The organism is Mesorhizobium sp. WSM4849 (assembly GCF_055811385.1).
In genome coordinates this window covers 72,749-129,473 of sequence record NZ_JBVVPW010000003.1, presented here as the reverse complement: position 1 = coordinate 129,473, position 56,725 = coordinate 72,749, and the positions used below count along the sequence as shown (strand labels likewise).

Annotated in this window: 49 protein-coding genes and 1 pseudogene; 14 read left to right on the top strand and 36 right to left on the bottom strand. The window is 62.7% G+C overall.

Translation table 11 applies throughout. The annotated features are described in order from the left end of the window. Positions 1 to 885, bottom strand: an 885-nt coding sequence (locus AC0L3L_RS04040) for a LysR family transcriptional regulator (protein WP_473636646.1), incomplete at its 3' end; no start/stop codon positions are given. 122 nt (positions 886 to 1,007) lie between these two features. On the opposite strand from AC0L3L_RS04040, the gene AC0L3L_RS04035 reads away from it, so the two are divergent. Continuing rightward, positions 1,008 to 1,739, top strand: a complete 732-nt coding sequence (locus AC0L3L_RS04035) for an SDR family oxidoreductase (protein WP_473636645.1) — start codon at positions 1,008 to 1,010, stop codon at positions 1,737 to 1,739. Between the two features lie 191 nt (positions 1,740 to 1,930). Here AC0L3L_RS04035 and AC0L3L_RS04030 read toward each other — a convergent pair whose 3' ends face one another. Both AC0L3L_RS04030 and AC0L3L_RS04025 read right to left on the bottom strand, forming a co-directional pair. After that, positions 1,931 to 3,478: an acyl-CoA synthetase gene (locus AC0L3L_RS04030; protein WP_473636644.1), complete on the bottom strand. Its 1,548-nt coding sequence runs from the start codon at positions 3,476 to 3,478 to the stop codon at positions 1,931 to 1,933. Between the two features lie 155 nt (positions 3,479 to 3,633). After that, the gene (locus AC0L3L_RS04025) at positions 3,634 to 4,854 is read right to left on the bottom strand and encodes an alanine racemase (RefSeq protein ID WP_473485223.1); all 1,221 of its coding nucleotides are present in this window, start codon (positions 4,852 to 4,854) and stop codon (positions 3,634 to 3,636) included. Positions 4,855 to 5,085: 231 nt separating this feature from the next. On the opposite strand from AC0L3L_RS04025, the gene AC0L3L_RS04020 reads away from it, so the two are divergent. Beyond that, entirely contained in the window at positions 5,086 to 6,003 is a 918-nt protein-coding gene (locus AC0L3L_RS04020) for a DMT family transporter (RefSeq protein WP_473636643.1), read from the top strand. A gap of 529 nt (positions 6,004 to 6,532) precedes the next feature. On the opposite strand, the gene metF is transcribed toward AC0L3L_RS04020, so the two are convergent. Together metF and AC0L3L_RS04010 are read right to left on the bottom strand one after the other, a co-directional pair. Beyond that, a complete protein-coding gene (metF, locus tag AC0L3L_RS04015) occupies positions 6,533 to 7,450 on the bottom strand; it encodes a methylenetetrahydrofolate reductase [NAD(P)H] (RefSeq protein ID WP_123151982.1) in 918 nt (305 codons plus the stop codon). Beyond that, positions 7,450 to 8,472, bottom strand: coding sequence for an ArsR/SmtB family transcription factor (locus AC0L3L_RS04010; RefSeq protein ID WP_473485221.1), 1,023 nt, complete (start codon positions 8,470 to 8,472; stop codon positions 7,450 to 7,452). Before AC0L3L_RS04010 ends, metF begins: the two co-directional genes overlap by 1 nt. Positions 8,473 to 8,616: 144 nt before the next feature. Here AC0L3L_RS04010 and tsaA point away from each other — a divergent pair, with 144 nt between their 5' ends. The 4 genes from tsaA (at position 8,617) to AC0L3L_RS03990 (ending at position 11,556) form a co-directional block, all read left to right on the top strand. Continuing rightward, positions 8,617 to 9,138 (top strand): tRNA (N6-threonylcarbamoyladenosine(37)-N6)-methyltransferase TrmO, encoded by a 522-nt coding sequence (tsaA, locus tag AC0L3L_RS04005; protein WP_473636642.1) that lies wholly within the window; start codon positions 8,617 to 8,619, stop codon positions 9,136 to 9,138. Beyond that, the gene (locus tag AC0L3L_RS04000; protein WP_292191721.1) at positions 9,135 to 9,446 is read left to right on the top strand and encodes a DUF2293 domain-containing protein; all 312 of its coding nucleotides are present in this window, start codon (positions 9,135 to 9,137) and stop codon (positions 9,444 to 9,446) included. The genes tsaA and AC0L3L_RS04000 overlap by 4 nt, the downstream gene beginning before the upstream one ends. 102 nt (positions 9,447 to 9,548) lie before the next feature. Continuing rightward, positions 9,549 to 10,508, top strand: a complete 960-nt coding sequence (locus tag AC0L3L_RS03995) for an aminotransferase class IV (protein WP_473636641.1) — start codon at positions 9,549 to 9,551, stop codon at positions 10,506 to 10,508. A 205-nt stretch (positions 10,509 to 10,713) separates the two neighbouring features. After that, positions 10,714 to 11,556 (top strand): SDR family oxidoreductase, encoded by an 843-nt coding sequence (locus AC0L3L_RS03990; protein ID WP_473636640.1) that lies wholly within the window; start codon positions 10,714 to 10,716, stop codon positions 11,554 to 11,556. Between the two features lie 56 nt (positions 11,557 to 11,612). On the opposite strand, the gene AC0L3L_RS03985 is transcribed toward AC0L3L_RS03990, so the two are convergent. The 5 genes from AC0L3L_RS03985 to AC0L3L_RS03965 form a co-directional block, all read right to left on the bottom strand. Then, on the bottom strand, positions 11,613 to 12,230 hold the full coding sequence (locus tag AC0L3L_RS03985; protein WP_473636639.1) for an MOSC domain-containing protein: 618 nt from the start codon (positions 12,228 to 12,230) through the stop codon (positions 11,613 to 11,615). A 145-nt stretch (positions 12,231 to 12,375) separates the two neighbouring features. Beyond that, complete coding sequence (locus tag AC0L3L_RS03980; RefSeq protein WP_473636638.1) at positions 12,376 to 13,497, bottom strand: beta-ketoacyl-ACP synthase III; 1,122 nt, start codon at positions 13,495 to 13,497, stop codon at positions 12,376 to 12,378. Positions 13,498 to 13,697: 200 nt separating this feature from the next. Next, positions 13,698 to 14,468 (bottom strand): trans-aconitate 2-methyltransferase, encoded by a 771-nt coding sequence (tam, locus tag AC0L3L_RS03975; RefSeq protein WP_473636637.1) that lies wholly within the window; start codon positions 14,466 to 14,468, stop codon positions 13,698 to 13,700. Between the two features lie 46 nt (positions 14,469 to 14,514). After that, complete coding sequence (gene ettA / locus AC0L3L_RS03970) at positions 14,515 to 16,164, bottom strand: energy-dependent translational throttle protein EttA (RefSeq protein ID WP_292214292.1); 1,650 nt, start codon at positions 16,162 to 16,164, stop codon at positions 14,515 to 14,517. A 368-nt stretch (positions 16,165 to 16,532) separates the two neighbouring features. Next, positions 16,533 to 17,552 (bottom strand): ribonuclease T2 family protein, encoded by a 1,020-nt coding sequence (locus tag AC0L3L_RS03965; protein ID WP_473636779.1) that lies wholly within the window; start codon positions 17,550 to 17,552, stop codon positions 16,533 to 16,535. 202 nt (positions 17,553 to 17,754) lie between these two features. Between AC0L3L_RS03965 and AC0L3L_RS03960 the strand changes: the two genes are divergently transcribed. From AC0L3L_RS03960 to AC0L3L_RS03950, 3 genes are all read left to right on the top strand, one after another. Then, entirely contained in the window at positions 17,755 to 18,690 is a 936-nt protein-coding gene (locus tag AC0L3L_RS03960) for an alpha/beta fold hydrolase (protein WP_473636636.1), read from the top strand. Positions 18,691 to 18,863: 173 nt separating this feature from the next. Beyond that, the gene (locus AC0L3L_RS03955; protein WP_473636635.1) at positions 18,864 to 20,039 is read left to right on the top strand and encodes a CaiB/BaiF CoA transferase family protein; all 1,176 of its coding nucleotides are present in this window, start codon (positions 18,864 to 18,866) and stop codon (positions 20,037 to 20,039) included. Next, complete coding sequence (locus AC0L3L_RS03950) at positions 20,036 to 21,685, top strand: thiamine pyrophosphate-binding protein (protein WP_473636634.1); 1,650 nt, start codon at positions 20,036 to 20,038, stop codon at positions 21,683 to 21,685. The genes AC0L3L_RS03955 and AC0L3L_RS03950 overlap by 4 nt, the downstream gene beginning before the upstream one ends. Before the next feature lie 42 nt (positions 21,686 to 21,727). On the opposite strand, the gene AC0L3L_RS03945 is transcribed toward AC0L3L_RS03950, so the two are convergent. The 6 genes from AC0L3L_RS03945 to AC0L3L_RS03920 all read right to left on the bottom strand — a co-directional run bounded on the left by AC0L3L_RS03945 (position 21,728) and on the right by AC0L3L_RS03920 (position 26,726). Beyond that, the gene (locus tag AC0L3L_RS03945; protein WP_473636633.1) at positions 21,728 to 22,177 is read right to left on the bottom strand and encodes a CHRD domain-containing protein; all 450 of its coding nucleotides are present in this window, start codon (positions 22,175 to 22,177) and stop codon (positions 21,728 to 21,730) included. Between the two features lie 181 nt (positions 22,178 to 22,358). Next, complete coding sequence (locus AC0L3L_RS03940; RefSeq protein WP_473636632.1) at positions 22,359 to 23,330, bottom strand: ABC transporter substrate-binding protein; 972 nt, start codon at positions 23,328 to 23,330, stop codon at positions 22,359 to 22,361. An 81-nt stretch (positions 23,331 to 23,411) separates the two neighbouring features. Next, the gene (locus tag AC0L3L_RS03935; RefSeq protein ID WP_473636631.1) at positions 23,412 to 24,542 is read right to left on the bottom strand and encodes an ABC transporter permease; all 1,131 of its coding nucleotides are present in this window, start codon (positions 24,540 to 24,542) and stop codon (positions 23,412 to 23,414) included. Next, complete coding sequence (locus AC0L3L_RS03930; protein ID WP_473636630.1) at positions 24,539 to 25,417, bottom strand: ABC transporter permease; 879 nt, start codon at positions 25,415 to 25,417, stop codon at positions 24,539 to 24,541. Before AC0L3L_RS03930 ends, AC0L3L_RS03935 begins: the two co-directional genes overlap by 4 nt. Further along, on the bottom strand, positions 25,418 to 25,942 hold the full coding sequence (locus AC0L3L_RS03925; RefSeq protein ID WP_473636778.1) for an endonuclease domain-containing protein: 525 nt from the start codon (positions 25,940 to 25,942) through the stop codon (positions 25,418 to 25,420). Beyond that, positions 25,935 to 26,726, bottom strand: coding sequence for an ABC transporter ATP-binding protein (locus tag AC0L3L_RS03920; protein ID WP_473636629.1), 792 nt, complete (start codon positions 26,724 to 26,726; stop codon positions 25,935 to 25,937). The genes AC0L3L_RS03925 and AC0L3L_RS03920 overlap by 8 nt, the downstream gene beginning before the upstream one ends. Positions 26,727 to 26,854: 128 nt before the next feature. Here AC0L3L_RS03920 and AC0L3L_RS03915 point away from each other — a divergent pair, with 128 nt between their 5' ends. Continuing rightward, positions 26,855 to 27,259 carry a cupin domain-containing protein gene (locus AC0L3L_RS03915; protein ID WP_473636627.1) on the top strand — a complete coding sequence of 135 codons (405 nt, stop codon included), beginning with the start codon at positions 26,855 to 26,857 and terminating at the stop codon, positions 27,257 to 27,259. Between the two features lie 23 nt (positions 27,260 to 27,282). On the opposite strand, the gene AC0L3L_RS03910 is transcribed toward AC0L3L_RS03915, so the two are convergent. The 5 genes from AC0L3L_RS03910 to aptA form a co-directional block, all read right to left on the bottom strand. Then, positions 27,283 to 27,660 (bottom strand): hypothetical protein, encoded by a 378-nt coding sequence (locus tag AC0L3L_RS03910; protein WP_473636626.1) that lies wholly within the window; start codon positions 27,658 to 27,660, stop codon positions 27,283 to 27,285. Further along, positions 27,657 to 29,108: a dihydropyrimidinase gene (hydA, locus tag AC0L3L_RS03905; protein WP_473636625.1), complete on the bottom strand. Its 1,452-nt coding sequence runs from the start codon at positions 29,106 to 29,108 to the stop codon at positions 27,657 to 27,659. The genes AC0L3L_RS03910 and hydA overlap by 4 nt, the downstream gene beginning before the upstream one ends. Before the next feature lie 63 nt (positions 29,109 to 29,171). Next, positions 29,172 to 30,422, bottom strand: coding sequence for a Zn-dependent hydrolase (locus AC0L3L_RS03900; protein ID WP_473636623.1), 1,251 nt, complete (start codon positions 30,420 to 30,422; stop codon positions 29,172 to 29,174). Between the two features lie 3 nt (positions 30,423 to 30,425). Further along, entirely contained in the window at positions 30,426 to 30,845 is a 420-nt protein-coding gene (locus AC0L3L_RS03895) for an endonuclease domain-containing protein (protein ID WP_473636622.1), read from the bottom strand. A gap of 139 nt (positions 30,846 to 30,984) precedes the next feature. Next, on the bottom strand, positions 30,985 to 32,313 hold the full coding sequence (gene aptA / locus AC0L3L_RS03890) for an omega-aminotransferase AptA (protein WP_473636621.1): 1,329 nt from the start codon (positions 32,311 to 32,313) through the stop codon (positions 30,985 to 30,987). Between the two features lie 243 nt (positions 32,314 to 32,556). On the opposite strand from aptA, the gene AC0L3L_RS03885 reads away from it, so the two are divergent. After that, positions 32,557 to 33,192 (top strand): TetR family transcriptional regulator C-terminal domain-containing protein, encoded by a 636-nt coding sequence (locus AC0L3L_RS03885; RefSeq protein WP_473636620.1) that lies wholly within the window; start codon positions 32,557 to 32,559, stop codon positions 33,190 to 33,192. A gap of 219 nt (positions 33,193 to 33,411) precedes the next feature. Next, positions 33,412 to 34,251: an SDR family NAD(P)-dependent oxidoreductase gene (locus AC0L3L_RS03880; protein ID WP_473636618.1), complete on the top strand. Its 840-nt coding sequence runs from the start codon at positions 33,412 to 33,414 to the stop codon at positions 34,249 to 34,251. Positions 34,252 to 34,534: 283 nt separating this feature from the next. Here AC0L3L_RS03880 and AC0L3L_RS03875 read toward each other — a convergent pair whose 3' ends face one another. The 7 genes and pseudogenes from AC0L3L_RS03875 to AC0L3L_RS03845 all read right to left on the bottom strand — a co-directional run bounded on the left by AC0L3L_RS03875 (position 34,535) and on the right by AC0L3L_RS03845 (position 40,465). Continuing rightward, positions 34,535 to 35,029: a DUF3592 domain-containing protein gene (locus AC0L3L_RS03875; RefSeq protein ID WP_473636617.1), complete on the bottom strand. Its 495-nt coding sequence runs from the start codon at positions 35,027 to 35,029 to the stop codon at positions 34,535 to 34,537. Positions 35,030 to 35,132: 103 nt separating this feature from the next. After that, on the bottom strand, positions 35,133 to 35,510 hold the full coding sequence (locus AC0L3L_RS03870) for a DoxX family protein (RefSeq protein WP_473636616.1): 378 nt from the start codon (positions 35,508 to 35,510) through the stop codon (positions 35,133 to 35,135). A gap of 58 nt (positions 35,511 to 35,568) precedes the next feature. After that, entirely contained in the window at positions 35,569 to 36,027 is a 459-nt protein-coding gene (locus AC0L3L_RS03865) for a carboxymuconolactone decarboxylase family protein (protein WP_473636615.1), read from the bottom strand. A 12-nt stretch (positions 36,028 to 36,039) separates the two neighbouring features. Then, the gene (locus AC0L3L_RS03860; protein ID WP_473485192.1) at positions 36,040 to 36,558 is read right to left on the bottom strand and encodes an RrF2 family transcriptional regulator; all 519 of its coding nucleotides are present in this window, start codon (positions 36,556 to 36,558) and stop codon (positions 36,040 to 36,042) included. 370 nt (positions 36,559 to 36,928) lie between these two features. Next, positions 36,929 to 38,242, bottom strand: coding sequence for an NAD-dependent dihydropyrimidine dehydrogenase subunit PreA (gene preA, locus AC0L3L_RS03855; protein ID WP_473636614.1), 1,314 nt, complete (start codon positions 38,240 to 38,242; stop codon positions 36,929 to 36,931). 2 nt (positions 38,243 to 38,244) lie between these two features. Then, a complete protein-coding gene (locus tag AC0L3L_RS03850; protein WP_473485190.1) occupies positions 38,245 to 39,609 on the bottom strand; it encodes an NAD(P)-dependent oxidoreductase in 1,365 nt (454 codons plus the stop codon). A gap of 140 nt (positions 39,610 to 39,749) precedes the next feature. Beyond that, positions 39,750 to 40,465: pseudogene (locus tag AC0L3L_RS03845) on the bottom strand (gamma-glutamylcyclotransferase). Positions 40,466 to 40,638: 173 nt separating this feature from the next. Here AC0L3L_RS03845 and AC0L3L_RS03840 point away from each other — a divergent pair. Further along, on the top strand, positions 40,639 to 41,415 hold the full coding sequence (locus AC0L3L_RS03840) for a VOC family protein (protein WP_473485188.1): 777 nt from the start codon (positions 40,639 to 40,641) through the stop codon (positions 41,413 to 41,415). A gap of 201 nt (positions 41,416 to 41,616) precedes the next feature. Here the strand turns inward: AC0L3L_RS03840 and AC0L3L_RS03835 are convergent, their stop codons facing one another. The 3 genes from AC0L3L_RS03835 to AC0L3L_RS03825 form a co-directional block, all read right to left on the bottom strand. Continuing rightward, positions 41,617 to 42,105, bottom strand: a complete 489-nt coding sequence (locus tag AC0L3L_RS03835) for a hypothetical protein (protein WP_473636613.1) — start codon at positions 42,103 to 42,105, stop codon at positions 41,617 to 41,619. A gap of 227 nt (positions 42,106 to 42,332) precedes the next feature. Then, positions 42,333 to 44,774, bottom strand: coding sequence for a GcvT family protein (locus AC0L3L_RS03830; protein WP_473636612.1), 2,442 nt, complete (start codon positions 44,772 to 44,774; stop codon positions 42,333 to 42,335). 87 nt (positions 44,775 to 44,861) lie between these two features. After that, on the bottom strand, positions 44,862 to 46,400 hold the full coding sequence (locus tag AC0L3L_RS03825; protein WP_473636611.1) for a trimethylamine methyltransferase family protein: 1,539 nt from the start codon (positions 46,398 to 46,400) through the stop codon (positions 44,862 to 44,864). A 218-nt stretch (positions 46,401 to 46,618) separates the two neighbouring features. Between AC0L3L_RS03825 and AC0L3L_RS03820 the strand changes: the two genes are divergently transcribed. After that, positions 46,619 to 47,209 (top strand): transglycosylase SLT domain-containing protein, encoded by a 591-nt coding sequence (locus tag AC0L3L_RS03820; protein ID WP_473636610.1) that lies wholly within the window; start codon positions 46,619 to 46,621, stop codon positions 47,207 to 47,209. Positions 47,210 to 47,222: 13 nt separating this feature from the next. On the opposite strand, the gene AC0L3L_RS03815 is transcribed toward AC0L3L_RS03820, so the two are convergent. The 5 genes from AC0L3L_RS03815 to AC0L3L_RS03795 form a co-directional block, all read right to left on the bottom strand. Further along, positions 47,223 to 49,439 carry a dipeptide ABC transporter ATP-binding protein gene (locus AC0L3L_RS03815; protein WP_473636609.1) on the bottom strand — a complete coding sequence of 739 codons (2,217 nt, stop codon included), beginning with the start codon at positions 49,437 to 49,439 and terminating at the stop codon, positions 47,223 to 47,225. Between the two features lie 51 nt (positions 49,440 to 49,490). Then, positions 49,491 to 50,648, bottom strand: coding sequence for an ABC transporter permease (locus tag AC0L3L_RS03810; protein WP_473636608.1), 1,158 nt, complete (start codon positions 50,646 to 50,648; stop codon positions 49,491 to 49,493). Between the two features lie 12 nt (positions 50,649 to 50,660). Next, the gene (locus AC0L3L_RS03805) at positions 50,661 to 51,695 is read right to left on the bottom strand and encodes an ABC transporter permease (protein WP_473636607.1); all 1,035 of its coding nucleotides are present in this window, start codon (positions 51,693 to 51,695) and stop codon (positions 50,661 to 50,663) included. A 225-nt stretch (positions 51,696 to 51,920) separates the two neighbouring features. Continuing rightward, positions 51,921 to 53,576: an ABC transporter substrate-binding protein gene (locus AC0L3L_RS03800; RefSeq protein WP_473636605.1), complete on the bottom strand. Its 1,656-nt coding sequence runs from the start codon at positions 53,574 to 53,576 to the stop codon at positions 51,921 to 51,923. A gap of 398 nt (positions 53,577 to 53,974) precedes the next feature. Then, positions 53,975 to 56,725 (bottom strand): translocation/assembly module TamB domain-containing protein (locus AC0L3L_RS03795; protein WP_473636604.1); only part of this gene is annotated, 2,751 nt, incomplete at its 5' end.

Here is a 56,725-nt window from a genome sequence, read left to right as displayed (position 1 = left end):
GGCAAGCAGGAAGTCGATAAACACACGCAAGGCCGGCGGAACCTGCCGGGAGCTCGTATGATATAGATGAAAGCCCGAAAATCGGGGCGACCAGGCTTCGAGAAAACGGATGAGCTTGCCGGCTTCGATCCACGGCCGAACCTGGTAATCCAGCATGTAAGCCACGCCGATCCCATCCAGGGCCGCCCTGATCATCAGTTCCGTGTCGTTAACAGTCAGACCGCCGTTCACGGCTATTTCCAAAGCGCGTTGGCCTCGAGCGAACTCCCATCGATAGATGTTGCCGCCGCCGGGCCACTGGAAATTGATGCATTGGTGATGATGCAGGTCGGCGGGATGACGGGGTATGCGGTGATCCTCGAGATAGCTGGGCGCCGCCACCGCAGCCATCTCCAGCTCGTCGCTGAGTTTCACCGCCACCATGTCCTTATGCAGCCGCTCACCAAGCCTGATTCCGGCATCGAATCGTCCCTCGACAATATCGGTCAGCATGTCGTCGACGATGATGGTGAGGGCAATATCGGGATAGGCACGGCGGAAATCGCCGAGGATGGGCACGATGAAACGCATGGCGGCGATGCGTGGAACATTGATGCGCAGCGAGCCTGCCGGTCGATCGCGTGATGCATGCGCGTCGGCGACAGCCCCTTCGAGTTCGCTGAATGCCGGAGCGAGGCGGGCAAACAGCGTTTCGCCTGCAGCGGTCGGCGACACGCTGCGGGTCGTGCGGTTGAGCAGCCGGACACCGACACGCTCCTCCAGCCCGCGTATCGTCTGGCTAAGCGCCGGCGGCGAAATCCTGAGCCTGGCCGCGGCGCGGACAAAGCTGCCTTCCTCGACGATCGTCGCGAACGCCTTCAGCTCGGAAAACTCGGTCCCTCGCATTATGTACCCCAGACTTAACAAGCCTGTTCGATCATAGGCCATTATCTGAGCAATAGCATGCCCCTAACTTCCACATGGAACCGCCGGTTGATTTGGAACGGCCGTAGCCAGACGAGACAGCTATGTATCATTCGCTTGAAGGCAAAATCGCGCTCGTGACCGGCAGTTCGCGCGGCATCGGCCGCGCCATCGCCGAGGGGCTCGCGACACACGGGGCGGCCGTGGTCGTCAATTATGTCGGTAACGAGAAAGCCGCTCAGGAAGCCGTTGCTGCGATCCGCGAGAATGGCGGCAAGGCCGTCGCCATTCAGGCCGATATCTCCAGCGTTTCCGACATAAGCCGGCTTTTCGATGAGACCGAAAAGCAGATGGGGGCGATTGACATCGTTGTCGCCAATGTCGGCGTCGCCGTCATAAAGCCGTTCGTCGAGGCCACCGAAGCCGACTTCGACCACGTCTTCGGCGCCAATGCCAAAGGCACCTTCTTCACGCTTCAGGAAGCGGCGCGCCGCGTGCGCGACGGTGGCCGTATCATCGCGGTTTCCACCGGTGGAACCAAGATGTTCTTCACCCAGACCGCCCTTTATCTCGGCAGCAAAGGAGCCGTCGAGCAGTTCGTCCGCGTCCTCTCGCGCGAGCTCGGACCGCGCTCCGTCACCGTGAATGCGCTTTCGCCGGGCTTTACCGACACCGACCTGCTCCCAGAGCGGGACCGGGCTGTGGCCGCCGGCATGTCGCCCTTTGGCAGGATCGGAGCGCCGCGCGACGTCGCCGATGTCGCGGTTTTCCTCGCCTCCGACGAGGCCCGCTGGCTGACCGGCGAAAACATCCAGGCCGGCGGCGGCGTGGCCTGACCGACCGCAGCCTATGCCCAAACCCACAAACGTTGTTCAGCGCGACGGCAAAAGCCGAGATCGAGATCGATCTCTGGTTACGGCAACCCGAGAACTATGCCGCCGCACTCAAACTCGTCGCAAAGCCCCGAACCAACGAGTATGACCCCGGAGCGGACGTCCGCCCGATTTCGACCGGGAGAATGTTCGCGCTATGTTTGCGAATCCCCAGAGACAGCACTTCGGAACCGGTGCCGCAGAGTAGGCTTATGCACTTTGCCGACCGCGCTGCGGGGCAGAGCTTCCACGAACATCGCCGTGCGCGGAACCTTGTAGCGCGCCAAGGCGGTGGCGCAGTGTGCCAGCAGCTCGGCCTCTGTGACCGCCGCACCATTCTTTCTCGCTACGATGGCGCAGCCCACCTCGCCCCAGCGCGAATCGGGCACACCTATCACTGCCGCCTCGGCCACCTCAGGATGGCTGTAGAGAACATTTTCGACTTCGGCTGGATAGACGTTCTCGCCACCGGAGACGTACATGTCCTTCCAGCGATCGACGATCGTGACAAAACCCTCCTCGTCGACCCGCACGGCATCGCCGGTGCGCAACCAGCCGCCCTCGGCGAAGGCGGCGCGCGTCGCTTCCGGCTGGTTCCAATAGCCCGGCGTGACGGCGGGACCACGGACCCAGAGCTCGCCGACCTCGCCCGGGGCGGCATCGCGCGCCGCATCGGCCACCACGCGCACTTCGACGTGCATGACGGGCTTGCCGGCCGAGTCCACCTTGCGCGCAGCATCCGCCGCCTCGAGATTGAGGATCAGCGGACCTGTCTCGGTCATGCCGTAGTTCTGTCTGAGTACTACACCTTTGCGCCGCCAGGTTTCGAGGAGCGGGACGGGAACGGGTGCCGCGCCGACGAAGGCACCCACGACGTTGGAGAGGTCAGCCGCAGCGAAATCCGCGTGCGCCGCCATGGCCTGGTAATGCGCCGGCACGCCGTGCAGATGCGTCACGCCAAGCATCGGATCGGCCAGCTGCCGCAGCGCCTCGCCGGCATCGAAGCGCCGTGTCACCGCGACAGTGCCGCCGGCATAGAAGGTGGGATTTGCGTAGATGTTGAGGCCAGCCGCGTGAAATAATGGCAGGACGCAGAGCAGCACGGTCTGCGGCGACAGCACGGCCACGCCAATGCAGTTCACTGCATTCCAGAAGTTCATGCCGTGGGTCGCGATGGAGCCCTTGGCCACGCCTGTCGTGCCGGAGGTGTAGAGTATCGTGCAGACGTCGTCATGCATGAGCCGGTGCGGCGCTGCGAGCGGCTGCGCCGCGGCGATGGCGCGCTCGTAGGGGCTTTCCTCAGGACCGCGCAGCAGGCGATGCACGATGCCGTGGCGGCGCGTCAGCTCATCGGCAACACCGGCAAACTCGGGGTCGTAGATGAGCACAGCGGGCGTGCAATCGGCTATGATGGCGTCCAGTTCGGGAAGCGCCAGCCGCCAGTTCAGCGGGACAAAAATGGCGCCGAGACGGAAGCAGGCGAATTGTAGCTCAAATGTGTCGGTCGAATTGTGCGCCAGCAGCGCTACGCGCACGCTGGGCGAGACGGCGCAGGCCTCCTGCAGGTGCCGCGCCAGGGTCGCGATGCGCCGATCAAACATGCGGTAGGTGAGGCGGCGGCCGTCTTCCAGATTTACCGCCGCGAGCGCCTCCGGCCGACGGGCGGCATGATGGGCGATCCAGTCATGGTGGCATGTGGACATTCTGGGCTATGTTGCACATGGGCTTAGGTTCGACAACGTGTCTGCATTTAGCACTTCCGCGACATGGAGGCAGTCGTGAAGAAGAAGCATCTTCAAATCGAAAGCAGACTTCCGTACGCGGCTGGGCCGTGCCGGTTTATGAGTTCACGAACTAACTAATCCGCCATCGTCTCCAGGCTGGCAAACCCCTGCGGCGCGTCGCCTTCGTCGAACGGCGTCGTCACCTCGACGAACGTGTCGGGATAGAAGCCGTTGAACCGTGTCCTCAGCGACAGCGAATAGGCGCCGATATGGCCGATCTCGATCCAATCGCCGGTATCGACCGTTTCCGGCAGCCAAAACGGCCGCGACAGGATGTCGACGGAATCGCAGGTTGCGCCGCAGACCTTGAACGGCACGATGGTCTTCTCCTCGCCATTGCGCGAGCGAATCGCCGGGTCTGGAATGAAGCGCGCCGGCAGCGTGATCTTGCCGGTCCACGAATCCGACAGCGACGCCCAGATGCCGTCATTGATGTAGAGCCGCTTGCCCTTGCGCAGCAGCACGCGAACGATCAGCGACAGGCAACGCGCCACGATCACCCTGCCCGGCTCCGCCACCAGCGGCATCTGGTCGAACTGGTATTCCTTCAAATCGCCGGACAGCCGCGACATGATCTGGCCGAGCGATGGCATCTCGATCTGCTTGCGGTTGGGATCATGGCCGTATTCGGCGGGAAAGCCGCCACCGACGTCGAGCCCGGCAATGTCGAAGCTGACGCGGTTGCGCACCCAGTCGGCCGAGGCCAGCGCCCGCTCATAGGTGTCGGGATCCTCGATCTGGCTGCCGACATGGAAGCACAGGCCGACCTTGTAGCCCGTCCGGTTCAGCCGTTCGGCCAGATCGACGGCATTGGCCGGCCCGGCGCCGAATTTCTTCGACAGTTCGTAGGCGGCCGATCCTTTGGTCTGGATGCGCACGAACACGGTGATCGCACCCGGATCGATATCGAGCGCCCGCACCACGCGGGTCAGCTTGGTGATCTCGTCCTCATGATCGAGCGAGATGACGCGGATGCCGTATTTCTCCAGCGCCAGCTTGATGTCCGACTGTGCCTTGACCGGATGCATGTAGAGCATCTCGGCGTCGGGCGAGACGGCGCGCACGGCGGCGAATTCGCCGGGCGAGGCCACGTCAAAGGCATTGACGCCAGCCTCGGCCAGCGCGTTCAGCACGATCTGCTCGCCGTTGGTCTTGACCGCATAGGCGGTCTTGCCGGGAAACATACCCATGAACTGCCTGGCGTCCGCCTTCAGCACCTGCGGGCGGAAGCAATAGATCGGATCGTCCGGGCGAAGCGCCAGCGCCGCTTCGCGCGCATTTTCGAATCGCTGCATGGACGAATCCCTTGACCTAGACTGCGCACAATTAATCCAACCTATGCGTGAATGAAAACAATTCTATGTCTCGCGGCCCAGACGCTGCGGCGCTACGCCAGATGACAGGCCAGACAACAGGAAAAGCTAGCCTACCGATCTGGTTTCGGGTGGCCCTTGCCGTCGAACAGGATATGGCCTGAACAGACGCCTGATTGGCTTGGCATTCAGAGCCATCTGGGAGGACGATCCATGGCGATCACAACCACGACTGCAATGCGCGGACCCATGGCCCTGAAAGACTGGGCACAGCTTCTGCTGCTCGGTGCGATCTGGGGTGGCTCGTTCTTCTTTGCCCGCATTGCGGTTGCCGAGATTCCGCCGTTGGTGCTGGTGCTGTTTCGCGTCGCCATTGCGGCGCTGGCACTGCATCTCTATCTCGGCCTGCGCGGTCCGTCCTTCCGCCTCGCCTTGCCGCATGCCGGCCTGTTCTTTCTGCTGGCGCTCGTCAACAACGTCATTCCCTTCTCGCTGATCTTCGCCGGCCAGACTGAGCTTGGTGCCGGTGTCGCCTCGGTGCTCAATTCGACGACGCCGTTCTGGACGCTGGTCCTCGCCAACGCGCTGACATCAGACGAAAAGCTCTCCTGGAACAAGCTTGCCGGGATCGCGCTCGGCATCGTCGGCACGGCGGTGATGATCGGTCCCGGCCTGCTTGCCGGGCTGGGCGGGCCGGTCTGGGCGAAATTCGCGCTGGTCGGCGCGTCGCTGTCCTATGCGGTGGCCCTGATGATTGCCCGCCGCTTCAAGGGCGTGCCGTCACCGGTCATCGCCACCGGACAATTAACCGCCTCGACCATCATCATGATCCCGGTCGTGCTGCTTGGCCACGGCACTGCCAACCTGTTTTCGGCCTCGCTGCCGGTCTGGGCAGCGGTGTTGGCGCTGGCCCTGCTGTCCACCGCCTTCGCCTACATTCTCTATTTCAACCTCGTCGCCTCGGCCGGTGCCACCAACGCCTCGCTGGTCACGCTGATCGTGCCGGCCAGCGCCATCCTGCTCGGTTGTCTGTTCCTGGGCGAGCGGCTCGAATTGTTCGAACTCGGCGGCATGGCGCTGATCGCGCTCGGCCTCGTCACCATCGACGGGCGCCTGTACGGCCGACGTTAATGCATGTCGCCCAAAAGCACGTCCTCGGGCTTGAACCGAGGGTGCGCAGCGCCTTTGCGATAACGCGCAAACGACGCTCTAACTCGTTGAATCTTCGCATCGACTCGAAAATCGATTCCGATTCTCGGCGGCGGTAGCGCTGTCATATGCATTCTTGCCCCAGCTTCGTCACATTTTATGCACAGGTCCGAAGCGGGATTTTGCCGAAGAGTTTCAATACCTAACGGCAAATGGCCGGTCGTAAATTCCACAATGTCGTCGCATTGCAGCATATTTTCCGCTTGCCTGTGGCACAAATGACCCTAGACTCTGGCCATAGCTCTTTAAGAGGAGGCTATGACGTGGGACTCACGAGGCCAATCAACGCATTGATGATCTGTGCTGCTTTTGCATTCATCGGAGCCCTGATAATGGGCTTTCTTCCGTAGACCCGCCAAAGCAACGGAAGATCAGCACCGAATAGTCCAAGTCATCGAAAAGGCCGGGTTTTTACCCGGCCTTTTTGCATTTCCAGAGACTTGGCCGAGACTTACGCCGCAGCAGACCCCGCAGCTTCAGCCTCATGCGAGCGGATGCCGATCATGTGGCAGACGGCGAAGACCAGATCGGCCCGGTTCATCGTGTAGAAATGGAAATCGCCGACGCCGCGCTCGACAAGGTCCAGCACCTGCTCGGCCGCCACCGCGGATGCCACCAGCGCATGCGTCTGCGGGTCCGTCTGCAGCCCGTCGAAGCGCTCGGCCATCCACGCCGGCACCAGCGCGCCGCAGCGCGCCGAGAAATTGGCGACCTGGGTGAAATTGTGGACCGGCAATATGCCCGGCACGATCGGTATGTAGATTCCGGCCCGCCGTGCCCGCTCGACATAGCGCTCGTAGAGATCATTGTCGAAGAAGAACTGGGTGATCGCCCGTGTCGCGCCATTGTCGACCTTGCGCTTCAGCATGTCGATGTCGGTGGCGAAATCCGGGCTCTCCGGATGCTTTTCCGGATAGGCGGAGACCGAGATGTCGAAATCGCCGACACCTTTCAGCGCCCCCACCAGTTCGGCGCCATTGGCATAGCCGTCCGGATGCGGACGGTAGGCGGCGCCGACGCCCTCGGCCGGATCGCCGCGCAAGGCGACGAAGCGGGTGACACCCATGTCGGCGAATTCCTGAATGACTTCATCGACCTGGTGACGCGCCGCATCGACGCACGTCATGTGCGCCGCCGGCGTCAGCGCCGTTTCGTTGAGGATGCGCTTGACCGTGCGCGCCGTGCGCTCGCGCGTCGAGCCGCCGGCGCCATAGGTGACGGAGACGAATTTCGGCTTGAGCGGCTGCAGCCGGGTGACTGTGTCCCACAGCCTTGCTTCCATCTCGTCGCTCTTCGGCGGGAAGAACTCGAACGAAACTCTGACCTTGTCGCCAATGTCAGGGCGGCGGGAAAAGCGGAACTGGTTCATCAGGCGGTTTCCCCTATCGGATAGGCATTGGCCGGTTGTGCGTGGTTGGAAGGATCGGCGATCAGCATGCGCTGGTCACGGCCGAGCCACAGTTTGACGGTGAGCCTGGCCTCGTTGCCGCCGCGCGGCTCGAATTCCTGGCTGTCCTCGAGATCGAGCCCGGCCTCGGAAAACCACTCGGTGATCTGCCGGTCGGAAAAGCCGAGCCGCACATGCGCATGCACGTCGCGCAGGAATTCCAGTGCGTGCGGAGCGAAATCGACGATCACCAGCCGGCCTGCCGGGCGCAGCAGCCTTGCTGCCTCGCGGATGGCGCGGGCGGGATCGTCGAGATAGTGCAGCACCTGGTGGATGGTGACGAGATCGAAGGCGTCGCGCTCGACCGGTGGCGCAAAAATATCGCCCTGGCGCACCTGAGCATTCGAAATGCCGGCTTTGTCGAGATTGGCGCGCGCCACCGTCAGCATCTCGCGCGACATGTCGATGCCGATGCCGCGCCGGTAGAGCGGCGAAAAAATCTCGAGCAGCCGCCCGGTGCCGGTGCCAAGATCGAGCATCGACTGGAACGGCCGTTTGCCGACGAGCTTGAGCAGCGCCGCCTCTACGGCACGGTCCGGCACATGCAGCGAGCGGATATGATCCCAGCTTGCGGCGTTTACGGAGAAATATTCGGCGGCGCGATCCTGCCGCTTGCGCTTGACCGCTGCCAACCGCTCGAGGTCACGCTCGACCTGCGGATCGGCATCCCGGATGCCGGAGACCAGCCTGAGCACGAAATCCCGCGCCGCATCCGAATCCGACAGCCGGAAGAAGGCCCATGAGCCCTCCTGATAGCGGCCGATCAACCCCGCCTCCAGCAGCAGCTTCAGGTGGCGCGAGACACGCGGCTGTGACTGGCCGAGGATTTCGGTGAGATCGGAGACGGTCAGGTCGCCGCGCGACAGCAACGCCAGGATGCGCAACCGGCTGGATTCGGCCGCCGCCTTCAATGTATCTACCATGGTGTCGAGAGCGACATGCATGCGAGCATTCTCTTTGAAAAAGATATAAACATATGTTTATGTCGATTTTGATAGCCTTGCAAGCGCTATGTCGCTTCCGGACAAGAAAATGGCGCATGCGTGGCGGATCGCCAACAGCCGGATGCATGATCGGGGTGGAAAACCATGTTCGAAACGCGCAGCGGCGAAAAGCTTCTGGAAACCGATCCGGCCGATATGCCGCCGGACGGCCATGTCGTCTTCATCGGCCGCATCGCCTCGCCCTGGACCGCGCGGGAAACTTGCCCCAAGAACATGAAAGCCGCGCGGGAAACCGGACAGCCGGCGGTTCTCACGATCGATCGGCGCTATCGTAACGGCCTGCTTGGTTTGGAGCGCGCCAGCCACGTCATCATCCTGTCCTGGCTGCACCACGCGCCGCGGACCCTGATTGTTCAGAAACCCCGCCATGCGGCTGAACCAAAGGGCGTTTTTTCGCTGCGCTCCCCGGCCCGGCCGAACCCGGTCGGGTTGCATATCGCCAGGCTCGTCGCCCTCGACATCGACACGGGTCGTATCGATCTCGATGCCATCGACGTGCTCGACGGCACGCCGGTCATCGACATCAAGCCTTATTTCGCATCGACCGATGCCTTTGCCGAGGCGACCATTGCCGGACGGGACGAGCCCGGACGGGTCGGGCAATGAGCGCGCCGACCGGCCGTCGCCGCGCCATCGCCAAGGCGCTGACAGCGCTTTTGCCGCTGGCGCCCTATGCCGACATGGAAAAGATCCGCGCCGACGCCGGCGCGGTGCATATGAAGAGCTTGCCGCCGACGATCGCGGTGTGGCTGGCGACCATCGCCCATATTCGTCATGTGCACACCGATTACGAAAAACTGCTGGCCGAAGGCTACGACCGCGACTCGGCGCGCTTCTTCGTCATGGAACAGACCAACAGCGTGCTGACCCGCTGGCGCGCCACACGTCTGCTCGAGGATAACGATGAGGAATGACAACGTCTCTCGATGGCTCATCCGGAACCCCGGCCTGTGTCTTGTGCTACCCGCCGCAGCGCTCTATCGCGTCTGGACGGAGACGACCTGACGGAGGACGTGATGAGCAACTTGATCGATCCGCATGCCAAACCACTGCCCTCGCTCTCCGTCCATCACATAGACCCGCACTCCTATCCGGACGGGGTTGCCTTCCTGGACGGGCAATATCTGCCGATGTCGCAAGCCAAGATCTCGGTGCTGGATTGGGGCTTCCTGCATTCCGACGCCACCTACGACACCGTGCATGTCTGGGGTGGTCGCTTCTTCCGCCTCGACCTGCATCTCGATCGCTTCTTCGGCGGGCTGGAAAAGCTGCGCATGACGATCCCGTTCGACCGCGATGGCGTGGCCGAGATCCTCGAAAATTGCGTGGCGCTGTCGGGTCATCGCGCCGCTTATGTCGAGATGCTGTGCACGCGCGGCACCTCGCCGACCTTCAGCCGCGACCCGCGCGACGCGGTCAACCGTTTCATGGCGTTCGCTGTTCCCTTCGGCTCGGTCGCCAATGCCGAGCAATTGCAGCGCGGCCTGCATGTGGCGATCAGCGACAAGGTGCGCATCCCACCGGCTTCGATCGACCCGGCGATCAAGAACTATCATTGGCTCGACCTGGTGCGAGGCCTCTACGACGCCTATGACCGCGGCGCCGAGACCGCGCTGCTCCTCGATTTCAACGGCAATGTCGCGGAAGGCCCCGGCTTCAACGTCTTTTGCGTGGATGACGGTAAACTGTCGACGCCGGCTGCCGGCGTGCTGCCCGGCATCACCCGTCGCACCGTCTTCGATCTCTGCGCGGAGGCAGGGCTTGCCGTTGCAGCGGCCGATGTCAGCGTCGCTGCGCTGCGTCGGTCCGACGAGGTCTTCATCACCTCGACCGCCGGCGGCATCATGCCGGTAACGATGATCGACGGTGTTCCGGTCGCGGACGGCAAGGTCGGCGCGATTACCAGGCGCCTTATGGCGATCTATTGGCAAATGCACGAAGACCCGGCCTGGTCGAGCCCGGTACGCTATCCCTGACCCATCCCTGGCCGATTGTTATGGCGCAGGCTCTCATCAACAAAACGTGCTCGACCTTGATAGGTCCGGAATGCTGCGTATATGCTGGAACGGAGTAGCCTCCGTTTAGACCATGATCCCCGAAAGTGGAATCCGGTTTTCGCTGGAGATCATGGTCAAGCAAGAACTCAAAATCAAAGCCCGCAAGGGCAAGAATTGGTGGATCATGACACACAAGGTTTGGTTTATTACCGGATCGTCGAAGGGTTTCGGCCGCGTCTGGGCAGAAGCAGCACTCGCCCGCGGCGACCGCGTCGCGGCAACGGCCCGCGATGCCGGCACGCTTGCCGACTTGGTCGACAAATATGGCGACCATATCGCCGCGATTAAGCTAGACGTCACCGACAAGACGGCCGTCGATGCCGCCATTGCCGAAGCGCATAACCGCTTCGGCCGGCTCGACGTCGTCATTAACAATGCCGGCTATGGCCATTTCGGGGCCATCGAGGAAGTCAGCGAACAGGAGGCCCGCGATCAGATCGAGACCAACGTGTTCGGCGCTCTCTGGGTGACCCAGGCCGCCCTGCCGATCCTGCGGGCGCAGAGGTCCGGCCACATCATCCAGATCTCGTCGATCGGCGGCGTCAACGCCTTCGCCATGATCGGTCTCTACCACGCCTCGAAATGGGCGCTGGAAGCCTTTAGCCAGTCGCTTAGCCTGGAGGTCGCGGAGTTCGGCATCCACGTGACGCTTGTCGAGCCGGGCGGTTTCTCCACCGACTGGGCCGGACCGTCCGCCAAGGTTTCGAAGCCGATCGCTGCCTATGAGCCGGCCCGTGCCGCGATGGCGGAGCGCCGCAAGCGCTCGGTGGCCGGTGATCCCGCCGCCACCGGACCGGCAATGCTTGAAATCGTCGATGCGGCCGAACCGCCGCTTAGGGTGTTCTTCGGCGATGGCGGCCTGCCGATGGCCAAGCAGGAATATGCCAATCGCATCGCGCTGTGGGAAAAGTGGGATCACCTGTCCATCATGGCGCAGGGCGCGAACAAGAACCGCAAGGCCGCCTAAGACCGATCCGGAAATCGCTACGCCGCCATGGCGGCGTAGCCCCAGCCTCACCCGCCCTAAGCCCGGTAAATCCACTGCTCGGGCACACGCACCGAAATCTCCTCGCCGGTCGTGATGCGGCCTGGTTTTTCGACCCAGGCGACGAGGCCGCGCAACCGCTTTGCCGCCTTCGGGAACAGCAGCGCGCCGGCCTCGTGGTCGGCCATTCCGGCATTTTCGGCGACCGATCGCCCAGCGATGCGGCAAGGTCCGTTCTGCGCGTCGACCTTGATGGTGACGCCGCCTTTGAAGAACAGCAGCGTGCCGGATGGCAGCATGGAGAGATGCGGCAGGCCTTCGATCAACAGGTTGGCGCCGATCCACTCCGGCTTGATCTCGGCGATGCCCATCCGCCCTGCCACGATCGCCAGCTCTTCCGCCGCCACGACAGACAATTGCCGCTCGTTGCGCATTTCGGTGCCGCGTGGATACCAGGGTTCGCGCCCGCCGGAGCGCCGCGTCGCGCCGGCGTGAAAATCGCCATCGATGCCGTCGAAGCCAAGCCGCAATTCATCCACCGCGCGTGTCTCGAAATGATCCAATGGCGCGACGTAAAGCGCTGCCACCTGCGCGGCAAGCTTCCGCACCGGGATGATTTCGACCGGATTTTCGGCCTCGGGAAAGAGAACCAGCATAGGTTTCGCTCCTTGCGTGATGCCGCGCAATTAGCCGCAGTCAGCTCATCAGGTCCAGTCTAAAGCGCTGATGCCCCAATCAAGCAGACTGATGCGATTACATACCGGCGGCCTCTAATACTGGTGCCGTTCGCGCCAAGTTAGATCAGAGCATGCGCAATAGCGCCCCGCCAATCGAATAGCCGGCGCCGAAGGCGCAGAGCAGGCCATAGTCGCCGGCCTTCATGTCGGCATGGTTCTCCGACAGGGCGACGATCGCGCCGGCGCCGGCGGTATTGCCGAGGCGCTCCAGCACCATCGGTGCGCGGTCATGATCGACCTCGTGACCGAAGGACAGCTTCAGGATCATGGCGTTCATCCGGGCATTGGCCTGGTGCAGCCAGAAGCGCCGGATCGCCTGCGGCGTCAGCCCGTGCTCGGCCAGGAACTCGACGATGAACTTGTGCCCGGCAACGGTGACTTCCTTGAACACCTTGTTGCCGACCTGCTTGATCAGATTGCCTTCCAGATTGATCATATACGGATCGTCCTGGGCGGTTCGCGTGTAGTAGCCAAGATTGGTGCGGATGTTGTTGGACATCTGCGTCCAGGTGCGCGTGTCGAGCACCTCGAAGCGTCCCGGTCGCTTATCGCCCAGGGCAAGCCCCTCGACGACCATCGAGACCGAAGCATCGCCGAAGATGAAATGCGTCTGCCGGTCGCGGAAGTTGAGATGGCCGGTAATGATCTCGGGCGTCGTCACCAGCACGCGCCTGTGTGCGCCCGCCCGCACCAGATTGACCGCAATATGCAATGCCGCCGCCGCCGATGAGCAGCCAAGGCCCATGTCGAAACCAGCGCCCTTCGTGCCCATCGCCTGCTGCATCTCGATAGCGATCGCCGGATAGGGCCGCTGGTGATGCGAGGCCGAGCAGATCACCAGGTCGATATCCCCAGGCTCCAGGCCGGCATGGTCGAGCGCTTTCCTGGCCGACGCGATGCCGAACTCGGCTTCGAGCGACAGCGCATCGTCGGGCCGCACCGGAATCCGCGGCGCCATGCGGGTCGGGTCGAGAATGCCTTCCCGCTCGATCACATGGCGGGTCTGTACGCCCGAAGCATGGACGATGAAGGCACTGTCCGACTTCTGCAGCAGCGTCTCGCCCGAAGCCTCGCGGCGGACATTCTCCGTGTCGACCCAGGCATTGAAGCTGTCGACCAGTTCTTCATTGGTGATCGAAGGCTCGGGGATTTCAACGCCGATACCGCTGATGATGACGCGATGCATTTCCACCCCATGCGCAGGCGTTGCGGCTCTCATTTGGGCGCCGCGAAGGTTGGGCGCAACTGTTTTTCGTACCTGATGGGTGTTTACGCCGGCTTAAATCAAATGCCTGAGGCAAAAGACCACAACCTTGCGTTGCCGAAATGCGCATGGTGCGGATCAAGCGCCGCCAGGCACTGCCTCTCTCGGTGTGGCTACCGTTTCTAAGCGGATCGCCGCGCGACTATGAACAGGCGCGGAAAACGCAGCAGCACCTTGCCGTTTGCCGTCTTCGAATAGGCTTGGGTTATTCTGGCAGTGTAGCGATTGAGGAAAAGCCGCCGCTCGTCCTCGTCGAGCGGATCGAGGAACGGCTTCAGCCCGGTCGACTTCAGCCATTCGACAATGGCTTCGGCACCGGCAAGCGGATGATTGTAGGCGGTGTGCCAGATGTCGAGCCGGTCTGAGAACGGCGACAAAAGATCGTAGTAGAACGACACCGGCGGCAGCGGCCCGCCCGCAGCACCCCTAAGCTTTGAGGCAAACGGCATTTCGGCCGCCGTCTCCCGCATCAGCCGGTGTGAAGGCTCGCCCATATTGTCGGGCATCTGCACGGCAAGCGCGCCGCCGGGCGCCAGAAATCCCATCAGCCGCTGGAAGATCGCCGGATGCTCCGGCAGCCACTGGAACACCGCATTGGCAAAGATCACATCGACCGGCTGTTCGGGCAGCCACGCCGCCGCATCCGCCAGCTCGAATGTTACTTCAGGCAGACGCGCCCTCGCCTTCTCGATCATGTCAGGCGAGGTGTCGAACCCGCTGACCTGCGCGCTCGGCCAGCGCGCGACCAGCAATTCGGTAGAATTCCCCGGCCCGCAACCGATGTCGACCACCCGGCGCGGCATCTCCACCGGCACCTGCGCGACAAGATCGCGCGACGGCCGCGTGCGCTCGTCCTCGAATTTGAGATATTGGGCGGCGGACCAGTCTGCCATTTCAGCTCCTCAGATCATTTGAGAATTCGCCGCCCTAAAAAAAACCCTACCGCGTCAACCTCTTGTACGTCATGCGGTGCGGATTGACGGCATCAGGGCCGAGCCGGCGGATCTTGTCCTGCTCGTAATCCTCGAAATTGCCCTCGAACCATTCGACATGGCTGTCGCCCTCGAATGCCAGGATGTGCGTCGCCAGCCGGTCGAGGAACATGCGATCGTGCGAGATGATGACGGCGCAGCCGGCGAAGTTTTCCAGCGCGTCTTCGAGTGCCGCCAGCGTTTCCGTATCGAGATCGTTGGTCGGTTCGTCGAGCAGCAGCACATTGCCGCCGGTCTTCAGCATCTTGGCCAGGTGCACGCGGTTGCGCTGGCCGCCGGACAGATTGCCGACCTTCTGCTGCTGATCGCCGCCACGGAAATTGAACGACGCGCAGTAGGCACGGGTGTTGGCCTCGAACTTGCCGAGCTTGACCACTTCGGCGCCGCCCGAGATTTCTTCCCACACGGTCTTGGTCGGGTCGAGTGCGTCGCGGCTCTGGTCGACGTAACCGAGCTTGACCGTCTCGCCGACGCGGATCGTGCCGGCGTCCGGCTTTTCCTGGCCGGTGATCATGCGAAACAGCGTCGTCTTGCCGGCGCCGTTCGGGCCGATGACGCCGACGATGCCGCCGGGCGGCAGCTTGAAGTCGAGATCGTCGATCAGCAGCGTGTCGCCAAAGCCCTTCGACAGGCCCTCGACCTCGATCACCACATTGCCGAGCCGCTCGCCATGCGGAATGACGATCTGGCTGTCGCTCGGACGCCGCTTGTCGGCCGCATCCAGCAGATCCTGGAACGCCTGGATGCGCGCCTTCGACTTGGTCTGCCGGGCTTTCGGGCTGGACTGGATCCACTCGCGCTCGCGGCCGATCGCCCGCTGGCGCGCGTCGTCCTCGCGGCCCTCCTGCTTGAGCCGCTTGGCCTTGGCTTCGAGATATTTGGTGTAGTTGCCCTCATAGGGAATGCCGCGGCCACGGTCGAGCTCGAGGATCCAGCCGGTGACGTTGTCGAGGAAGTAGCGATCGTGGGTGATGATCATCACTGCGCCCGGATAGGCGCGCAGATGCTTTTCCAGCCAAGCCGTCGTCTCGGCGTCGAGATGGTTGGTCGGTTCGTCGAGCAGCAGAAGGTCGGGCTGCCGCAGCAGCAACTGGCAGAGTGCTACGCGGCGGCGCTCGCCGCCCGACAGCTTGGTGACGTCGGCTTCCTTGGGCGGGCAGCCGAGCGCTTCCATCGCCATCTCGACCTGCTGTTCGAGATCCCACAGGTTCAGCCGGTCCATCTCGTCCTGGAGCTTGGCCGACTCGTCGGCCGTCTCGTCGGAATAGTTCATCATCAATTCGTTGTAGCGCTCGATGATCGCGGTCTTGGCGGCGACGCCTTCCATGACGTTCTCGAACACGGTCTTGTTCGCATCGAGTGCCGGCTCTTGCGCCAGGTAACCGACGGTGGCGCCTTCGGCCAGCCATGCCTCCCCGCTCCACTCCTTGTCGATGCCGGCCATGATCTTGAGGATGGTCGACTTGCCGGCGCCGTTCGGGCCGAGGATGCCGATCTTGGCGTCGGGGTAGAAGGAGAGATGGATGTTCTCGAGCACCTTCTTGGTGCCATAGGCCTTATTGAGGCCGGCCATGTGATAGATGAACTGGCGTGCCACGCGCGCTTTCCCTGAAAAGTCGACTGGAATGTCGGATTGAATGGAAGTTGCGCGCTATGTAGGCGATGCCGCGCCGAACGGCAAACTGTTTTGGCATTTCGGATCGGCCTTCGGGCCAAGACGGGCGCTACCGCGTCGTCGGCGAACCCGGCGGCCATGTGCCCGACAGCCTCACCGCGCGGACTAAGTGTGGTGAGATTCAGGCCCGGCCGCGCCGAGAATGGTGGGTTGCGAGAACCGGAGCGGAGCGTACTTTCGGGTACGCTGAGCACCAGATGCGCAGGGACCGCGCCGGCATCACTGGAATATCAACATACCTTAGCTCGGCGCGCGGCATCGGCGCATAGGCTCCCGCCGGGCTCGGCGTGTCAATGGAACTCGATCGGATCGACGGTGCCTTTCGGACAACCCGCATTGTTCGTCGGCACTGATGCCAGCAACAGCTCACTGAGCGAAGAGTTCGGACCGATCGGGCCGGTCAGGCCGAGCGTCAGTTCGCCGATCAGCCGCCTGCCGCTCGAATGGTCGTCCAAACAGGAGACGCGAACCCGATCGCCCGCGCCGGGACCGAAGGCACTGTCGAAGGCGGAGCGGATCTGGTCGGAGGTCAGATCCCGGCCAATTTTTTGCGTGAAAAGATCACGCACCGGTGAAGCATTCACCGCGCGCGTCAGGTTCAGCGCATCGGAAAAATACGCCTGCTGGCTCTTGCCGTAACAGGTGCCATGCTTGATCCACTCATGCCTGTCGAGTTCGGATGCGGTGCCCGGCATCACCTGATCGAGCTCCGACCGCGTGTTCGGCTCGAGCTCGACCGGCGGCAGGTCCTGCCAATGCGCCGGATTGTCGTTCGCCTTGTCGGCCGCTGGCACCTGGCAATAGAAATTTCCGTTCGGCTGCGGCCACAGCCCGTGCAAGGTGAAATGCGTCGAATCGAAACCGGCCGCGGTCTGCGCCTTGCATTCGGTCTTGCCGGGCCTGGTTTCGCAAAAGGCCGGCTGCCAGCTCAGCGCGAGGACATATTCGGGCTTTCCCGAAGCCGGCGCCGCGGACTTCTCCTGATCGGCCGGCGCAGGTGCTGCCGGTTCCCCGGATGCGCCGCCGCCCGAAACATGGCCGCAATCGACCTTCACCCAACGGCGCTCCGGATCGGCTCCCGGCACGCGGATCAGATAGTGCGTGGCGGCATCCTTGTTGCCGGCCAGCAGCTCGTAGCTCTGTCCCGCATCGGTCGAGATGTCGCCGGGGTTCTTGCCGGTCTTGATGGCCTGGGTCGCTGGACAGGTCGCGTCGGCCACGAAGGAGCCGCTCAGCTTGACCTCGGCCCGCGCAGCAGCGGTTAGCGAGGCGGCGACAAGCGCCAATCCGAAAACGAACCCTGTCCGCATAGGCATAAAAGTACCCCCGGCTGAAAAATGCGGCGGCGACAGACTGCCGCCCTCTCTCGGTATCAAATTCTCCATGTCAGAATTGCGATACCCCGCGTTGCGACGCAAGAACAGTGCTGCGGAAAACACGGATTGACGCAAAGCCGGCGTCAGCGCACACAAATGTCCGCAGGCGCGAAAACACGTTGGAGACGAAGCGACGATGTCATTCAGCCAACAGCGCGTGCTCCGATCGCCGACCGGTGCGGCGCTCAACCTTTATGTGAAACGCGCCGAGGGCCGCCCGCGCGCCGCTGTCCAGATCAATCACGGGCTAGCCGAGCATGCCGCGCGCTATGTCCGCTTCGCTACCTTTCTGGGTGAGCGCGGCTTCCATGTCTACGTCCATGACCATCGCGGCCACGGCGCCACCAAGGCGACAGACGCGCCGCTCGGCCAGTTCGCTCAATCAGATGGCGGCGCCAAGGTCATCGCCGATGTCGCGGCCGTGCACGATCTGATCGCCGACGAACATCCCAGCCTGCCCGTCATTGTGTTTGGCCATTCCATGGGCGGCCTCGTCGCGCTTAATTTCATGCTTCATAATTCGAACCGCCTGCACGCCGCCGCCATCTGGAACGCGAATTTTTCGGCTGGGCTCGCCGGTCGTGCTGCGCAAGCCATTCTTGCCTGGGAAAAGTTCCGGCTCGGCTCCGACATGCCGTCGCGCATGCTGCCGAAACTGACCTTCCAGGCTTGGGGTAAAGCCGTCCCCGATCACCGCACGCCGTTCGACTGGCTGTCGCGCGACCCAGCCGAAGTCGAAAAGTACATCGCCGACCCGCTCTGCGGCTGGGATGCCTCTGTGTCGATGTGGCGCGACCTGTTTGGCTTTATCTTTGACGGTGCCGACGACACTAATTTTTCCGGCGTCCGCAAGACCCTTCCGATCTGCTTGGTCGGCGGCGAAAAGGACCCCGCCACCGACGGCGGCAAGGCGGTCAACCACCTCGCTGCGCGCCTGCACAGGATGGGCTTTTCGAATCTCGTTTCAAAGGTTTACACCGAGACCCGCCACGAAAGCCTGAACGAGGTGAACCGAGATATCATCATGGATGATTTCGCCGCCTGGGCTGACAGCGTGTTGAAACAAGCCTGATCGAGATAGGCATGGCCGACATTGGCACATTCGGATTGGCCCATTGCAAGAGCCGTGACAGCAGCACGCGGGATTGATAGTGCATGTTGCCCAAAAGTGCGCAGCGGTTTTGGGACAACGACATGCACAAAAAAGAAATCCAAGGCTGCGCTTCCGACCAATCACGGTGATCCATGACCGAGCCTCCGCTGAAAGGCATCCGCGTAATCGAACTCGCCCGCATCCTGGCCGGGCCGTGGGCCGGGCAGCTGCTTGCCGATCTCGGCGCCGACGTCATCAAGGTCGAGAGCCCGGATGGCGGCGACGACACCCGCAAATGGGGTCCGCCCTTCGTCATGAGCCATGACGGCGAGAACCTTTCAGCCGCCTATTACCATTCCTGCAATCGCGGCAAGCGTTCCATCGCCATCGATTTCTCGACGCCCGAAGGCGCCGAGACGATCCGCCGGCTGGTCGCGACATCAGACGTGCTGATCGAGAACTTCAAGCTCGGTGGCCTCAGGAAATACGGGCTCGACTATGACAGCTTGCGCAAGATCAACCCGCGGCTGATCTATTGCTCGATCACCGGCTTCGGCCAGGACGGGCCCTATGCGCCACGCGCCGGCTATGACTTCATCATCCAGGGCATGGCCGGCATGATGTCGATCACCGGCGAGGCTGGCCGCGAGCCGCAAAAGGCCGGCGTTGCCATCTCCGATATTTTCACCGGCCTCTATTCGGTGATCGCCATCCAGGCCGCACTTCGCCACGCCGAGAAGACCGGCGAAGGCCAGCACATCGACATGGCGCTCTACGACACCCAGATCTCGGCGCTCGGCAACCAGAACCTCAATTATCTGGTCTCCGGCAAATCGCCTGTGCAGATGGGCAATGCGCATATGAACATCGCGCCCTACGAAGTGGTGCCGGTGAAGGACGGCCATGTCATCCTGGCCATCGGCAATGACGGCCAGTTCGCCAAATTCTGCGCGGCCGTCGGATTGGACGACCTGCCATCGAACCCCGATTTCGCCACCAATCCTGCCCGGGTCGCCAACCGGGCGAAGCTGCGCGAACACATCATCGATGCGCTAAAGACCTTCGATCGTGATCCGCTGCTGGCTAAATTGGAGGCGGCAAGCGTGCCTGCCAGCCCGATCAACACGATCGGCGAGATGTTCGCCGACCCGCAGACCATCGCGCGCGGCATGCGGCTTGACCTCGACGACGGCCACGGCAATCTCTTGCCTTCGGTGCGCGCGCCGATGGTCATGTCGGGCACGCCGCTGGTCTATGAGCGGCCCTCGCCGCGCCTGGGCGAACACACCGCAGAAATCCTTGCCGAACTGGAGAGATCAGGAAAATGAAAACCGGCGGACAACTGATCGTCGATGCGCTCGAAGCCAACGGCACCGACCGCATCTATTGCGTGCCGGGAGAATCCTATCTTGCGGTGCTCGACGCGCTGCACGATTCGGCGATCCGCACCATCGTCTGCCGCCAGGAAGGCGGTGCTGCGATGATGGCCGACTGCCATGGCCGCCTGACCGGCAAGCCCGGTATCTGCTTCGTCACCCGCGGCCCCGGCGCCACCAACGCATCGGCCGGCATCCACATCGCCATGCAGGATTCGGTTCCCGTCATCCTGTTCATCGGCCAGGTCGCCAGCCACGCCAAGGAGCGTGAGGCTTTTCAAGAAGTCGACTATGTCAGGTTCTTCGGCGATATCGCCAAATGGGTGGTCGAGATCGACGATGCCTCGCGCATCCCCGAGTTCGTCACGCGGGCCTTCGCGGTGGCGACGTCCGGCCGCCCCGGCCCGGTGGTCATCTCGCTGCCGGAAGACATGCTGACCAGCTTGGCCGAGGCGCCGGAAGCCTTGCATTACACGCGCGTCGAAACCTCTCCCGGTGAAGCCGAACTCGACCGGCTTGAAGCGCTGCTCAATGCCGCGAAACGGCCTGTGGCAATTCTGGGCGGCACACGTTGGGATGCCAATGCCGTTCAGGAAATGCAGCGCATCGCCGAAGCCTGGTCGCTGCCGGTCGGCTGCTCCTTCCGCCGCCAGATGCTGTTCGATCATCTGCATCCAAACTATGCCGGCGATGTCGGCATCGGCATCAACCCGAAGCTGGCCACCGCCATCAAGCAGGCCGACCTCGTGTTGCTGATCGGCGGCCGCATGGGCGAGATGCCGTCGTCCGACTACACGCTGCTCAAGAGCCCCTACCCAGACCAGACACTGGTCCATGTCCACGCCGATGCCGGCGAGCTCGGCCGTGTCTACCGGTCAACGCTGGCGATCAATGCCTCGCCTGCCGCCTTCGTGCGATCCTTCGCCAGGAGGAAGGGGCCGGCGGCGCCGAACTGGGCCGACGAAACCCAACGCCTGCATGCCGCCTATCTCGACTGGTCGACACCGCCGGAAACCGGGCCCGGTCCGGTGCAGATGGGGCCGATCATGAACTATCTCGAAACGGTGCTGCCCGACGATGCGATCCTTACCAACGGCGCCGGCAACTACGCCACCTGGGTGCACCGCTTCCACCGTTCCCGGCGCTTTGCCACGCAGGCGGCACCGACCTCCGGCTCGATGGGCTACGGCACACCGGCAGCGGTCGCCGCCAAGGAATTGTTCCCCGATCGCGACGTGATCGCCTTTGCCGGCGACGGCTGCTTCCTGATGAACGGGCAGGAGTTCGCCACGGCCGTACAATACGATCTGCCGATCATCGTCATCGTCGTCAACAACGGCATCTACGGCACCATCCGCATGCATCAGGAGCGCGAGTATCCGGGCCGTGTCGTCGCCACCGATCTCAGGAATCCCGACTTCGCGGCTTTGGCTCGCGCCTATGGCGGCCACGGAGAAACGGTCGAGAAGACGGCCGACTTCGCGTCGGCCTTCGAACGCGCCCGCGCCAGCGGCAAGCCGTCGATCGTCGAGATCAGGCTCGACCCCGAGGCCATCACGCCGACCCGGACGATGACCCAGATCCGCGATAAGTCCTGACCTGGCAGGAAGGGGTGCCCCTTCCGCCGACGCAAGACTTGGCTACATCGTCGCCGCCTTCTCGATCTGCCCGCGGATCTCGCCATCCTTGTGGGCCGCCGTATGGATGTTGATGTAATATTTCCCGGCCATCAGGTCGGCAGCCTGCGCGTCGGTCAGGATCGCCGCCCCCTTGAACGGGCTTTTCGGAGCGCCCTTGAACGGGATGGCGACGCCGGCATTTTCACCCTTTGCTGCCGGACCGTGAATATGTCCGGCCGTCGCCGGTCCACTTAGACCAGAATACGTCACGTTCCAGGTCAGCTGTTTCGTGGCGGTGTTGAAGCCGAGATCGGCCTCGCCTTTGCCCTCTGTGGTGATGGGCGGATTCTCCTGAGCACCATCGAGCGTCGCCTTCATCTTCATCATGTCGGCCAAGGCCGGTGAATCGCACAGGAAGGAAGCCGAAACGGCCAGCGCCGAAAGCATCGGCGAGAAGGATTGCATGCGCATGGAAATCTCCGTTGTGGCGATGACATCCGCTGAAGCTGGATGCACCGCAACAACGGTTGTGCGAGCAGATGTTTCCACCGGTAACGGCTATTTTACGTCCCAACAAAAAGGGGCGGTCGCCCGCCCCCTTTTCGAATGCAGGCCTCAGAAGCCCAGTTGATCGCCTCTACTTGATGGCCCCTTACTTGATGGCCTTGTCGGTGATGGCGGTCGTGTAGGCGCCGGTCGGCTCCTTGGTGATGATCTTCTGATCGAGCAGCGCCTTGGCGGTGCGCGCGTAGGTCGCCGGGTCGAGCTTGCCGTCGGCATTGTCGATCAGCTTGGCGACTTCGCCCATCATGCGCTTCTGGTGGTTCTCGTCCTGGCCGCCATTGTCCATGACGATGCCGGCTGCCTCTTCGGAATTGTCGACGGCGTATTTCCAGCCTTTCATCGAGGCGCGCACGAAACGCACCATCTTGTCCTCGAAGGCCGGATCCTTGAGCTTGTCCTCGGACGCATAGAGCCCGTCCTCAAGCAGGTCGTTGCCCATTGCCGAGTAGTTGAACACGATCAGCTCTTCCGGCTTGTAGCCGGCGTCGATGAGCTGCCAGTATTCGTTGTAGGTCATGACCGAAATGCAATCCGCCTGCTTCTGGATCAGCGGTTGCACGTCGAAACTTTGCTTCAGCACGGTGACGCCGTCCGGACCGCCGTCGGTCTTCAGGCCGAGCTTGTTCATCCAGGCGTAGAACGGATATTCGTTGCCGAAGAACCAGACGCCGAGCGTATGGCCCTTGAAGTCGGCTTCGGTCTTGATCGGGCCGTCCTTCGGACAGACCAGCTGCATGCCGGCCTTCTTGAACGGCTGGGCGATATTGACCAGCGGCACGCCCTTTTCGCGGGCGGCCAGCGCGCCGCCCATCCAGTCGACGATGACATCGGCGCCGCCGCCGGCAATCACCTGCTCCGGCGCGATATCGGGGCCACCCGGCTTGATCTCGACGTCGAGGCCTTCGGCTTCATAGAACCCCTTGTCCTTGGCGACGTAATAGCCGGCAAACTGGGCCTGCGTGACCCATTTCAGCTGCAGCGTCACCTTGTCTGCGGCCATCGCCTGGAACGCGGCAAGCGACATCGCGCCGGCCAGCATCGAAATAACAAGTCTTTTCATGTTTTTACCCTCTGAAGTTAAGTGTTCACCCTTTAGGATCAGGACCTTCAATGCGCTCCTGATTCCAAACCCGCCACCGCCCTATCCACCACGGACGGAGGGATGCCAAAACGTGACTGCTCTCTCGAAAAGAGCGACCACGCCATAAAAGACCGAACCCGCAAGTGCTGCAACTGCGATTTCGGCCCAGACCATGTCGATATTCATCCGTCCGACTTCGGTCGAAATCCGGAATCCCATGCCGACCACCGGCGTGCCGAAGAACTCCGCAACGATGGCGCCGATCAGCGCCAGCGTCGAATTGATCTTCAGCGCGTTGAAGATGAAGGGGGCTGCCGCCGGCAGCCGCAGCTTGAACAGCGTCTGCCAGTAACTCGACGCATAAGTGCGCATCAGGTCGCGTTCCATATGGCCGGACGCGGCAAGGCCTGCGACCGTATTCACCAGCATCGGGAAGAAGGTCATGATGATGACGACCGCCGCCTTCGACTGCCAGTCGAAGCCGAACCACATGACCATGATCGGCGCCACGCCGATGATCGGCAACGCCGACACCATATTGCCGATCGGCAGCAAACCACGCCGCAGGAACGGCACGCGGTCGGCCGCGATGGCGGCGAGAAAGCCGGCACCGCTGCCGACGACATAGCCGAAGATCACCGCCTTGAAGATGGTCTGCCGCACGTCGGCGGCCAGAACCGGCAGCGAATTGGCGATACGAACGCCGATGGCGCTTGGCGGCGGCAGCAGGATGAAGGGGATGCCCGCGCCGCGCGTCACCGCCTCCCAGATGATCAGGATCCAGGCACCGAAGATCGCCGGGATGATCAGCCTCAAAGCGGTCGCCGCCCAGCGCGAGGTCGGGCGAAGCGCGGACAGAACCGTTACGCAGCGCCAGGCCAGAAGCCATGCCGCGGCAAGCAGCAAATAGAAGGATACGCGAGCGGTGCCTTCATTGCCGGTTATGCCGGCGAGCAGCATCCACGCCGCGCCATGCGCACCAAGGAAGAGCAACACCACCCCAATTGCCGGTGGGAAATTATCGGCCTCAATTGCCAGGAGCAGCAAAAGGAAAATCAAAGCCGCGGTCGCCGTACCGTAACCGGGCGTGGCATCGACAAGCGGCCAAAGAAGGAGCGCGCCGGCAAGAAGGGCAAGCGCGGCAACCCCTTGCCAGGAACGAGGCGTGATCGACGAAAGGAGATCGCTCATGCCGGTCTCCCGCCCATAGCGCGGTCGACGATGCGCCCGGCAATGCCGACCACCATCACCAGCAGCGCCGCTACGACCGAGCCGGCCACCAGCGCCGACCAGATGTCGATGGTCTGGCTGTAATAGGCGCCGGCGAGCAGCTTGGCGCCGATGCCGGCGACGGCACCGGTCGGCAGTTCGCCGACAATGGCGCCAACAAGGCTGGCGGCGACCGCGACCTTCATCGAGGTGAACAGGAACGGCACCGAAGCCGGTACGCGCAATTTCCAGAAGGTCTGCGAGGGGCTGGCATTGTAGGTGTGCATCAGATCGAGATGGGTGAGCTCGGGCGAGCGCAGGCCCTTCACCATACCGACGGCCACGGGGAAGAACGACAGATAGGTCGAGATCAGCGCTTTAGGGATCAGCCCGGTGATGCCGATCGCCGCCAGCACGACGATGATCATCGGCGCCACCGCCAGGATCGGAATCGTCTGCGAGGCAATGATCCACGGCATCAGGCTGCGGTCGAGCGTCGCCACATGCACGATGCCGACGGCGATCACGATGCCAAGCGCCGTGCCGAAGGCGAAGCCGAGCAGCGTCGAGGACAGCGTCACCCAGGCATTGTAGACAAGGCTGCGGCTCGAGGTGACCTTGCGCAGAAACGTGTTCTCGAAGAAATTCACCGCCACCTGATGCGGCGCCGGCAGCGTCGGTTTCGGCTGTGACATCGTCTTGCCGATAAATTCCACAACCCCTGGCGTCTCGCCGGCGCGGCGGTCGAGATCGCGCTGAAACGGCGCGTTGAGGATGACGGCCATAATGTACCAAACGACAACCACGCCCGCGAGGATCGAGGTCACAGGAACGATCTTGTCGCGAAAGGAGTCCATCTAGCGGCCCTCGGGCGACAGGCGCCCACCACACCCCAACGGGGAGAGGAGGGCCGGAGCGAAGCGAAGGCCGGGTGAGGGGGTAGAAATCTTTCCGTCGAGGCAAGCTAAGACCGTATCAAGGACCGCTCGGCGTTCGGCCAAAACTTCATGGTTCCAGAACCGGAGAACGGAATAACCATGGCCATTCAGCCAAGCAGTTCTCGCGGCATCGGTTGGAGAATCGGCGCGCTGGCTGCCGTCGATTTCCACAATCAGCGCTCTCTCGCGACAGACGAAATCTGCAAAGAAAGGCCCAAGCGGCACTTGCCTCACAAATTTGTAGCCGTTGAGATGGCGTCCTCTTAGTTCCCCCCAAAGCCTGTATTCAGCCTCAGTCTCGTCAACCCGTAGCTTTCGAGCGCGATCGGTTGCCTTCGCCCTTCTTTTGGTCGGATCCGCCAAGGCCCCCTCACTCGGCCGCTGCGCGGCCACCCTCTCCCCGTTGGGGAGAGGAGGCAGCCCATTCTCCACCCGCTCAATCATCATAGCTGTGCCCTGCCCTGAGGCCATCACGCACCCGCGCGGCGATCGCCAGGAACTCCGGCGTCTCGCGAATGTCGAGCGGACGCCGCTTCGGCAGCGTCGATTCGATAACGTCGCTGACGCGGCCCGGACGCGGCGACATGACGATGATGCGCGTCGAAAGGTAGACTGCCTCGGGAATGGAATGGGTGACGAAGCAGATTGTCTTGTTGGTCCGCTCCCACAGTTCCAGCAGCTGTTCATTGAGATGGTCGCGCACGATCTCGTCCAGCGCGCCGAACGGCTCGTCCATCAACAAAAGATCGGCATCGAAGGCCAGCGCCCGCGCGATCGAGGCGCGCTGCTGCATGCCGCCGGAAAGTTGCCACGGATATTTCTGCTCGAAGCCGGACAGGTTGACGAGATCGAGCGTGCGCTTGATGCGCGCCGCCTGCTCTGCCTTGGACAGGCCCATGATCTCCAGCGGCAGCGCCACGTTGCGCGAGATCGTACGCCACGGATAAAGTGCGGCCGCCTGGAAGACATAGCCATAGGCGCGGCTCTGGCGCGCCTGCTCGGGCGTCAAGCCGTTGACGGAGATGCTTCCGGAGGTCGGTTTCTCCAGATCGGCGATGACCCGCAGCAAGGTCGTCTTGCCGCAGCCGGACGGCCCGATGAAGGACACGAATTCACCCTTGCCGATCGTTAGGTCGACATTCGACAGTGCCTGCACCGGACCATCACTGGTCTGGAAGGTCAGGTCGAGCTTGCTTGCCGAAACGACGGCTGGCGATGCTCCCGTCATAGGCCGCAGCCCGCCTTTTCGCACCGCTGGCGCGCCTGCTGGAATCCGGTTGATCTTTCCTCGATGTTGCTTTCCACTCGCCCCGTCCTATCCGGCTGAGAGTTCCTACTCGATCGAGAGTCGCCCCGATGTCGCCCAAACTCACTTGTCATCTTATCCGCCCTGAAAGCTCTTATGAAGGCAAGCAGGGACTGAGTTATTTCACCGGCATCGCCGCCGAGACGGTCGGCTCTACCGGCATCTGCATGCATCTGCTCACCATGCCGCCCGGTGCCCGCGCCAAGGCGCACATGCATGAAAGCCATGAGACGGCGATCTATGTGCTCTCCGGCGAAGTCCATACCTGGTATGGCGACCGGCTCGAACAGCATATCCTGGTCAAGGCCGGCGACCTCTTCTACATTCCTGCCGGAGTGCCGCACCTGCCCGCCAATCTGAGCGACAGCCCGGCGTCGGCGGTCATCGCCCGCACCGATCCCAACGAGCAGGAAAGCGTCGTCCTGCTGCCGGAACTGGATGCGCTGGTCGCCTGAGGCCGACGCTGAGGCAGCGGCCATCATCGGCAACGGGAGACTTCCCCCATGACCGTGCCGTCCTCGTCGGCAATCACCAGCCTCTTGGCGTTCTTGGTACTCCGCTTGATGGTGAACTGGCCGGGTGACTCACCCTCCTCGCCTTCCGCCTGGCATTGCGCCTTCACCACCAGCGAACCGTCGGCCTGCGCCTGCTTTTCGGTGAAAGTGCAGGCGCTGGCCACAGTGATGAATTCCTTGTCGGTCAGGAGCAGCATGTCCTCGGCATAGACCTGCTGGCCGTTCTTGTTGATACAGCCTGACTTGTTGCCATAGGGCTTGGAAAGGTCGATCGCGGCGGCCGAAGCCTGGCCGGCGGCCAGCAGGATCGCGGCTGCGAGATGAACAGCGCGCAAGCTCACACCCCGGTCGCCGGAATGCCTGTGCGTTCCACCTTGCGCGGCGCGGAAATCTCCTTCCAGGTCGACAGCGCCCGGTTGATCGCCGCGTTCGGCTCACGAGCGACAAACTCGCCATGGCCGGGCTTCGCCTTGACTTCAGCCTCCTGGATCGACAGTTCGCCGCGCGAGAAGACGAAGCGCGGCAGGCCGGTCACCTCAAAACCTTCGAAGACGTTGTAGTCGATCACCGACTGCTGTTTCTTGGCCGCGATCGTCTTCTTGCGCTTCGGGTCCCAGACCACGATATCGGCGTCCGCACCCTCAACGATAGCGCCCTTCTTCGGATACATGTTGAGGATCTTCGCGATATTGGTCGAGGTCACCGCGACGAACTCGTTCATCGTCAGCCGTCCGGTGTTGACACCTGTGGTCCACAGCACCGGCAAGCGGTCCTCGAGCCCGCCGGTGCCGTTCGGGATTTTGGTGAAATCGCCGACGCCGTTGCGCTTTTGGCTGGTGGTGAAGGCGCAATGGTCGGTCGCCACCACTTGCAGCGATCCGGCCTGCAGGCCGGCCCACAGCGAATCCTGATGCAGCTTGTTGCGGAAGGGCGGGCTCATCACACGGCGCGCCGCATGGTCCCAGTCCTTGTTGAAATATTCGCTCTCGTCGAGGGTCAAATGCTGAATCAATGGCTCGCCGAACACCCGCATGCCCTTCTGGCGCGCCCGGCGAATGGCTTCGTGGGCCTGCTCGCAGGAGACATGCACTACATAGAGCGGCACGCCGGCCATGTCGGCGATCATGATGGCGCGGTTGGTCGCCTCGCCTTCCACTTCCGGTGGGCGCGAATAGGCGTGCCCTTCGGGGCCGTTATTGCCCGCGGCCAGAAGCTTCTGCGACAGGGCGGCAACCACGTCGCCATTCTCGGCATGGACCAGCGGCAGTGCGCCAAGGTCGGCGCAGCGCTGGAACGACGAATACATCTCGTCGTCGTCGACCATCAGCGCGCCCTTGTAAGCCATGAAGTGCTTGAACGAGGTTATGCCCTTGTCGACAACGGTGGCCATCTCGTCGAACACCTGCTTGCCCCACCAGGTGATCGCCATGTGGAAAGAATAGTCGCAGGAGGCTTTCGAGGTCTTGTTGTCCCACATCTGCAAGGCCTCAAGCAGCGACTGCTGCGGCGCCGGCAGGCAGAAATCGACAACCATCGTCGTGCCGCCGGCAAGTGCTGCGCGCGTGCCGCTCTCGAAATCGTCGGCCGAATAGGTGCCCATGAACGGCATTTCGAGATGGGTATGCGGATCGATACCGCCCGGCATCACATAGCAGCCGGTGGCGTCGAACTCGTGGTCGCCATGCAGATCCGGGCCGATGGCGATGATCTTGCCGCGCTTGAACAGCACGTCGGCCTTCCACGTGCGATCGGCGGTCACGATGGTGCCGTTCTTGATGACTTTGGACATTTTCTTGTTCCCTTGTTTTTCTCGCGCTTCTTGTGAGCGGCGTTTGAAATCCGAATTTCTAGTTCACTCCACAATCACCGCCGTCTCCACCACCGCGTGGAACAGCACGTCGGCGCCAGCTGCAGCCCATTCCTTTGAGATCTCCTCTGCCTCGTTGTGGCTGAGCCCGTCGACGCAGGGGCACATCACCATCGCCGTCGGCGCGACGCGGTTGATCCAGCAGGCGTCGTGGCCGGCACCGGAGACGATATTGCGGTGCGTATAACCCAAGCGCTCTGCCGCATCCCGCACAGCCTTGACGCAGCCCGCATCGAAGGTGACCGGATCGAAATGGCCGACCTGATCGATCACGTATTTGATGTCGAGCGCCTCGCAGATCGTGTCGATGCCTTCGCGGATGCGCCCGTCCATCGCGTCCAGCACTTCCTTTTCCGGCGAGCGGATGTCGATGGTGAACACGGTGCGGCCGGCGATGATGTTGCGCGAGTTCGGGTAGACTTCCATATGGCCGACCGCGCCGACGGCGTCGGGCTGGTAGTCCATGGCGATCTCGTGAACCAGCTCGATCACCCGCGCCATGCCGAGCCCGGCGTTGCGGCGCTTCGGCATCGGCGTCGAGCCGGTATGCGCCTCCTTGCCGGTCAGCGTCACCTGCAGCCATTTCAGCCCCTGGCCATGGGTGACGACACCGATGTCTATGCCCTCGTCCTCGAGGATCGGGCCTTGCTCAATATGCAGCTCGAAGAAGGCGTGGATCTTGCGGTCACCGACTTTCTCGGTGCCCTTCCAGCCGATGCGTTCGAGCTCCTCGCCGAACTTCTTGCCGTCTTTGTCGACATGCGAATAGACGTCGGCCTGGTCGAGGACGCCGGCAAAAACGCCGGACGCCATCATGGCCGGCGCAAAGCGCGCGCCTTCCTCGTTCGTCCAGTTGGTGACGACGATCGGATGTTTTGTCTTGATGCCGAGCTCGTTGAGCGAGCGCACGATCTCCAGCCCGCCAAGAACGCCGAGTACGCCGTCATATTTTCCCCCGGTCGGCTGGGTGTCGAGATGGCTACCGACATAGACCGGCGGCAGATCAGGGTCGGTGCCTTCGCGGCGGGCAAACATCGTGCCCATCTCGTCGAGGCCCATTTCGAGCCCCGCCGCCTCGCACCAGCGCTTGAACAGATGCCGCCCCTCGCCATCCTCGTCGGTCAACGTCTGGCGATTGTTGCCGCCGGCGATGCCGGGGCCGATCTTCGCCATCTCCATTATCGAATCCCACAAACGGTCTGAATTGATTCGCAGATTCTCGCCGGGAGCGGCCATATTCTAAAACCTCATCGATTCCGGCACGCCGGCGTCCCCCTCCCCCTCGAGGGGAGGGTGGCCGCGAAGCGGTCGGGTGGGGTCGCCGAACATGCGTACGACCTTCTCCTTCACCACCTGCGCGACATGCCATGCGCTGTTTATGACATCGGGCTCGTCAACGCGAAATATATCGAACCCGAGCGATCGCAGATAGGCGTCACGGACAGCATCGTGCCGTTTGCCCAGTTCCTGTTCGTGCAGATCGCCATCCACTTCCACGACCAGCTTTACGGCGAGGCAGGCAAAATCAACGATATAGGGCCCAATCGGACACTGGCGGCGGAACTTGACGCCGGCTGATTTCAGCTCGCGCAATTCATACCACAGCAGGGATTCGCCTTTGGTCGCATGAACTCGCAGCGTGCGCGCCTTTTGACGCATTTCGAAGCTCACACGGGTACGGGGCATCAGAAACAACCTCGCAGCAGAAGATCAGGTCGGCGCGCGTCGCCACCGACCCCACCCGGCCGCTTCGCGGCCACCCTCCCCTCAAGGGGGAGGGAAAGCTGCGGCGCGTCCCTCAATCCACCGCCCTCAGCACTTCACGCACATGGTCGATCAATTCATTGATCTGGCCTTTGGTGATGATCAGCGGCGGCGACAGCGCGATGATGTCGCCGGTGGTGCGGATCAGGGCGCCGCGCTCGAACGCCTTGACGAAGGCCGAGAAGGCACGCTTGGTCGGACTGCCGGGGATGGGCGCCAGCTCGATCGCGCCGATCAGGCCGATGTTTCTGATGTCGATGACGTTCGGCTCGCCCTTCAGCGAATGCAGCGCATCTTCCCAATACGGCGCCAGTTCCTCGCCGCGGGTCAGCAGCCCCTCTTCCTTATAGGTGTCGAGCGTGCCGAGCGCCGCCGCACAGGCGATCGGATTGCCCGAATAGGTGTAGCCGTGGAAGAACTCGATCATATGCTCGGGGCCGGTCATGAAAGCGTCGTGGATTTCCTTCTTGACGAACACCGCGCCCATCGGGATGACGCCGTTGGAGACGCCCTTGGCGGTCGTCATGATATCAGGCGTGACGCCGAAATAGTCGGCGGCGAACGGCGTGCCGAGGCGGCCGAAGCCGGTGATGACTTCGTCGAAAATCAGCAGGATGCTGTGCTTGGTGCAGATCTCGCGCAGCCTCTCGAGATAGCCCTTCGGCGGCAGGATGACACCGGTGGAACCGGCCACCGGCTCGACGATGACGGCCGCGATGGTCGAGGCATCATGCAGCGCGACGATGCGCTCCAGCTCATTGGCCAATTCCGCGCCATGCTCCGGCACACCCTTGGTGAACGAATTCTTCTCGGGCAGGTGCGTGTGCGGCATGTGGTCGACGCCGCCGAGCAGCGTGCCGAACATCTTGCGGTTGGTGACGATGCCGCCGACCGAGATGCCGCCGAAATTGACGCCGTGATAGCCGCGCTCGCGGCCGATCAGGCGGGTGCGTGAGCCCTCGCCTCTGGCGCGGTGATAGGCGATCGCCATCTTCAGCGCGGTCTCGACCGACTCCGATCCGGAATTGGTGAAGAACACGTGGTCCATGCCCTTCGGCGCCAGGTCGACCAAACGGTTCGCCAGTTCGAAGACGATCGGGTGGCCCATCTGGAACGCCGGCGCATAGTCGAGTTCGGCGGCCTGGCTCTGGATAGCCTCGGTGATCTTCGGCCGGCAGTGGCCGGCATTGACGCACCACAGGCCGGCGGTGCCGTCTAAAACCTTGCGCCCGTCGCTCGTCGTGTAATGCATGTCCTTGGCGGACACCATCATGCGAGGCGCCTGTTTGAACTGCCGGTTTGCCGTGAACGGCATCCAGAATGCGCTGAGATCGTTCGGCGTGACTTTCAGCCGGTTGGACATGACCAAGACTTCCCCTTGTAACCTGTTTCGGTGCGGCTAACGCTTGGTCTTCCCGACACTTGGTCTCTGCTGCGTTTTCGTGCTACGCAAATTTTTGACCGATTGGACAAACGTTAGCACCGCCCTGTCGGCGGTCAAGGGATTACTAGCGGAAATGCGGCATCTGAAGCGCGCTCCACAGGCCGGAGAAAAACTGGTCCAGAGAATTGGTCCAGATGACCCTTGCGGCAATGTCCTGCGGGGATGACGACTGGCATGGACGCTCCTCGCCGCACCCGCATCCAGCAGGAAAAGCGCGAGCTCATCCTGGAGGCGGCGCTCGAGGTCTTCTCAACCAACGGCTTTCGCGGCTCGACCATCGACCAGATCGCCGAAGCCGCCGGCATGTCGAAGCCTAACCTGCTCTACTATTTCCGCCGCAAGGAGGACATCCACGAGACGCTGATGCAGCGGCTTCTGGACACCTGGCTGGCGCCGCTGCGCGAACTCGACGACATCGGCGACCCGCTGACCGAATTGCGCAGCTATATCAGGCGCAAACTCGAAATGGCGCGCGATTTCCCTAGGGAAAGCCGGCTGTTCGCCAACGAGATCCTGCAGGGCGCGCCGCGCATCATGCCGATGCTGGAAGGCGAGTTGAAGACGCTGGTCGACGAGAAGGCCGCCGTCGTCAAAGGCTGGATGCGCGCCGGCAAGATCGCGCCCACCGACCCCTGGCACCTGATCTTCTCGATCTGGGCGACGACGCAGCACTATGCCGATTTCGACGTTCAGGTCCGCGCCGTGCTCGGCCCCGACCGCGGCGGCGACGGCCGCTTCGAGGACGCGGCAAGGTTTCTGGAACAGCTGTTCATCGACGGGCTGAAGCCGAAAACCTAACTCTCGTTTTGTCATCCTGGGGTCTGCGCTGCGGCGCTTCGCGGCTGCTACGCCCTGGGATGACGAAGCTGACGGGCTGCGGCCAACCATCGGCTGATTGCGTCGGAGAATCCACCGGCGTCATTATAGCGGTATCGATACCAGGATAAAATTTGAACTGTTTGAGACGTCTCGGATGCCCCATCTTCCACTCAGAGCAACAACATGGAGGCTCCAAACGTGGAACTGAAAGACAAGACCGTCCTCATCACCGGATCGACCGATGGCGTCGGCCGCGTGGTCGCGCAAAGGCTCGGGGCCGGCGGTGCGCGGGTCCTGGTGCATGGCCGCGATGCGACACGGGGCAAGGATGTCGTCGCACAGATCGAAGCCGCTGGCGGCAAGGCCGAGCTTCTCGTCGCCGACCTCTCGTCCCTGGCCGAAGTCGGCCGTCTCGCCGAGGCCGTTCGCGCCCGCACAGGCCGGCTCGATATCCTCATCAACAACGCCGGCATCGGCACCGCCGGCACCAAACGACAGGTCAGCGCCGACGGCTACGAACTGCGCTTCGCCGTCAACTATCTCGCCGGCTTCCTGCTGACATCAGAGCTTCTGCCGCTGCTCAAGGCGAGTGCGCCGGCGCGCATCATCAATGTCGCCTCGGCCGGCCAGCAGGCGATCGATTTCGACGATGTCATGCTGACCCGCTCCTATGACAGCGTCCGCGCCTACTGCCAGAGCAAGCTGGCGCAGATCATGTTCACCATCGATCTGGCGCAGGAGCTGAAGAACACCGGCGTCACCGTCAACAGCCTGCATCCTGCAAGCTACATGAACACCACCATGGTCCGGCAAGCCGGCGTCACGCCGTGGAGTTCGGTCGAGACCGGCGCTGACGCCATCCTCAACCTTGCCACGTCAACTGCGCTCGAAGGGCGGAGCGGCCTCTATTTCGACGGCCAGAGAGAATCTCGCGCCGATGCGCAGGCCTATGACGCAAAGGCAAGACAGCAATTGCGGACATTGAGCCTCGACCTCGTTGGGCGCCCCTCCCCGATATCGAAGGAACGGCATTCATGACTGAGAAAATCCAACATGCCGTGATCGTCGGCGGCTCGTCCGGCATCGGGCCTGGCCACGGCGCGGAAGCTGCTTGGCCCGGGTATGAAGGTGACCATCACCGGCCGCAACCAGGAAAGGCTCAAGGGTGCATGGCGCAGCCTTGGCGGGGCCGGCCAGCGATTTGCCGCATAGTGCATGTCGCCCAAAAACCTGCCGTCGGGCTTTGACCCGAGGGTGCGCAGCGGTTTTGGGATAACGACATGCATTAAAACAAGCGATATGGCACGCTGTTCGAAAAGGCTCAATCGGACGTCAGGCCGGGCCAGAAGGCCAGCGCCATTAGCCCGGCAATAATGGCATACCATACCACCGTATGGACTGCCTTCATGATCGGCCGCCCCACTTCCCGTGCCCGGTTCGGATGCAGGGGGTCATACATGACCTTAACCGCCGCTCCGACCGAACCGGTCATGTTATTGACCGGCAAATGCGATTCAAAGCGCCAGATCTTGCCGAGGCGATCGGCGAATTCGATGGTCGGCGTCCTGGGCGAGTCGTCCGACATCTTTATCTCCACCACCTTGCCTGTCACATAGACGCGACGGTGCCGAAGCACGAGATCGCCATAGGTGTGGGGAACGACAAGCACTAGGAAAAAGAGACCGCAGACGAAGCACCAGAGTTGGATATCGCTCGGAAAATAGCCGAATGTTTCGGCAAGCGCCCGAAGCGGCGAGAGCGCGAGGTGAAAGGCCTGCGAAACGCTTTCCCAGAAGCTATTCCAGCTTTGCTCCATAAAGGCTCCGACAAGCGAAACTGAGCCAATCATACGAGGCATTCGCAACGGAGCGATTAATGCGCAGATGACAATTCATACCATATCGGCTGCGCGATTCCCCTTAAAGCGCCTGGCCCATCAGCGCTAGAAATCCTCCGGTCAGCGCGACATTGGCGACAAAGCCGTTGATGCGGGCGGCGCGCTCTGGCCCCTGATGATCCCAGAAATTGTGGAACATCGGGGTGGCGACCAGCATGAAGAGGATCAGACATGCCGCAGCAAGAGCGGTCCAGATGCCTGCAATCACCAGCCCTCCGGCGACGATCTGCAGGACGATGCCGAGCCACAGCATCAGCCACGCCTGCGGCACGCCACGCGTCGTCATCAGCTGAGTCAGGAAGTCCACGTTCTGGATGTTGCGCAGGCCGGCAAAGACAAAGGCGCCGCCAAGCAGCAGGTGTGCGGTAAACAGAATCTCATTCTCAAAATTCGACAACATGGTCTTGATCCCGAAGCAAAGGGACGCGGCGTAAAGGCCGCGCGTCAGGTCCGTCCGCTCAAGCGGCCTTGGCCGCCGCTACCGGATGAATGGCGTGGAAGGGAACGCAGAGCCGGTTCCAGGTGTTGATCATGCCGATCGCGACGGACAGCTTGACCAGTTCCTCTTCCAAAAAGTGTTCAAGCGTTTTTGCGTAGAGATCGTCCGGCACGCCGCTGTCCGCGATCTTCGTTACTGTTTCGGTCCAGGCGAAGGCGGCGCGTTCGCGCTCGGAAAACAGCGGCGATTCCTTCCAGGCGGAGACGAGATAAAGCCGCTGTTCGGTCTCGCCGTCATGACGCGCCTCGCGGCTGTGCATCTCGACGCAATACGAACAGCCATTGATCTGCGACGCCCGCAGCTTGATCAGGTGCAGCAGGCTTTTCTCGAGCCCGCATTCGTCGACCGCCTTGTTGAGCGCCGACACCGCTTTCATGATTTCCGGCGCCGCGCCGAAGAATTGCAGCCTCTGCTTCATCGTCATTACCTTTCACGCTTGCTTGGTTGAACTGGATTTCTGCGGTCGCTGATGGCGCTCGACAAAGGCGCAGTTCGCGGCGACCGAACGGGGATCGGCATCGCTCACGTACTCCGCCACGATGTTGGACAGCCGGGCCTCGGCAAGAGCGGCGCGATAGGCGCGTTCGGCCTTCAGCATCGCGACCCTGATGCCGCAGGGTTTGACGTAAACCGACGCATCGAGCCTGGCCGGCCCGCGCTGACGGATTTCGCCGCAGCGGAAGGCCGGTTCGTCTCCTTCCACGGCGAGCACGATGTCGAGCAGCGTTATGCGCTCGGCCGGCCGCGCCAGCCGGTAACCGCCCGATGGCCCGGGCACCGATTCCAGGATGCCCAAGGCCGTTAGTGCGTTGAGATGCTTGAGGAGATAGCTCGGCGACAGGCCGAAAGCTTCCGCCATGGCAGCACCCGGCATGGTCGCCGCGCCTTCGACGCCGGCAAGCATCGCGGCGCAGTGGATGGCCGCTTCGACGCCCTCACCCAGCTTCATCGTGCTGATCTCCAATTCATGGATATGATTTATCGTGGATAATTTTTATCCGCAATAGGAAATTAAGAGTCTCGACTCTGGATGGGATGGCTGCCCTGCCGGCGATTTTATCCGATCGATGGCGCCGCCCCTCATTGCCCTGCCGGGCATTTCTCCCCGTAGAACGGAGAGAAAGACGCCGGCATCGAAGTTTTCGCCAATCTCCAGCGTTGCAGAATTGAGAGCCAAGGCCGCGGCCAGCGGGCTTCTCCCCGTTTACGGGGAGAAGGTGCCGGCAGGCGGATGAGGGGCAGCGCCGACCTCAACGGCTGCACAGCTAAAGCGCTCCCGCACTGTGTGAGAGATAAGACAGGCCGATCCTCGTCCGTCCCTATTCCGCCGCCACCTTGGCCATCGGGTTGTTCGGATGCGTCGTCCAGTTGGCGTAGACCGGCGACACCGGTCTGCCGGTGCGCTGGTCGATTACGCCGGCCGCCAGCGGTTCCATGGTGATGCAGTTCTCGACCGGGCAGACATTGACGCAGAGGTTGCAGCCGACGCATTCGGCCTCGATCACCTCGAAATGCCTGACGCCATCGACGATTGCGGTGATCGCCTGGTGCGAGGTGTCCTCGCAGGCGATGTGGCAGCGGCCGCATTTGATGCAGGCCTCCTGGTCGATATGCGCCTTGGCGACGTAGTTGAGGTTGAGATACTGCCAGTCGGTGACGTTGGGAGTGGCGCGGCCGACGATGTCGTCGAGCGAGGCATGGCCCTTCTCGTCCATCCAGTTTTCCAGGCCGGCGATCATCTCCTGCACGATCTTGAAGCCATAGGTCATCGCCGCCGTGCACACCTGCACATTGCCGGCGCCGAGCGCCATGAATTCGGCAGCGTCGCGCCACGTGGTGATGCCGCCGATACCGGAGATCGGCAAGCCATGCGTTTCCGGATCGCGGGCGATCTCGGCCACCATGTTCATGGCGATCGGCTTCACCGCCGGGCCGCAATAGCCGCCATGCGAACCCTTGCCGTCAATCGTCGGCTCCGGCGCGAAACTATCGAGATTGACGCCGGTGATCGAATTGATGGTGTTGATCAGCGACACCGCGTCTGTGCCGCCGGCAAGGGCGGCCCGCGCCGGCTTGCGTATGTCGGTGATGTTGGGCGTCAGCTTGGTGATAACAGGCATGCGGGTGTTGGCCTTGCACCAGCGCACCACCATTTCGATGTATTCCGGCACCTGGCCGACGGCAGCACCCATGCCGCGTTCCGACATGCCGTGCGGGCAGCCGAAATTGAGCTCGATGCCGTCGGCCCCCGTCTCCTCGACCCCCGGCAGAATCGCCTTCCACGCATGCTCCTCGCAAGGCACCATCAGCGAGACGACGATGGCGCGGTCGGGCCAGTCCATCTTGACCTGCTTTATCTCGCGCAGATTGACCTGCAGGTCGCGGTCGGTGATCAGCTCGATATTGTTCAAACCGAGCAGGCGGCGATCGGCGCCCCAGATCGCGCCGTAACGCGGACCGTTGACGTTGACCACCGGCGGACCTTCTTCGCCGAGCGTCTTCCACACCACGCCGCCCCAGCCCGCCTTAAAGGCGCGGATGACGTTGTAGGCCTTGTCGGTCGGCGGCGCCGAAGCAAGCCAGAACGGATTCGGCGATTTGATGCCGACGAAATTGTTGCTTATGTCTGCCATGCTCATGCCCTCCCGTTCGAGGTCAGTGCCCGGTGGATCGATTCGGCCGCGTCGCGGCCCTGTGCGACGGCGGAGACTGTCAGGTCGTCGCCGCCAAAGATGCAGTCGCCGCCGGCCCAGACATTGGCCAGCGAGGTGCGGCCTTCGGCATCGACCTTGATGCGGCCAGCTTCCAAAGCAAGCAAGGCACCGCTGCCGTTGAGCGCAGCCGGGACAAAACTCTGGCCGATCGCCTTGAACACCTGGTCGGCGGTAAGCGTCAGCCGCTCGCCGGTGCCGACGAGCTTGTCGCCATCCATCGCCGTATATTCGAGCTCGATGCCCGACACCTTGCCGCCTTCGGCAATGACCCGCTTCGGCTGCAGCCAGTGACGGATGATGACGCCGTTGGCGGCAGCCAGATCCTGCTCGAATTCCGAGGCGTTCATGTGCTCCTGGCCGCGCCGGTAGCAGATCGTCACCTCTTCGGCGCCGAGCAGCTTCGATTGCACCGCCGCGTCGATCGCCGTCATGCCGCCGCCGATGACGACGACGCGCCGGCCGACCGGCAGGCTGGCAAGATCGCTCGCCTGGCGAAGCTCCGCAATGAACTCCACCGCATTGGTGACGCCCTGCGCCTCCTCGCCGTCGGCGCGTAGCGCGTTGACGCCGCCAAGCCCCATGCCGAGAAACACCGCGTCGTAGTTCCTGGTCAGGTCCGAGAGTTGGTAGTCACGGCCGAGCGCCTTGCCGTTCTGGATGTCGATGCCGCCGATCGACTGGATATAGTCGACCTCGGCCTGGGCGAAATTGTCGATGCTCTTGTAGGCGGCGATGCCGTATTCATTGAGGCCGCCGGCTTTCGGACGGGCTTCCAGGATGGTCACGTCGTGACCGTGGCGGGCGAGCCGATGAGCGGCGGCAAGCCCGGCCGGTCCGGCGCCGACGACGGCGACCGTCTTGCCGGTCGGGGCGGCGCGCGGGTAAAACTGCTTATTCTCAGCCATGGCGACATCGGTGGCGTAGCGCTGCAGTCGGCCGATCTGCACCGGCTTGCCTTCCGCCACTTCGCGCACGCAGACTTCCTCGCACAGCGTCTCGGTCGGGCAGACGCGGGCACACATGCCGCCCAAAATGTTCTGGTCGAAAATCGTCTTTGCCGAGCCGATCGGATTGCCTGTCGAGATCTGGCGGATGAACAGCGGGATGTCGATCGAGGTCGGGCATGCGTTCATGCACGGCGCGTCATAACAGAAATAGCAGCGATCGGACTCGACCAGCGCCTCGTGATGATCGAGCGGCGGATGCAGGTCGGAAAAATTATCCGCATATTGTTCAGGCGAAAGCCGGCCGCCGGCAATGCCCTGCTTGAAATGACCAGTCGCCATTCCGCTTCCCCATTCTTGTGGTTTTGCCGAAGGCTAACACGTTTTGTTTTTTTATCAATTGGTCAATTTTCAGCCAAGTTGCTGAAAACGCTTAATAAAAATATGATAATTGTAGTCATGTTTTCGAGGTGTGCGAGCGATCACGACGCAGACAGGAGGCCCATTCCGGAGGCACGGCCATGGATAGACCTGATCTCGTTCGCGACAAGTTCCTGCAGCCGCCACAGGTTGCGGTCGCGAATGCCGAATTCTTCCAGATGATGGACGGTGTTGTAGAGATATTCGGCGCCCGACCCGACATGCCCGCACGCCCGCGCCAGCACTTGCGCTACCCTCTCCAGCGGCTGTTTGAGCGACGTCCCCCTGCCGGTCACACCGACCCAGAAGCCCAGCGCCCGCAGTGAACCTTGAGCCGTACGCACCGGAAGCCATCTGACCGAGCCGACGCTCTCGTGATCGTCGATCTCGCGCCGCAACAGTCTTTCGATCTGCAGCGGCTTTTCTCCCTCCGGCAAGCGGTAGATCACACCATCGCATCGCCCACCTCGTTCGAGCGCCATCATTAGTCCCGGTTGCGCAGCGCTGCCGCGCCAGCGAGCGATGTCGAGGCAGAAGGACCGATGCCAGCCGAAAGCGGTGGCGCGCTGTCGTTCGACGGACTCGAAAGCCGGCTTCCAGATCAGCGAGCCATAGGCGTACACCCACAAGGGCCCGCGTCTGCTTCATCAGAAAGCCGCGACGCGAGGGTTTGGAAATCCTCATCGTTCAGTTGCGTCCAACTGCCATCGGGACCGGGATCGGCCTCCTCCCGATGGCATAGCGCGACAAGCTCCGGCGTAAGCGACATTAGGCGCATGAATCGACACCCCCTTACGCAGCAAAGTCGAAAACCGAGACACGCGCAAGATTGCGAATGAGGCGCACCTTGCCGTCATCGATTTCTGGCCCAGATGTCGGATTTCCGTCGCCAAGATCGTCCTAGGATGGATCAAACCACAATCCACAACTGGAAACGCAAGGAGCACGACAATGCCAAAGTCCCCGATGCCCTTCTTCTGGTACGAACTGATGACCACCGACCTCGACGCCGCCGAGGCCTTCTATACAATTGTGGTCGGCTGGACGGCGCAGCCCTTCGATGGCGCGCCAGGCATGCCGCGTTATATCGTCATGAATGTCGGCGAGCGCGGCGTTGGCGGGCTGATGGCGCAGCCGGACGAAGTGCGCAAGATGGGTATGCCGCCGGCCTGGGTCGGTTACATCCACACCAGGGATGTCGATGCCTCGACAAAATCGTTGAAGGAAGCTGGCGGTACGGTTCACCGCGAACCCGATGACATTCCGGGCGTCGGCCGCTTTGCCGTCGTCGCTGATCCGCAAAGCGCGGCCTTCAACTTCCTGCAGCCGATTGGCCCCGACCAGCCGCCGCTACCATCGACGACACCCGGCAACATTGGCTGGCATGAGCTCTACACGTCCGACTGGAAGGCGGCGCTCGATTTCTATTCCAGCCAGTTCGGCTGGACCAAGGGCGACGCCATGGACATGGGTCCGATGGGCACATACCAGCTCTTTGCCTTCGACGGCGAACCTATCGGCGGCATGATGAACAAGCCCGAGCAGATTCCCGTGCCGGTCTGGCAGTTCTATTTCAACGTTCCGGCCATCGACGCAGCGGCCAAGCGCGTGACCGATAATGGCGGCAAGATCCTGATGGGCCCGATGGAGGTCCCCGGCGGCGGCTGGATCGTGCAGTGCACGGATCCGCAAGGCGCTCATTTCGCGCTGATGGCGCCGGTGCGGTAGGCGTCCTGACCGACCGAGTGCTGCCGCTGGATCATTCCAGCGTCAGCACCGCAACTTTGAGACCGGGCGCCGCTGAGTTGGACGGTCGCGGCACCCGCCGCAAGCTTGAAACGCACGCTTTTGCAAATGCCAGGACAGGTTTTCACGCCGCTGAAATCGACCGAGCGAGCGGCATGGCCTGAATTGCCTCAGGGCGCAAAGTCATTCCGGCGCCAGCACCGCAATCTTAAGGGTCTCTTTCTTGGCGCCGCTCAGCTGGACGGTCGCCGGGCCGGCGGCCAGCTTGAAGCGCACGCTCTTGCGAATCCCCGGACAGGTCTTCATACCACTGAAAGCCGCCAGCTTCACGGCTTTGCCGTCCTGAACGACATCGATCCAGGCCTCATCAGACAGGCTGATCTGGAGCTCTCCCTCAGGGGGCACGGCCACGCTTGCCGTCGCGCCGAATGTACCGGCTGCCGGCGCGCGTTCCGGCGGAACGGTGAAGCTGATCGTGTCGACCGGTGCCAACGCCACATCTGCAGCCTCGCCGACCGAAAGGTCAGCCCCGGGCTGCGCGGCGGGCGCTGCCGCAAACAGGGCCTCCTCGCGCGTCACCGGCCATTTGAAAGCAGCACAGCCGGCGTCGTCGGCCATGGCGACGCTGGTGCCTGCAAGGATGGCGAACAGGCTGACAAGGACTTTTCTCATGGCAAACGGAACCCACATGGTTTGGAGTGTCTGGCTATCAATACAACTATAGCGATCTTTATGCAACCCTGGCTAGAATAAAAGGACGAGGAACATTCCAATCACCGGTTGTTGATGGCAGGCCAACCGCAGGCGCTAGGCATTCTGCGCATCATGACCGCGTTGCAGTTCATCGAGCACGGCGCTGGACAACCGCCGCAGCGCTTGAGCCGCCACCAGCGGCGCCTTCACCCCCGCATCCGCTCGAGATTTGCGTCGAACAGCGGTGTCGGCTGCACGCGCGCGGGATAGCGCTTACCCAAGAGCTCGATCTCGAAACCGTCGGCCTCGTCGGCGATTTCCTTCGGCACGTAGCCCATAGCCACGGACGTCTTCGAATGATGCGCGTAGCCGCCTGACGTGACCCAGCCGCGCACGGCGCCGTCGAACCAGATCGGCTCGTCTCCGATGACGTCGGCGTCTGCCGTATCAACGACAAAGGCGCGCAGCCGCAGCTTGCCGCCTTGCTTGCGCTCAGCCAGTGCAGCCTGCTTGCCGATGAAATCGGTTTCTTTCCCGTAGGCGACGAAACGGTCGAGCCCGGCCTCAAGCGGACCATAGATCGGCCGGTATTCGCGCCCCCACGAGCCGTAGTTCTTCTCCAGCCGCAGCGCATTGAGCGCGCGCGAGCCGAACAGACCGATGCCGAATTCTTCGCCAGCCGCCATCAGGGTCTGGTACGCGGCACGCTGATATTCCGGCGCCACCCAGATCTCGTAGCCGAGATCGCCGGTGTAGCTGACTCGGCCGACCAGGCACGGCGCCATGCCGATACCCACCTTGCCGATGGCCATGAACGGGAACGCCGCATTCGACACATCCGCCCGCGTGACTTTTGCCAGCACGTCCCGCGCCCTCGGACCGGCAATCGACAGGCCCGTCAGTCTCGCCCCCAGCGCCTCGATATGGACCGAGCCATCTTGCGGCAGATGCGCCTCGAACCAGCGCATGTGATACTCCTCGGCAATGCCGGAACCGGCGAGGAACCAGCCCTCCCCGTTGGAATTGGGGCTGCCGACATTGGCCAGCGAGAAATCGCCGATCAGCCTGCCGTCTTCTTTCAGCATCGGCGCCAGCGTCATGCGGCCGGCTTTTGGCAGCTTGCAGGCAAGCAGGCGGTCGAGCCAGGCCGCCGCGCCCTCGCCTGTCACCCTGTATTTGGCGAAGGACGAGATTTCCGACAGGCCGACACTTGTCCGCACCGTCTTCACCTCTTTTGCGACATGCCCGAAATCGCTTGAGCGCCGCCACGAGAACTCGTCCCTGACGCCCTCGGGCGCATACCACAGCGGCACTTCAAGCCCGTAGGCGACGCCCCATTGCGCGCCCTTGGCCGACAAAAGGTCGTAGACCGGCGTGGTCTTGAGCGGCCGCCCGTCAGGCAGCTCCTCATTGGGGAAGCGGATGGAAAAACGTCGCGAATAATTCTCGCGCACCTTGGCGTTGGTGTAGGCCATCGTTGCCCAGTCGCCGTAGCGCGCGACATCCATCGCCCAGATGTCGGCGCCGGGATCGCCCTCGATCATCCAGTTCGACAGCGCCAGGCCGACGCCGCCGCCCTGCGAAAAGCCGGCCATGACGCCGCAGGCGACCCAGAAACCCGGCAGGCCGCGCACCGGCCCGACCAGCGGGTTGCCGTCGGGCGCGAATGTGAAGGGGCCGTTGATGATCTGCTTGATGCCGGTGTTCTGGAAGGCCGGAAAATGGCGGAAGCCGACTTCCAGCGATGGCGCGATGCGGTCGATGTCAGGCTCCAGCAGTTCGTGGCCGAAAGTCCACGGCGTGGTAAATTCGGACCATGGCTTGTTGGCCTTCTCATAGGTACCCATCAGCATGCCGCCGCGCTCCTGGCGCAGATAAAGTTCGCCGTCGAAATCGACCGCGTGGATGATCTCCGTGCCGGTCTTCTGGTTCCAGGCGGCAACCTCCGGCATGTCCTCGGTGATCAGGTACATGTGCTCCATGGCCAGCACCGGCAGTTCCAGCCCGACCATGCGGCCGACCTCGCGCGCCCACAGGCCACCGGCGTTGACGACATGCTCGGCCACCACCTCGCCCTTGTTGGTGATGACGCGCCACAGCCCGTCGGCGCGGCGCACGATGTCCTCGACCTTGGTGAAGCGCTCAACCTCGGCGCCGAGCTTCCTCGCGGCCTTGGCATAGGCGTGGGTGACCCCCGATGGATCGAGATGGCCGTCCTCCTTGTTGCGCACGGCGCCGACGAACTGCTTCGGGTCGAGCAGCGGCATCAGCTCGGCCGCCTCATCAGGCGAAATCTCCTCGAGGTCGATGCCGAGATAGCGGCCCTTGGCAACGACGCCGCGCAGCCAGTCGAGCCGCGCCTCGGTCGCCGCCAGAAGCACGCCGCCGGTCAGATGGACGCCGGTCGCCTGGCCGGACAGTTCCTCGATCTCCTTGTACAGCGAGATCGTATATTTCTGCAGCTTGGCGACGTTGGGATCGCCATTGATCGTGTGCATGCCACCAGCCGCGTGCCAGGTCGAACCGGAGGTCAACTCGTCACGCTCCAAAAGCACGATGTCGGTCCAGCCGTGACGGGCGAGATGGAACAGCACGGAACAGCCGACGACGCCTCCGCCAATGACCACGACCTTTGCATGCGATTTCATGGGTTTTCTCGTTATTTCAGTGAGTTGGAGGGGTGACGTGAATCGGGGTGGGAGGAGCCAAGCTACACGAGCGCAAGCCTTCGACCATCACGGCTCGCCTTGCCCGATCGCTTCCTTGCGCCTGGCCACATACGCCTCCAACGCCTCGCGCACGGAAACATCCATCGCCGGTTCGACATGATCTTCCAGCGCTTTCTTCCACAGCCGCGTCGCCCGCGCCGTGGCATCGAGCCCGCCGGCCTCCTGCCACGCCTCGTAGTTCTGCCAGTTGGAAAGCATCGGCTGGTAGAAGGCGGTGGCGTAGCGCTCCAGCGTGTGCGGCTCGCCGAAGAAATGGCCGCCGGTCGGCACCGCACCCAGCGCCTCGACAGCGAGTTCCGCCTCGTTGACTTCGATCGGGCGCAAAAACTCCATCATGTGCTGGATCATCTCGACGTCGATGATGAACTTTTCGAACGACGCGGTCAGCCCGCCCTCCTGCCAGCCGGCTGCGTGGTAGACGAGGTTGCCGTGGCCGAGCACCGCGCCCCACAGCGCCATCAGCGTCTCATAGGCGCCTTGCGCGTCGGCGGCGTTGGAGGCCGAGCCCGGCGTCGTCCGGTAGGGCAGTCCATAGCGCCGTGCCAGCTGCCCGGAGGCGATGTTGGCCTTGGTGTTCTCCGGCGTGCCGAAGGCCGGCGCGCCCGACTTCATGTCGACATTGGAGGTGAAGGCGCCATACATGACCGGGGCGCCGGGGCGGACAAGCTGCGTCAAGACCACGCCGAACAGTGCCTCGGCGTTCTGTTGTGCCAGCGCGCCAGCAAGCGTCACCGGGCTCATCGCCCCCATCAGCGTGAACGGCGTCACCGCGACCGATTGGCCGAACTCGGCCATGGTCATCAGCCCTTCGGCCATCATCTCGTCGAAGCGGCGCGGCGAGTTGACCGAGATGATGGTGGTGACGCCGGGATTGTCGCGCATCTGGTCGAGGCTCAGGCCCCGCGAAATCGCCATCATTTCGATGCCGTCCAGCGCCCTGCCGCGGCCGATCGCCGAGACGTGAAAACTTTTATCGGTCAGCGTCAGATTGGCGAAATAGGTGTCGAGGTGGCGGGAATTGGCCGGCAGTTCCACCGGCGCGCAGACCTGGTTGCCCAGCATGTGGATGCAGTTGAAATGCTGCGCCAGCCGGGTGAGATCGCAGTAGTCGCGCAGGTTTCCGGCGCGGCGGCCGCGTTCCATGTCGTGCACGTTGGGAGGTCCGGCGACGAGCGTAAAATTGATGGTGTTGCCGCCGAGATGAACGGCACGGACCGGGTTGCGCGGCGTCAGCGTATAGCTCGACCGCGTCGTCCCCAGTGCCTGGTCGACCATGCCGCGGTCGATGCGGACAGTCATCGACGCATGATCGACCTTGGCCCCGGCCTTTTCGAACAGCGAAAGCGCCCGCGGGCTCATCACCTCGATGCCGAAATTCTCCAGAATGTGCATCGACGCCTGATGGATCGCCTCGATCTGGTCGGCCGAGAGCATCGCCATTGGCGGATAGGGATTGGTGACGCGGCGCAACGGCAGCTGCGGGATGGCGGCCGGTCCCCTGTTGCTGGTTCGTTCGGCGCCGCGTTTGCGTCTCGGTTCGTTCATGCGGCGCATCAAAGCGCCGGCACGACGATCGAGCTGTCAGAAATCCGCCACCCACGGGCGTGATTTTAGCCAAGGCGGCATTTTGGTAGCTTCGTGCCGACAAAAGCGACGGAAAACGTCGGAATATCTATCCTCGTTCTGACCCGACCAAAGCGGTCGATGGGCCGTTAAGGAACGCAGCAAGATTCCTTTTATGTTTTCGGCCTAATCCTGTTCCAATGGGCAGGTCGAGTTTTAGTAAAATTGTAGCAGTTACCGTGCTGCTGGCGCTGTCGGCCTGCGCGACTCCGCCGAACCATATCAACGATGTCTGCGCCGTGTTCGACCAGAATGACGGCTGGTTCGACAACTGGCAGGCGGCGGCCGAACGCGCCGAACAGAAGCACGGCGTGCCGGTTCCCGTGCTGATGGCGACTGTGCGCAAGGAATCCGGCTTCAAGAGCAGCGCCAGGCCGCCGCGTACCAAGCTTCTCGGCTTCATTCCCTGGAAACGTGTCTCCAGCGCCACCGGCTTCTCGCAGGCGCTCGACGGCACCTGGGCGCAGTATCAAAGCGAGACCGGCAGCTGGGCGGCGCGCCGCACCAGCTTCGCCGATGCCGTCGATTTCGTCGGCTGGTATCATTCCAAGACCGCAGACACGCTCGGCGTCGCCCGCAACGACACCTACAACCTCTATCTGGCCTATTATCTCGGCTGGACGGCCTATGGCCGCGGGAACCGCGGCGATGCCGGCGTGCAGCGCTATGCGCGGGCCACCGAGCAGATGGCTCGGGATTACGCCGCGCAGCTACGCCAATGCGCGCCTTGATGGCGCCACGGATCTAACCATCCGTCAGCTTCGGCCTTTTGCCGCGTGGACGCTTGGGCGGAGCGCCGGCAAAGCCCGGACCGACGCCCTGCGGCGCGTCTTTCGGCACGCCTTCATTGGCGGCATGCTCCTTGTCGAACTTGATCACCGGCTCCATTTTCGCCAGCACGTCGTCGGCAAGCCAGCACAGGCTCATATGGCCATCGCCGAGATTCTTCACCGGCGGCACCTGCGTCTCGCAAAGATTGTCCGGCACCAGCTTCTTGTAGCCGCAGCGCGTCTGGAACGGACAGCCGGTTGGCGGGTTCATCGCCGACGGAATGTCGCCCTCCAGCACGATGTGCTTCTTGATCACGCTGGTGTCGGCGATCGGGATCGCCGACAGCAGCGCCTCGGTATAGGGATGATAGGGCGGCGAAAAGATCTGGTCGGTCGTGCCCTGCTCGACGATATAACCGAGATACATGACGACGACGCGGTCGGCGATGTAGCGCACCACCGACAGGTCGTGGCTGATGAACAGCATCGTCGTCTTGTTCTTGCGCTGGATGTCCATCAGGAGCTCAGTCACCGCCGCCTGCACCGACACGTCGAGCGCCGAGACCGGCTCGTCGGCCACCACCACCTTGGCGTCGCCGGCAAAGGCCCGCGCCACGCCGATGCGCTGCTTCTGGCCGCCGGAAAGCTGGCGCGGCTTGCGGGTCTCGAACGCCCGCGGCAGCTTCACCAGGTCGAGCAACTCCAGCATGCGCTTGCGGCGGTCGGCGACGGTGTTGCCGACATTGAACTTTTCCAGCGTGCGGATGATCTGCGAGCCGACCGTGTGGCTGGGGTTGAGCGTGTCGAACGGATTCTGGAACACCATCTGGATCGACGACACCGTCTCGACGCTGCGGTTCTCGACGCCGGTCGACTGGATTTGCTGGTTGCCGAGCGTCACGCTGCCGGAGCTTGCCGTCTCCAGCCCGAGCAGCACCTTGGCCAGCGTCGACTTTCCGCAACCGGACTCGCCGACGATGGCGACGGTCTCGGATTCGCGCGCCATGAAGGAGATCGTCTCATTGGCCTTGACGACGCGGCCCTCGCTCGAGCCGAACACCTCGCTGCCGCCGACCTTGTAGTACTTTTTGAGATCCTCGATCTTGAGCACCGGCGCGCCGGGCTCGACGCGCTCGTTGACCTTCTTGGCGCCGGGCGGCAGCGCTTCCCAGTCGATCTCGTTAAAGCGCACGCAGCGCGAAAAATGGCCTTCATGGCCTTCGACCGCGATCATCGGGATTTCGGCGGCGTTGCAGACGCCCTCGACGAAGTGGTGGCAGCGGGGGCCGAAATTGCAGCCCTTCGGCCGCTCGTGCGGCAGCGGCAATTGCCCCGGGATGGAGATCAGAGGCCGCGAATTCTTGTCGGCGCCGGGCAGCGGGATCGAGCGGAACAAACCTTGCGTGTAGGGATGGCGCATCCGGTCGAAGACGTCCTTGATCTTGCCGGTCTCCACCGCTTCGCCCGAATACATCACCGTGATGCGGTCGCAGGTTTCCAGGATCAGGCCGAGATTGTGCGACACGAAGATCATCGAGGTGCCGAACTTCTCGCCGAGCCCCTTGACCAGGTCGACGATGCCGGCTTCCACCGTCACGTCGAGCGCTGTCGTCGGCTCGTCGAGCAGGAGCAGCGCCGGCTTCGACAGCAGCGCCATGGCTATGACGATACGCTGTTGCTGGCCACCGGAAAGCTGGTGCGGAAAGGAGCGCATCATGCGCTCCGGATCGGGCAGCCTGACCGAGCGCACCATTTCCAGCGCGCGTTTGTAAGCCTCTTCCTTCGACACCTTGTCGTGGATCAGCGGCACTTCCATCAGTTGCTGGCCGACCTTCATCGCCGGGTTCAGGCTGGCCATCGGCTCCTGGTAGATCATCGCGATCTTGTTGCCGCGGATGGCGCGCAGTTCCTCGTCGGAGAGCTCGCCCATGTCCTTGCCCTGGAACTTTATCCGGCCGCCGACGATCTTTCCGATGTTGGAGAGGTCGCGCATGATGCCGAGCGACACGGTCGACTTGCCGCAGCCGGATTCGCCGACGATGCCCATGGCTTCGCCAGGCATGACCGTGCAGGAGAAGTCCATGACTGCCGGTATCTCACCCTTGCGGGTGAAGAAGGAGATCGACAGGTTCTCGATCTCGATGATCGGCCCATTGGTCGGCTTGGCGGGATTTCGAACTGCCTCATTCATGGGTCGCTCCAATCCTTGTTCTTTCAAGCATATCGGGTCGAGAACCCTCCATCAATCTTTCATCGATTGTTCACGCAGCGAGTCGGCCAGCAGGTTAAGGCCCAGCACGAACGACATCAGCGCGATCGTCGGCGGCAGCGCCGGATGGATGAAGGAGCGCAGCAGCCGGCTGGCATCCTTGATCGCGGTGCCCCAGTCCGGGCTCTCGGGCGCCAGCCCCAGGCCGAAATAGCCGAGCGTGCCGAGCAGGATCGTGGTGTAGCCGATACGCAGGCAGGCATCGACGATCAGCGGCCCGCGTGCATTGGGAAGGATCTCCCACAGCATGATGTACCAGGGCGATTCACCGCGCGTCTGCGCCGCCGCCACATAGTCGCGCGTTTTGATGTCCATGACCAGACCGCGCACGATGCGGAACACACCAGGGCTGGAGGCGAACACCACCGCCACGAAGATGTTGAGCTGGTTGGGATCGATATGGATGATCCTGAACGGGTCGGCATCGAAGACCAGGCCGGCGTAGACCCAGCCGCCAATGACAAGGGTCAGCCCCAGGAGGATGTAGAGCCGGTCAGGCCGCTTCCTGTAGCGCGTCCAGAACAGCACGCTGAAGAAGATAATCGGGAACAGGAAGAACAGGCCGGCCATCGCATAGGGAATCGGCGTCTCCATGATGCCTGGCGTCACCAAGAGGTAGAACAGGAGGATCACCGGGAAGGCGAGCACCAGGTTGGCGAGGAAGGACAGAACCGTATCGATCCTGCCGCCATAATAGCCGGCCGGCAGGCCAAGCGTGATGCCGACCATCAGCGCGAAACCGGTCGCCGCCGGCGCGATGATCAGCACGATCTGGCTGCCATAGATCATACGGCTGAACACGTCGCGGGCAAGCTTGTCACCGCCGAACAGGTAGATAAGTCCCGATTGCGGCTCGACCGCGCCAGGCAGCGCGTCCTTCATGATCGGGATCTGGACAAGCGGATTGAAGGGCGAGATGGTTGACGCGAAGATCGCCGTGAACAGCCAGAACAGGCAGATGCCGACGCCGACGATGCCGACGCTGCTGTCGAAGAGTTGACCGTAGAGGCCAAGCCTCTTCTTGTAGGCGAAGCTCGCCCCCATCACCACGACGAGGGCGATCCAGACCGGCCAGAAACGCGCGAGCACGCCAAGCACCACATCGAAGGCGCCGATATATTCAAGCTGCATCCGCCCGATCCCCTATTGAACTCTGATACGCGGATTGAGAAACGCGTAACCGACATCGGAAATGAGCTGCGTGATCAGCACGATGAACACCGAGACCAGGGAGCAACCGAGCAAAAGATCGATGTCGTTGTTGCCAGCCGCCTCGACCAGCGTGTAGCCAAACCCCTGGTAGCGGAACATCACCTCGACGATGACGACGCCGGTGAGCAGCCAGGGAAATTGCAGCATGATGACAGTGAACGGCGCGATCAGCGCGTTGCGCAGCGCATGCTTGACCACGACGCTGCCGAAGGAGAGGCCCTTCAACCGCGCGGTGCGGATATATTGCTGCGTCATCACCTCGACCATCGAGGCGCGGGTCATGCGGGCGATATAGCCGATGCCGTAGATCGCCAACGTCATGACAGGCAGCGTGAAATTGTAGAAGGTGATGCCCCGGCTGGCCGAAGCCGCCGAACCGTTCAGCAGGCCGAGCCATGAGGCGAAAATGACGGTGAAAATGACGCCCGACACGTATTCGGGCGTCGCCGTCGAGGCGATCGAGGCGACGGACAACGTCCGGTCGGTTCGCGAGCCCTCGCGCATGCCGGCGAGGATGCCGATCAGAAGCGAGATCGGCACCATTACCACAAGCACCCAGAACATCAGTATGCCGGTGGCGCCGAGCGCCGGGAAAAGCTTCGACGCGACCGTCGTCTTGAATTTGGTCGAGCAGCCGAAGTCGCCCTGCAGGACGCCGGAGAACGTCGGCTCGACGGGATCGTTGCAGAAGGAAAAACGTCGCGCGGGTTTGCCCGTTGCCGGGTCTGTGACCGGCTGTTTCGGTATGATACCCAGCCATTGGCCATAGCGGGAGAAGAAATTCTGGCGATAGCCATGGTTGACCAGCCAGCTTTCGAGCTGCTCGGCCGAGGTGTGCATTTCGGTCTGGCTGATCGCCAGTTTTTTCAGATTGGGGTCGAGATTGATCAGGAAGAAGACGACCAACGTCAGGCACAGCATCGTCAATGCCATGGTGCCGAGGCGTCGAAGGATGAAAGAGAGCATGGCGGTCCCCTGCCGGTCTGGTTGGGGTTGAGGCCGGCTCGGAGCCAGCTCAGCCGCTATCGGCAGAGCTGGCTGTCAAACGGACCCTCAGAATGCGATCAACCCTGTCTTGTTGCACGCCCCTGTCCGAAGCGTCCGCGCTTTTTTGCTGCGCCGACTTTCGGTTGTGGGATCATGCATAGCGTGGGTGGAAGGGGCGAGCCGCCCCTTCCACGATCGATTCGATCAGGCCTCCTCGTCGAGCCAGACCTTGCCGTAGTCGCGCTCGAAGGTCGGGTGCATGGCGTAGTTCTTAACGGCAGCCACCGAGTGACTGTAGAGCTTGCGCCAGTAAGGCTGGATGATGATGCCGGAATCCTGCAGGATCTGCTCGATGTCCTTCATCATCTCCTTGCGCTTGGCGGCATCGGCGACCGAAAGTGCGGCGTTGAGCTTGGCATCCCATTCGGGATTCGACCAGGCGGTTTCGTTCCAGGCTTCTCCGGTGCGGTAGCCGATCGCCAGAACCTGGACCCCGAGCGGCCGCATGTTCCAATTGGTCATCGACAGCGGATACTTGGTCCAGTCGTTCCAGAACGTCGAACCCGGCAGCACCGTGCGCTTCACCTTGATGCCGGCGTCGCGCATCTGCGCGGCGATCGCATCGCCGGTATTCTTGTGCCAGTCTTCGTCGACCGTGATCAGCTCGTGCTCGAAATCGGCCTGGCCGGCTTCCTCCATCAGCGCCTTTGCCTTGGCCGGATCGCGAGCAATCTTCGGCAGCTCGTAATATTCCGGATGGATCGGGGAGACATGATGGTTTTCGGCGACGGTGCCGGCATTGCCACCGCCCAGCTGGAGCACGACAGCGTTGTCGACCGCGAGCTGCAGCGCATTGCGAACCTTCTGGTCGTCATAAGGCTTGTTGGTCACGTTGGTGCGGCAGACGATGGTCGCTGCGGTGACCACCTCGTACTTGACCAGGTCGACACCGTCGAGGATCGACACATAATCGGCCGACGTCTCGAAATTGGTATGGACCTCTCCCGATTCGAAGGCGCTGACCGTGGCTGCCGGATCGGTGCCGTAGTCGATGAACTCGATGCCGTCGAGAAAGACCTCGCCGTCCCACCACTTGTTGTCTTCGCGGCGCTTGTAGACCACTTTCTGGCCGACGTCGTAGGAAACGAGCTCGAACGGGCCGGTGCCGATCGGGCAGGCTTTGAAATCGCCGCCCTTTTCGTCGAATGTCTTGTGGACGACGAGACCGGGATAGTCGCACACGTTGGGGATGAGCGCGATATCCGGCGTGCTGAGCTTCAGCTTCACCGTCATATCGTCGACCTTGGTGACTGCGCTCTCATCCAGCTTGTCGTCCTTGACCAGCGAGCCGAGACGACCGGGCATGGAATTGCCTTCGGCCTTCTTGTCGGCCCAACGCTTGAAGTTGAAGATGACGTCGTCCGCGGTGAACGGATCGCCGTTGTTCCAAGTGACGCCCTTGCGCACATGCAGCGTGTACTCGGTGGCATCGTCGTTGACGTCCCAGCTCTCGAGCAGGTAGGGGCGGAACGTGTATTCGTTTGTATACTTGACCAACGGCTCGAGTGCCTGGCGCTCGGCATTGGCGATTTCCGACCAGTCGGCCTTGCGCGGATCCTTCGCATCCTTGATCCACATAGCGACCTTCAGTATGCCGCCCTTCTTGCCCTGTACGTCCTGCGCTCTCGCCGGCGTCGGGTCGGCGAGGCCGAGCATACCATAGGCCATCGCCGTGGACGCGCCGAAGACGCTGGCCAAAGCGAAAAACTCGCGGCGATCGACACGTCCGGCCCTGGCTTCTTCGGCCATTGCATGGATGTGATCCGGAACGCGATCGCCATTACTCTTGTAGATTGTCATCACGAACTCCCATTGTTGGCTTTCTGCCTTTTACCATTCCGCATCCGGGCCATGATGTCAAAAACGGCACGGGTTGGGAACATGCCAAGGAATGTGCAACTTTGGAAGGGAAGCAGTTCGCGTGATAACGACAGTCTTGGCGCAAAATTGCTATTGCCCGGCAGATTTCGTTCGAATCTCCGGCATCGATTAAACTGAGACATTCACGACAGCGCCGCGCGTAACGGTGGGTGCAAAGGACGCTGTAGCATTTTGATTTCGCGCATGATCCCTAACTGAAAATCGGTTCCGATTTTCGGCGTCATGCGCGAAACTTTGCACAGCGCCAGCCGATCCCGGACAGGGTGCCAGAACGGCGACGACTGTCGGATTGCCAGACCGTTTCGCGCCGGCCGGCTTCAGTACTCGCGTTCGTAGAAAACGCCGCCCTTGGCTTCGCCGGCATCGGTGGCCTCGCCGCGCAATTTGACGCCGCGTCCGACGTCGAGATCGATCGCCGCCTTGCCCGAACCCGGCTTGTCGCCTTTCTGGATCGTCACATAGGTGCGGTCGTTGAGATATTTGCCCGCCGAAACCGCGGTGCCACCCTCCTCGTCCGTGATGACGTCGAGATCGTCGACGCCGATCGCGCTGCGCAGGTTCTGGAGCAGCGAGGTCGAGCCGCCGACACCGGCCAGCTGCGCGGCGGCTTCGGCAAGCTGGGCGATCTGCAGCGGCGACAGGTTCGACATCGAGCGGCCGAAAATCAGTTGCGCCAGAACCTCGTCTTCCGGCAGCGCCGGCACCGACGAGAAGTTGAATTTCGGATTGGTCGCCTCGCCCGACACCACGATGGTGACGGTGGCGCTGCTCGTCGTCGATGTCGCCGTGAGGTTGAGATAAGGTACCAGCGAGCCTGAAAAGCCGACCGTGCCTTCGGTGAAGGTCAGCCGCTTGGCGAGGATCGTCAGCCGCCCGCGCTGCAAGTCAAAGGTGCCGACCGCTTGCGGCGACGATGCCGGGCCGGTCAGCCGCAGCGAACCGCCAAGCTCGGCATCGACACCCCTGCCCTGGATGAAAATCTGGCTCGGCGCGTTGACCGTGACATCGAGGTTGAGGCCGCCGCCTCCGCCGCCGCTCGCAGTCGCCGGGCGCAACGCCTTGTCCTGCGCGCGCACGGCGGCCGGTGCGTTCCTGTGCTTGACGTCGAGCGCCGCTAGCGAACCCGGCAGCTTTTCGGGAACGGTGATCACGGTCTTGGCCAGGTTGATCGTGCCCGAAATCACCGGCGCCGACGCGAGCGGTCCCTTGATGGTGAGGTCGCCGCCGAGATTGGCGGTGACCACCCTGCCGTCGGTATAGCGGCCGTCGACGAGCTTGACCGACAGGTCGGCCGGAAAACCTTGCGCCGGATTGATGCCGACCGTGCCGCTGGCCGACAGGCTGCCGCGCGTCGACAAATTGCCGGTCAGGCGGTTGATCCTGGCGACGCCACCGCCGATCGCGACATCGGCGGTGATATCGTTGATCGCAAGTCCCGAGCGTGCATCGATCAGGCGGGCACCCGACGTGCGGACCGTGCCTGTGATCACCGGCGACGTCGCCGGGCCGCGCACCTTCAAATCGACGTCGGCCGTGCCGCTCAAAGACAGGCCTTGCGCGGCGAGTGTCCGGGTGAGGAAGGCGAACGGCACCTTGCCGGAAAAGTCGAGATCAAGGGTGGGCGTGCCTGATGTCGTCATCGTGCCGCCGCCCTTGAGGCCGAGACCGGCGGCATCGCTCATGTTGGCGTCGAAGGCCAGTCTGTTGCCCGAATACGTGCCGGAGGACGAAACGCCCATGCCGCCGAAACCGGCACCGCGGGTCTGCGACGTCTGGACGCCTGCGGCGTCGATCTTGAAGGCGACGGCCGGATTGGCCGGCGCGCCCGTCACCTTCACCGTGCCCGAGATCGAGCCGGCGGCATCGAGGCCCGGCGAGAAACTGTTGGCGAGCGACATCGGCACCCGCGCCAGCGTCGCGTTGAGATTGAGCGCCTCCCCGACCTTACCCGAAACCGTCGCCGTGCCGCCGCCGAGGTTGAGCGCGAGCCGATCCAGGCTGGTGGTGCCGTTGGCGATGGTGATGGTCGAGGCCTGCGCGATCGCTGCTTTGATGCCGCGCATGGTCGCCTGGCCGGAGGTGAGCTCGACCGTCGTCGTGCCGTCGGCGATCTTCACCCTGCCTTCGGCCCTGGCCGGAATGTCCTTGACGGTGGCGCCGCCGGAAAAGCCTGTCCAGTCGCCGTCACGCTTGAGATCGACATCGATGCCGCGAATGACGGTGCCGCCGGAGGTGACGCTGTCGGCACGGATTTTTCCGGAGATCACCGGTGCGGCGAGATAGTTAGCAATCAGCGCATCGATGGTGACCGTCTTTGCCGAAACATCGTCGCGTGAAATCGAAGCCGTCGAAGCCTTGATGGTGACCTCAGGCACATTGCCGGTCTTCGAGAAATCGATCGTGCCGCGCACGTCGCCTTCCGCCTTTTCCAGCGCAAGGGCTGCGAGCGGTCCGATGTCAGGCAGGTCGAGCGCCACGGTGCCTTCGGGCACGAAGGCCTCATCAAGTGCCAGGTCGCCCGATATCCGGTTCTTGCCGAGTGACAGCAAAAGCCCGTTGATGGCGCGCTTGCCGTCGGAGGTCGCCAGCACGGCACTGCCTTGCAGGGGCTGGCCCGCGACATTTCCGGTCAGTTGGACATTGGCCGCCGGGTTGGCGGCATCGGCCTTGCCGGTGGCGGTGAGCCTCAGCCCGGTGATCTCGCGTTCGGCCACCGAGAGCCGGTCGCTGTTGACCGTCAGCGACAGGTCGGGCGCGGTGCCGGCGCCTTGCACGTTCAGCGCGAAAGCGATGGCGCCCTTGGCATCCCGAGACAGAAGCGAGATGTCGGACAGCGCGCCCTTGACGTCGGCGCTGACCTTGTTGTCGGCAAGGCTGGCCTGCCCGTCGGCGGTCAGCGCGCCGGACACCAGCCTGATCGCGTTGGCGGTAACATTGCCATTGGCGTCACGCTTCAAAGCGGCACTGAGTTCTGTCCGCTCCGCGAGCACACCGCGCGCTGCCGCCGGCAGTGCTGCGGAAGCCGCATCCGCCCTGAGGTTGAGATCGATGGCGCCGTCGGCCAGCGA

Excerpts from the sequence above, each read along its gene's own strand:
- AC0L3L_RS04035 (WP_473636645.1), top strand. The coding sequence starts at position 1,008 with ATGTATCATTCGCTTGAAGGCAAAATCGCGCTCGTGACCGGCAGTTCG.
- AC0L3L_RS04030 (WP_473636644.1), bottom strand. The coding sequence starts at position 3,478 with ATGTCCACATGCCACCATGACTGGATCGCCCATCATGCCGCCCGTCGG.
- AC0L3L_RS04025 (WP_473485223.1), bottom strand. The coding sequence starts at position 4,854 with ATGCAGCGATTCGAAAATGCGCGCGAAGCGGCGCTGGCGCTTCGCCCG.
- AC0L3L_RS04020 (WP_473636643.1), top strand. The coding sequence starts at position 5,086 with ATGGCGATCACAACCACGACTGCAATGCGCGGACCCATGGCCCTGAAA.
- metF (WP_123151982.1), bottom strand. The coding sequence starts at position 7,450 with ATGAACCAGTTCCGCTTTTCCCGCCGCCCTGACATTGGCGACAAGGTC.
- AC0L3L_RS04010 (WP_473485221.1), bottom strand. The coding sequence starts at position 8,472 with ATGCATGTCGCTCTCGACACCATGGTAGATACATTGAAGGCGGCGGCC.
- tsaA (WP_473636642.1), top strand. The coding sequence starts at position 8,617 with ATGTTCGAAACGCGCAGCGGCGAAAAGCTTCTGGAAACCGATCCGGCC.
- AC0L3L_RS04000 (WP_292191721.1), top strand. The coding sequence starts at position 9,135 with ATGAGCGCGCCGACCGGCCGTCGCCGCGCCATCGCCAAGGCGCTGACA.
- AC0L3L_RS03995 (WP_473636641.1), top strand. The coding sequence starts at position 9,549 with ATGAGCAACTTGATCGATCCGCATGCCAAACCACTGCCCTCGCTCTCC.
- AC0L3L_RS03990 (WP_473636640.1), top strand. The coding sequence starts at position 10,714 with ATGACACACAAGGTTTGGTTTATTACCGGATCGTCGAAGGGTTTCGGC.
- AC0L3L_RS03985 (WP_473636639.1), bottom strand. The coding sequence starts at position 12,230 with ATGCTGGTTCTCTTTCCCGAGGCCGAAAATCCGGTCGAAATCATCCCG.
- AC0L3L_RS03980 (WP_473636638.1), bottom strand. The coding sequence starts at position 13,497 with ATGCATCGCGTCATCATCAGCGGTATCGGCGTTGAAATCCCCGAGCCT.
- tam (WP_473636637.1), bottom strand. The coding sequence starts at position 14,468 with ATGGCAGACTGGTCCGCCGCCCAATATCTCAAATTCGAGGACGAGCGC.
- AC0L3L_RS03965 (WP_473636779.1), bottom strand. The coding sequence starts at position 17,552 with ATGCGGACAGGGTTCGTTTTCGGATTGGCGCTTGTCGCCGCCTCGCTA.
- AC0L3L_RS03960 (WP_473636636.1), top strand. The coding sequence starts at position 17,755 with ATGTCATTCAGCCAACAGCGCGTGCTCCGATCGCCGACCGGTGCGGCG.
- AC0L3L_RS03955 (WP_473636635.1), top strand. The coding sequence starts at position 18,864 with ATGACCGAGCCTCCGCTGAAAGGCATCCGCGTAATCGAACTCGCCCGC.
- AC0L3L_RS03950 (WP_473636634.1), top strand. The coding sequence starts at position 20,036 with ATGAAAACCGGCGGACAACTGATCGTCGATGCGCTCGAAGCCAACGGC.
- AC0L3L_RS03945 (WP_473636633.1), bottom strand. The coding sequence starts at position 22,177 with ATGCGCATGCAATCCTTCTCGCCGATGCTTTCGGCGCTGGCCGTTTCG.
- AC0L3L_RS03940 (WP_473636632.1), bottom strand. The coding sequence starts at position 23,330 with ATGAAAAGACTTGTTATTTCGATGCTGGCCGGCGCGATGTCGCTTGCC.
- AC0L3L_RS03935 (WP_473636631.1), bottom strand. The coding sequence starts at position 24,542 with ATGAGCGATCTCCTTTCGTCGATCACGCCTCGTTCCTGGCAAGGGGTT.
- AC0L3L_RS03930 (WP_473636630.1), bottom strand. The coding sequence starts at position 25,417 with ATGGACTCCTTTCGCGACAAGATCGTTCCTGTGACCTCGATCCTCGCG.
- AC0L3L_RS03925 (WP_473636778.1), bottom strand. The coding sequence starts at position 25,942 with ATGATTGAGCGGGTGGAGAATGGGCTGCCTCCTCTCCCCAACGGGGAG.
- AC0L3L_RS03920 (WP_473636629.1), bottom strand. The coding sequence starts at position 26,726 with ATGACGGGAGCATCGCCAGCCGTCGTTTCGGCAAGCAAGCTCGACCTG.
- AC0L3L_RS03915 (WP_473636627.1), top strand. The coding sequence starts at position 26,855 with ATGTCGCCCAAACTCACTTGTCATCTTATCCGCCCTGAAAGCTCTTAT.
- hydA (WP_473636625.1), bottom strand. The coding sequence starts at position 29,108 with ATGTCCAAAGTCATCAAGAACGGCACCATCGTGACCGCCGATCGCACG.
- AC0L3L_RS03900 (WP_473636623.1), bottom strand. The coding sequence starts at position 30,422 with ATGGCCGCTCCCGGCGAGAATCTGCGAATCAATTCAGACCGTTTGTGG.
- AC0L3L_RS03895 (WP_473636622.1), bottom strand. The coding sequence starts at position 30,845 with ATGCGTCAAAAGGCGCGCACGCTGCGAGTTCATGCGACCAAAGGCGAA.
- aptA (WP_473636621.1), bottom strand. The coding sequence starts at position 32,313 with ATGTCCAACCGGCTGAAAGTCACGCCGAACGATCTCAGCGCATTCTGG.
- AC0L3L_RS03885 (WP_473636620.1), top strand. The coding sequence starts at position 32,557 with ATGACGACTGGCATGGACGCTCCTCGCCGCACCCGCATCCAGCAGGAA.
- AC0L3L_RS03875 (WP_473636617.1), bottom strand. The coding sequence starts at position 35,029 with ATGGAGCAAAGCTGGAATAGCTTCTGGGAAAGCGTTTCGCAGGCCTTT.
- AC0L3L_RS03870 (WP_473636616.1), bottom strand. The coding sequence starts at position 35,510 with ATGTTGTCGAATTTTGAGAATGAGATTCTGTTTACCGCACACCTGCTG.
- AC0L3L_RS03865 (WP_473636615.1), bottom strand. The coding sequence starts at position 36,027 with ATGAAGCAGAGGCTGCAATTCTTCGGCGCGGCGCCGGAAATCATGAAA.
- AC0L3L_RS03860 (WP_473485192.1), bottom strand. The coding sequence starts at position 36,558 with ATGAAGCTGGGTGAGGGCGTCGAAGCGGCCATCCACTGCGCCGCGATG.
- preA (WP_473636614.1), bottom strand. The coding sequence starts at position 38,242 with ATGGCAGACATAAGCAACAATTTCGTCGGCATCAAATCGCCGAATCCG.
- AC0L3L_RS03850 (WP_473485190.1), bottom strand. The coding sequence starts at position 39,609 with ATGGCGACTGGTCATTTCAAGCAGGGCATTGCCGGCGGCCGGCTTTCG.
- AC0L3L_RS03840 (WP_473485188.1), top strand. The coding sequence starts at position 40,639 with ATGCCAAAGTCCCCGATGCCCTTCTTCTGGTACGAACTGATGACCACC.
- AC0L3L_RS03835 (WP_473636613.1), bottom strand. The coding sequence starts at position 42,105 with ATGAGAAAAGTCCTTGTCAGCCTGTTCGCCATCCTTGCAGGCACCAGC.
- AC0L3L_RS03830 (WP_473636612.1), bottom strand. The coding sequence starts at position 44,774 with ATGAAATCGCATGCAAAGGTCGTGGTCATTGGCGGAGGCGTCGTCGGC.
- AC0L3L_RS03825 (WP_473636611.1), bottom strand. The coding sequence starts at position 46,400 with ATGAACGAACCGAGACGCAAACGCGGCGCCGAACGAACCAGCAACAGG.
- AC0L3L_RS03820 (WP_473636610.1), top strand. The coding sequence starts at position 46,619 with ATGGGCAGGTCGAGTTTTAGTAAAATTGTAGCAGTTACCGTGCTGCTG.
- AC0L3L_RS03815 (WP_473636609.1), bottom strand. The coding sequence starts at position 49,439 with ATGAATGAGGCAGTTCGAAATCCCGCCAAGCCGACCAATGGGCCGATC.
- AC0L3L_RS03810 (WP_473636608.1), bottom strand. The coding sequence starts at position 50,648 with ATGCAGCTTGAATATATCGGCGCCTTCGATGTGGTGCTTGGCGTGCTC.
- AC0L3L_RS03805 (WP_473636607.1), bottom strand. The coding sequence starts at position 51,695 with ATGCTCTCTTTCATCCTTCGACGCCTCGGCACCATGGCATTGACGATG.
- AC0L3L_RS03800 (WP_473636605.1), bottom strand. The coding sequence starts at position 53,576 with ATGACAATCTACAAGAGTAATGGCGATCGCGTTCCGGATCACATCCAT.